Raw genomic sequence first — 56,561 nt, forward strand, 5'->3', positions numbered from 1 at the left:
ATCACCAGCACGGAGCTGAACGCCATCGCTTTCGCCGGGCGCCTCAGGATCGGCGGCGGCTTCAGCGGGCTGACCTTGCCGCCAAGCGGCGCCGGCGGTTCCTCGGTCCAGGTCACGGCGCCGCTCGACCTGACCGCGCTCAGCATCGGCACGCTCGACCTGCGTGGCACCGCGGTGACGCAGGCGGCGGCCGGCGCCGGCATCACCGTCGGCACGCTGGAGGCGACCGCGGGCAGCGGCGGCCTGCTGCTGGACGGCGCCGGCAACGTGATCACCACCATCGGCGACGTCACCGCGGCCGGCAACAGCACGCTGCGCGTGGATGCCGGCCTTGCGCTCGACGGCGCCATCGGCCTTGGCAGCAACACGCTCAACCTTCGCACCGACGGCACGGTGACGCAGCCGGGCGGCACGGTCACGGCGGCGCTGGATGTGCGCGGCGCGACTGGCGCCAGCGCCGGCGCGATCACGCTGGAGCAGGCCAACGAACTTTTCGCCTTCGCCGCGGAGTCCGTGGCTGCGATCAGCCTGCGGTCGGAGGCCGCCGCCGGGCTCTCGGTGGGCGCCGTCACCGGCGCCGCCGACATCCGCATCTTCGCCAGCAGCCCGACGAGCGGGGCGGTCAGCGTGGATGGCGCGGTGGTCAGCACCGGCGCCGGGATCGTCCGCATCGAGACGCCGGCACCGCTCTCGGTCGCGGCGACCGGTTCGGTCACCTCCGGCTCGCTTGCCGGCGCCGATGCCGGGCGCGTGCATCTCTGGGGCCAGAGCATCGCACTCGCCGGCGCGGTCGAGGCCGGCAACCGGGTGAGCCTTGCCGCGCTCGGCGGCAGCCTCGACAACACCTTCGGCGCCGCCACGCCGGCCACCATCACGCAGAGCGGCGCCGGCATCGTCAGCACGCGACGCCTCGCGCTCTTCGCCAGCGGCGACGCGACGCTCCGCCTCGACAACCAGGTTGACAGCATCGGCGCCTTCACCAACGGCGCGGTTTCGCTGCGCTCGGTGCGCAATCTCTCGATCGCGGCGGCGGTCGAGGCGCCGCGCGCGGATGATCTCGGCCAGATCAACACCGGCGCCGGCATGGACGCCCTGTCCGGCAACATCGCTCTCAGCGCGCCGACGCTGACGATCGACAATCCCGTGGTGGCGACAAGTGGCGACATCGCGCTTACCGCCTTCGGGCCGGGTAGCGCCATCACGCTCGCCGGCGGCTCGCTGGCAGCGAGCGCGGCGAACCGCACCATCACGCTGACCGCCGATTCCATCGATCTCGGCCTGGTGTCGGCCGTCACCGCCAACGCGGCCAGCGGCACGGTGGTGCTGCAGCCCTTCACCAATGCGACCAGCCTGCTGGTGGACGCCACCAGCGGCCTCGGCCTGGTCACGGCGCGCACCCTCTCGCTGCGCAGCCTTGGCAATGGCGGCGCACTGACGCCGGGCGCGGTGCAGATCTCCGGCGTGCTGGCACTGGCCAATGTCGGCGTGCTGGACCTGCAGGGCGCGAGCGTCGCGCAGACCGGCGGGACGCTCTCGGTCGGCGCAGTCACCGGTGCCGCGAGCGCCGGCGGCTTCGTGGTGAACCAGGCCGGCAACCAGATCGGCACGCTCGGTGCTACGAGCGCGACCGGCGGCGTGGTGCGGGTGGCCAGCGGCACGGCGATGACGGTGACGGGCCCGGTGACCGGGTCGGCAGGCGTGGAGCTCGGCGCGCTCTCGCTCACGGTGGACGGGACCATCACGGCGACGACGGGCAATGCCGTATTGACGGCGAGTGGCGGCGACATCGACGTCAACGCGGCGGTCGCCGCCACGGCCGGCGATGTCACGCTCACCGCGACGCTGGGCGCAATCCAGATCGATGCGGCGGTCGGTGCGGGCGCCGACCTCACGCTTCAGGCGCTGAACGATATCGCACAGACTGCGCCGGGCGTGCTGACGGCGAACGGCGTCGGCAGCGAGCTCAGCGCGACATCGATCGTTGGCTCCGTGACACTGGCAGCGGCGGATAACCAGCTCGTCGCCGCCACTGGCTCAGCTAATGGCGACTTCGACCTGCGCAGCCTCGCCGCGCTGACATTGAACGGGGTGTTCGCGGGTGGCGCGGTGGATGCCGCCGGCGCCTCGCTGACCGTGGCTGGCGCAGTCACGGCCAGCACCGGCGGCGCGAGCCTGGCCGCGACCACCGGCGCGCTGCAGATCGATGAGCAAGTGAGCGGGGCCGGCGGCATCACCCTGGCCGCGCAGACCGACATCGCGCAGAGCGTAACCGGCCTGCTGGTCGCCGGCGGCGGCCTCGGCGCGCTCTCTGCCACGGCGACGACGGGCGAGGTGGATCTGGTTCTGGCGAGCAACCAGGTCGGGTCGGTTGCGGGCTCCGCGGGCACGGATTTCGCGTTCCGCAGCGTGACCGGTCTGACGGTCGGCAGCGTCGCTGCGGACGACAACATCACCGTCACAGGGCCGGGCCTCAGCGTGACCGGCCCGGTCGTCGCGACCAGCGGGAACGTCGCCTTGACGGCCTCGACCGGCGGCATAGACGTGAACGGTGTGGTCACCGCCACGGCCGGCGACGTGACGATGAGCGCGACTACCGGCGGCATTCAGCTGGATGCCGCCGTGACCGCCGGCGACGACATCACGCTCTCGGCGCGTGATGACGTGGCGCAGACCGCGCCCGGCGTGCTGAGCGCGGCGGCCGGAACCGGTGCACTGAGCGCAACCTCCTCCAGCGGCGCGGTCGCGTTGACCTTCAGCAACCGGATCGGTGCGGTCTCCGGCTCCGGCAGCAGCGGCTTCGCATTCCGCAGCCTTGACCCGCTGACGGTCGGCGCGGTCTCCACCGTGTTCGGGCCGGTGCAGGTCACCGGCGCCTCGCTCACCGTCACGGGCCCGGTCTTCTCCGACTCCGCGGACATCACGCTTACCGCGACCACCGGCAGCATGGCGGTGAACGGCTCGGTGTTCACCGCGCCGGGCGTGGTCACGCTCGACGCTGCCGCCGGCGGCATCCAGATCGACGCGACGGTGAACGGCGGCAACGGCATCACGCTGACAGCGCAGAACGACATCGCGCAGGGTGCAGTGGGCGTGCTGACGGCCGGCGGCTTCACCGGCGGGCTCATCGCCACCTCGACGGCTGGCGCGGTGGACCTGACCGCGGCGGCGAATGCAATGGGTGGCGTCTCCGGCGCGGCCGCGAATGGCTTCGGCTTCCGCAATACAGTGCCAATGACAGCGGGCCCGGTCACCGCATCGGGCGGCGACATCCTGCTGGTGGCGCCGAACCTGAACGTCAACGGCCTGCTGCAGGCCACGGCCGGCGATGCGGCCGTGACGCTGGTGGCCGACGTGCTGACGCTGGCCGCCAACACGGTCTCCGCCGGCTCGCTGGCCGATCCCGGCCAGGTGACGATCACCCGCGTCAACGATGGCACGCTGGCAGTCGGCGGCAGCAATGGCGCCGGCGTGACGGCCGTGAACACTGCGGGGATCGCGCGCGCGGACACGGTGCAGGTCGGTGGCGGCTTCGATGCGGGCAGCATGACGGTCAGTGGCAACGGCAGCCACGCCGTCACGCTGGCCGGCGTCAGCAGTCTGACCGGCCGGGCCGATGTGCTGGACCTGCGCGGCACCGGCGTGACGCAGACCGCGGGCACCCTGGCGGTCGGCGAGCTGCGTGGCACCGCGACGGCGGGCGACTTCCTCGTCAACCTGGCGGGCAATTCAATCTCCACGCTCGGCCCGATCAGCGCCACGGCCGGCGCGGTGCGGATCAGGAGCGGTTCGGTGCTGACGCTGGATGGCGACATCACCGCCCAGGACGAGATCGCGCTGACCGCGCCGGGCCTGGTGGTGAATGGCGCGCTGGACGTGACGGCGGGCGACCTTTCGCTGACCGCAACCAGCGGTGATCTGTTGCTGAACACCGCGATGACCGCGCCCGCGGGCAACGTGAACCTCACGGCGACCGCCGGCGGCCTGCAGATCGATGCGGCGGTGACGGCGGGCAGCGGCATCTCGCTGGTGGCGCTGAATGACATCACGCAGACCGTGGCGGGCGTGCTGAGCGCAGACGCCGGCGCAGGCACCTTGACGGCGCAGTCCACGCTCGGCGCGGTATCGCTGACAGTGGCCGACAACCTGGTGGGCAGCGTCAGCGGCAACTCGAGCGGGAGCTTCGCGCTGCGCAGCACCACCGGGTTGACGGTGGGCGCGGTGGCCGCGGGTAGCGGCGTCACCATCACCGGTCCGGCGATCGCGGTGAACGGCACGGTGCTGGCCGGCACCGGCGATGTCGCGCTGGAGGCGCTGACCGGCGACCTAGACGTGAATGCGGGCGTGACGGCGACGGCCGGCGCGGTCGGGCTAACAACCGATGCCGGCGCGATCCAGATCGACGCTGCCGTCACGGCGGGGACGAGCATCACGCTCTCCGCACTGAACGACGTGGCGCAGACCGCGCCGGGCGTGCTGACGGCCAATGCCGGCGTCGGCGGGCTGGTGGTGGATTCCACCGCCGGAGCGGTGGCGTTGACGCTTGCCGCCAACCAGATCGGGTCGGTGTCCGGATCCTCGGATGGTAGTTTCGCGCTGCGCAGCGTGAACGCTCTCAGCGCCGGTGGCGTGACGGCGGGCAGCGGGATTGCGCTCACCGGCTCATCGCTGACCGTGACAGGCCCGTTGGCGGCGAATGGCGGAGACGCGGCGCTGTTGGCTACGGTGACCGGCATCGCGGTGAATGGCGACGTGACAGCAACGGGTGACCTCATGCTAGAGGCCACCAGCGGCATCACGCAGTCTGCGGGCGGCGTGCTGATCGCCAATGGCGGCAATGGCGCTCTGTTGGCGAACGCCGCGCTCGGCAGCGTTGGGCTGGCCGCCGCAGACAACCAGCTGGGTGCAGTCAGCGGCTCGGCAGGCGACGACTTCGCCGTCCGGAGCACTACCGGCCTCATGGTCGGCGCAATTAATACGGGCGGCGGGGTTGCCGTCACCGGGCCCTCCCTGACCGTCTCCGGACCTCTGATCGCGAACTCGGGTGATCTGTCGCTTACCGCTTCGACTGGCACTATCGCGATGAACGGCGCGGTCCAGGCGACCACGGGCGTGGTGTTCGTGCGGGCCGATCTCGGATCTATCGCGATCGCTGCGCCGGTCACGGCCGGCGACCGGATCCAGCTTAACGCGCTTGCCGCAATCACCCAGGGAGCGGGCGGTGTGCTCACAGCTGGGGCGGGCGGCCTCTCGGCGGCAGTGATGGGCGGCGTCATCGAACTCGATGTTGCCGACAACGTCGTGAGCCTTATCAGAGGCGGGGGCGGCCAGTTTGCATTCCGTAGCGTAAGCGATCTGACGGTTGCGGACGTGGCCGCATCTGCGGTGCATATCGAAGGTCAGGCGCTGACAGTGACCGGGTTGGTTACTGCCGGTGTCGGTGACATCCGTTTGACCGCGGCAGGAAGCCTCATCCACTCCGGGACCGTGATCGCGGCCGGAGATGTGACGCTGGTGGCTTCAGGTGGCGCTCTGCTGCTGAACGGCACGGTGACGGCGACGAGCGGCAACGTTGCAGCCACGGCGACCAGCGCTGGAGTCCAGATCGGAGCGCCCCTGACGGCGGGGCAAGACATCGCGCTCTCGGCGCAGGGCGATGTCACGCAGGCGGCCACAGGCGTACTGGCCGCAAATGGCGGCGCCGGCGCCTTGCAGGTGGACTCGGCGACAGGCGTCGTCACGCTGCTCGACGCGGACAACCAGGTCGGCTCGATATCCGGCTCGGCCGGCACCGACTTCGCCTTCCGCAGCGTCACGGGCCTGACGGTCGGCGCCGTCACCGCGGGCGGTTCGGTGACGATCATCGGCCCGGGCCTCGCCATCACCGGGCCGGTCGCGGCCAATGGCGGCAATGCCACGCTGGCGGCGTCCGGCGCCGAAGTCGCGGTGAACGGCGCGGTGACGGCCGCGGGCGCCGTGGATGTGAGTGCGGCCGCCGGCGGCATCGAGACGGCCGCTGCGATCACGGCCGGCACCGAGGTGACCCTCACGGCGCGCGACGACATCGCCGTGAACGGCGCGGCGACCGCGAATGCCGGAAATGTCGATATCATGTCCAGCCAGGGCGGCATCCGGTTTGAAGCCGTGGTGAACGCCGCCGGCGACATCATCCTGCTGGCCCGCAACGACATCGCGCAGGGTGCCGCCGGCGCGCTGGTCGCCGATGGTGGCGCAGGGGCGCTGGAGGTGAACTCTACGACCGGCGCGGTCCAGCTCGGTGCTGCCGACAACGCCGCGGCGTCCATCACCGGCTCCGCCGCCGGCGGCTTCGCCTTCCGAGGCGTCACTGCGCTGACGGTCAACGCCATCGCGGCGAATGGCGGCGACATCGCCATCCAGACGGTCGGTGCGCCGATCCTGCTGAACGGGCCGCTCGATGCCTCCGGCAGCATCGCGGTGACCTCAGGAGGCAGCATGACGGTGCCCGGCACCACAGTGCTGGCGCGCGGCGGCGATGCGGAACTGCGCAGCGCCGGCGACCTCACCGCCACCGACTCGCTCGTCACCTCCCCGGGTACGATCACCCTCGCGGCGGAAGGGGCGGGCGCGATGCTGCGGCTTGCCGGCGGCACCTACACCGCCGAATACATCGTGCTGACCGCGGGCCCTGCCGGCGACGGAACGGCGACGGCCAGCTTCTCCGGCGGCACCTTCCGCCTCGGCACCGCCATGCTGGTTGCTGCCGGCGGCGGCGTGGGGCTGGAAACCGACCTGCCGGCCACCGTGACGCCGCAGAACCCAGGCGAATTGCCGCTGATCTTCCTCGACACCAGGCGGATATCGACCGCGCTCCGGGGCCTGAACCCGACTGTCTTCGCGCCGGCGACCCGCGACGACCCGGCGCTGCAACCGAACGAGCAGATCTGGCAGGTGTTCAATCCTCGCCGCAGCCTGCCCGGCAATGCACGGCTGGTCGGCCTGGCTGATGGCAGCGGCCTGGCGACCTCCGCGCCGGCGGGCGAGTTGATCGTCAACCTGGAAGCCGGCGAGGCCGGGGTGTTCTTCCTGCTCGATGGCGGCACCGCGACCGGCACCATCGTCGCCGGCCGGCTCGGCGTGCATGGCCAGCCGAGCGACCTCCGGCTGGATGGCGACCTGGTGGTGGACCTTACCGGCGAGCTTGCCGGCATCAGCGGCAGCGCCGCGGCGCGCTTCGGGCGGGTCGCGACCAGCAACCCGGCCGACCAGGGCCGCTATCGCTTCGACAATTGCGTGCTCGACACCATCAACTGCGTGCTGCCCTCGCTGGCGCAGCCGGTGGTGCTGCCGCTGTCGAACCGCATCGACATCCGCGCCGATGCGCCGCAGCTCGACCCCGACGTGCTGCTGCCGAACATCGCCGAGGAGGACTACTGAGCCATGTCCGCCCGCGCCGCCCTCCTGCTCGCCGGCCTGGCCGTCGCCGGCTGCACCGCGCCCCCGCCCGAGGCGTACACCAGCCTCGGCGCGTCCCGCAGCGCCGAGTCCCGGCCGGCCGGCGCGGATTCGCGCGGCGAGAGCTGCATCGCCCAGGCCACTCGCCCGCCAGCGCTCGATGCGCCGGTGACGGCAGCGCAGGACGTGTTCTGTGGCGGCTGGACGCAGCCCTCGGCGCGCCTCTTCACCCTGCGCGCCCCCGCCACGCCTGCCGATCTCGACCGGCTTGCGGCCGGCGGCGTCTGGCGGCGCCAGCTGGATGAGCGCGTGACCTGCGCCGCAGCGGAGCAGACCCGGCTGGTGGACGGCACCGCGGCGCGGCTGCTGCGCTGCACCCGTCGCCAGGGCGGCTGGCCGCATCTGGCGCTGGTCACCGCCGGCACCGAGGGCGTGGTGGTGGCCGACGGCATCCCGAGCGCGCTGCCGGTGATGGAGCGCCTGGCGCGCGGCATCACCGCCCCCGCCGCCGGCGCCGGCGCCGCGCGGTCGGAGGCGCTGCAGATCGAGGTGGTGCGGCTGGCCGCGCGCGCCTTCGGCTCCAACGACATCCGCGACTACGAACGCGCGATGGCGCTCGGCCAGGAACTCAACATGGCCGAGGATTATGCCGGCGCGGAGGATGCGTACCGTGCTGCGCTGGCAGTGCAGGAACGCGTGATCGGCGCCGACAATCCGAACACCGCCGGGCCGCTGATGCACCTGGCGATCAACCTCTCCAACCAGCAGCGCTTCCGCGAGGCGGATCTGCTGTTCGAACGTGCCGGGCGGCTCGCCGGCAGCGCCGCCGACCCCGTGGTGCCGGCTCGGCTGCTGCATTATCGCGGTCTGCACGCACTGAACCAGGGCCGGAACGCCGAGGCAGGCGAGCTGCTGGCGCGCGGCGAGATGCTCTACCAGGGCTTCATCCCCGCCAGCCTGCTGGTGCAGGGCGGCTTCGATGGCCTGTCAGGTGCCGAGCTCTCCAGCCCCACGGCGCAGAGCGCGCTGATGGGCCTGGCCGAGGTGCGCCGCGCGCGTGCCACCGTGCTGGCCCGCACTGGTGACGGGGAGGAGGCGCTGGCGCTCAACCGCAGTGCCCGAGACCTGCTGCGCCGCGTCAGCTTCGATCGCGGCGCGATCACCGGCCGGTCGCTGCGTACCGATGCGGCGGCACTGGGCGCGGGCGACGACCCGCAGCGCGCCGGTGCGCTACTGGAACAGGCGGCGGCGCGCATCGGCCAGGCCGCCCCGGGCCAGCAGCGCAGTGAGGCGCGCACGCTGTTCCTCGCCGGCCAGCGTCGGCTCGAAGCCGGGCAAGCGGAGTTGGCGCTCGGGAATTTCCGCGCCGGGGCCGAGATCCTGCGCGACCGGCGCCTCTCGCTAGAGCCCGCGCAGGTGCTGGCCTATCTCGATGCGCTGTCGGCGCAGGCGGGCCGCGATGCGGCCGCCGCGCCGGCGCTGCAGCGCGAGATGTTCGCCGCCGCGCAATTCGCGCAGCGCGGCCAGACGGTGCGCTTCGTCACGCAATCCGCGGCGCGGCTGGCTGCCGGCGGCAGCGACAGCCGCGCAGCCGAAGCGGTGCGCCGCCTGCAGGACCTCGACCGCGAACTGCGCGAGCTGTTCGCCGAGCGCGACGGCATGGCCGCGGGCGCCAGCCCTGCCGCACGTGCCGAGCTCGATGAGCGGATCAGCGCGAAGCTGCGTGAGCGCGACGACACCGAAAGCGAGGTCGCCGCCGCGGCCCCCGGCTACCGCCAGCTGCTGCTCGGCACCGTCAGCGCCGAGGATGCGGCGCGCGTGCTCGGCCCGCGGGAGGTGATGGTGCAGATCCTGCTCGGCGACGAGCATGGCTACAGCCTGGCGGTGCGCGCGGATGGCAACGTCACCGCGCGCCGCATCGCGATCGGCGATGCCGGCGCGGCGGCGCTGGTCGCGCGGATGCGCGCCGGGGTGGACCAGCCCGGCACTGTGCGCAGCTTCGACACCGCGGCGGCGCATGAGCTCTACACGAAGCTATTCGGCCCGGTCGCGACGGCGCTGGAAGGGGTGGAGCAGCTGACCGTCATCCCCGATGGCCCGCTGCTGTCCATCCCCTTCGGCATGCTGCTCGCCGAGCCCGCGGATCCGGCGGCACTCGGCCGTGCCGCGTGGCTGATCCGCCGCCACGCCATTGCGCATGCCACCTCGGCGCAGGCGGTGGTGACGCTGCGCAATGCCGCGCCGGCCTCCGCCGCACCGCGCGCCTATGTCGGCTTCGGCGATTTCGAGCCGCCGAGCGCGGCACAGCTCGCCCGCAGCTTCCCCGCCGATCGCTGCGCCCAGGACGCACGCCTGGCCGGCGGCCTCGTGCGCCTGCCCGGCACGCGGGAGGAGGTGCGGATCGCGGCCCAACTCGCCGGCGGCGGCGCAGGGGCCACGACCTATGGCGCGGCCTTCACCCAGGCGGCGCTGCGCACGGCGCAGCTCGACCAGCACCGCATCATCCACCTGGCGACGCATGCGCTGCTGCCCGGCGAGCTGAGCTGCGTGCAGGAACCCTCCGTCGTGCTCTCCGCGGCGCCCGGCGCGGCGGATGCCTCCTCCGCCTTCCTGCGGGCGAGCCAGCTGCTGGACCTCAAGCTGGATGCGGACCTGGTGATCCTGTCGGCCTGCAACACGGCGGGCCCTGCTTCGGGTCTCGCCGGCACGACGGGCAGCGCGGGCGAGGCGCTGTCGGGCCTCGCGCGGTCCTTCTTCTATGCCGGTGCGCGGGGGCTGCTGGTGACGCATTGGCCGGCGGTGGACCAGGCGGCGGCGATCACCGTCGCCGACACGATGCGGCGGCAGGAGGCCGGCGCGGACTCCGCCACCGCGCTGCGTGGCGCACAGCTGGTGCTGCTCGACGAGGCCGGCCGCAGCCTGCCGGAGTTCTACGCACATCCCTATTACTGGGCGGGCTTCGCGCTGATCGGCGACGGCCGCCGCGGCGGCCGGCCGGCGCGGGTGGCGGCGCTGTAGATCTGGCCGCGGGGCGCGCCGCCTTCGCGGCTCCCACCGGGCTGGTCTATGGTCCGCGCGAGATGCGCGGCGCGGCTGCGCGCGCCGCCACGGACCGGGGAGGATCACGCCCATGCCGCTGAACGACGCCACGCGTGACAAGCTCAGGAAGGTCAGCACCGCGACGGTCGCGACCGCGCTGTTCAAGCGCGGCTTCCGCAGCCAGATGATCCAGGGCGCGTTGCCGCTGCACAAGCCCGCCGAGAGCATGGTCGGCGAGGCGGTGACCGTGCGCTACATCCCGGCGCGCGAGGATCTCAATACGCTCAAGGTATTCAAGGATCCGAACCATCCGCAGCGCAAGGCGGTCGAGAACTGCCCGGCCGGCAAGGTGCTGGTCTTCGACAGCCGGAAGGATGCGCGCGCCGCCTCGGCCGGCGCGATCCTCGTCGGACGGCTGAAGGCGCGTGGCGTCGCCGGCGTCGTCACCGATGGCGGCTTCCGCGATGCGGCGGAGATCGCCGCACTCGGCATCCCGGCCTACCACCAGCGTCCCTCGGCGCCGACCAACCTGACGCTGAACCACGCCATCGACATGGACGTGCCGATCGCCTGCGGCGACGCGCCGGTCTTCCCCGGCGACGTGATCCTTGGCGACGCGGACGGCGTGATCGTGATTCCCGCGCACCTCGCGGAAGAGCTTGCCGAGGAAGCCACCGAGATGACGGCCTATGAGGATTTCGTCGCCGAGAAGGTCGCCGAGGGCCGCAGCCTGGTGGGGCTCTACCCCGGCACCGATCCGCGCAACATGGAGGAGTTCAAGGCCTGGCGGAAGGAACGCGGGCGCTGACAGGCCCGCCTTCCCCCGCCCGGATGCTGCCTATGCGCCCTGCAACTCCACCTTCTCCTCGCCCTCCGCCGCGTGGTGGAAGTTGGTGCGCTGGTAGCCGGTCATGAAATCGGGATAGGTGATCGGCGGCTGCCGGGCCGGGCCGCCATCGGCGGTGATCGGCGCCATCACCGCGTCGTAGCTGGCATCGTAGAAGAACGGGATGGCGTAGCGCTCTCTGCCGGAGCGGTTGATGACGCGGTGCGGCGTCGCCATGAAACGGTTGTCGGTCCAGCGGCGCAGCATCATGCCGCCATTGATCAGCAGCGCGCCTTCGGGTGCCGGCGCATCCACCCACTCGCCGGAGGACAGCCGCAGCGACAGGCCCGGGATGCGGTTCTGCGCCAGGATGGTCATGAAGCTGGTGTCGAGATGCGGCGCGATGCCGAACTCGTTCTCCGGCGCGGTCGGCTCCTGCTGCGGGTAGTGCGACATGCGGAGCGTGTACATCGGCTCCTTGAAGAAGGGCGCGAAATAGTCCGCCGGCTTGTCGAGTGCGCGGGCGTAGATCGGCAGCAGGCTCAGCGCGAGCCCCTCGAAGGCGTCGCAGGTGGCGAGGATCTGGTCGCGGAAGCCGGGCAGGTTCGGCCACATGTTGCGGCCGCGGAAGCGGACATTGGCGACCACGTCGGGATGATTGGCCGGCCGCTCCCGCTTGAAGAACACCGCCTCGTTCGCGTTGGGCAGGGCAACCTCGCCGACCGCGTTCACCCGCGTCGTCGCGCCGCGCATCGGCATATAGCCGATGTTGTGCTCGTTGATCTTCATCGCGAGCTTCGCTTCCAGCGGTTGCGCATGGAAGCGCTCCGCCTCGGCGAAGGCGGCATCGAGCAGCGACTGCGGGATGCCGTGGTTGCGCACGAAGTAGAAGCCGACCTCGGTGAAGGCATGGCGCAGCTCCGCGCCCAGCCGATCGAGCGCGCCTGGCTCGCCGGCGCGCAGCGGGCCGAGATCGAGGACGGGAATGGATTCGCTCATCGTCGCATTTCTCCTGAGCCGGTGCGTCGCGGCGCGCCGGCCGTCGTGAACAACAGATCAGGTGGGCAGCAGGTTGAGCTTACGCAGCACCTCGCGTTCCTCCTCCATGGTGCGCTTCATCGCCTCGCGGTAGGTGTCGCCGTCGCTCAGCAGCAGCGGCTGGTTCACCCGTTCGAGGAACTGCAGATGCGCCGGCTCTTGCGCCGCGGCGCGGAAGGCGCCGGCGAGGGTGCGCACCACCGCGGGGTCCATGCCCGCCGGGCCGATGAGGCCGCCGGGGCTGTCGGCCACGACTTCGATGCCGAGTTCGCGCAGCGTCGGCACATCGGGGAAGGCGCGGGCCCTGGTCGAGGTGTAGATCGCCAGCAGGCGCAGCTGGCCAGCCTGCACCATCGGCGCCCAGCCGGAGGATTCCGAGGCGAAGTCGATTTCGCCACCGAGCAGCGCGCGTAGCGTGTCGGCCGTGCCGCGATAGGGCACATGCGTCCAGCTGAGGTCGCTCTGCAGCCGCACGCGTTCCATCGCCAGGTGCTGCGTGGAGCCGGTGCCGAGCGTGCCGTAGTTCATCCGGCCGGGATTGGCGCGCGCATGCGCCAGCAGGTCGGGCAGGGTGCGCCAGGGTGCATCCGCCCTTACCACCACGCCCATCACGAAGCCGGTTATCTGAAGGATGTAGGTGAGGTCATCGATTGGGTGATAGGGCGGGCGCGGGTTCATCAGCATCTGCCGGATGACGCCCATGTGCATCTGCGAGACCGTGTGCCCGTCCGGCCGTGCTTCCTTCAGCGCCATCGCGCCCAGGATGCCGGCCGCGCCCGAACGGTTCTCCACCACCACCGGCTGGCCGAGCTGGCGCGAAACCGACTCCGCCATGATGCGGAACCCCACATCGGCCGGCCCGCCAGCGGTCCACGGGATGATCAGGCGGATTGGCCGATCCGGAAAGCGCGGCTGCGCGATGGCGGGCAGGGGCAACATCGCAGCGGCGAGAAGCGCGGTTCGGCGGGTGATGCGGATCATGTCTATGGCCTCCCAGAAAGCCAAGTCTGACCCCATCACCGGTGGAGGGACAAGTCCTCCGCCGCGTCGTTGAAGGGCGTGTGACCTACTCCGCGGTCAATCCGGCGCCGCGCGCCGCTCTCACGACGCCAGTTCGCGGATCGGGCTGCCGGCCAGATAGGCCTCGATCGCCTCCACCGCGCCGTGGAAATAGGCGGTGTAGTTCTGCGTCGAGACATAGCCGAGATGCGGCGTCAGCATCGTGTTCGGGCAGGACAGCAAGGGATGCGAGGTGGGGAGCGGTTCCTCGTCGTACACGTCGAGCCCCGCGCGCACGCGCCCTTCCTGCAGCGCGGCGACCAGCGCCGGCTGGTCGATCAGCGGGCCGCGGCTGGTGTTGACGATGATCGCGCCCGGCTTCATCCGCGCGAGGTCCGCCGCGCCGACGATGCCGCGGGAGCGGTCGGACAGCACCACATGCAACGTCACCACATCGGCGCGCGCGAACAGCTCCTCCTTGCTCACCAGTTCCGCACCAACGGCTGCGGCCTTCTCGGCCGTGAGGTTCTGGCTCCAGGCGATCACCTGCATGCCGAAGGCCTTGCCCACCGCCGCGACACGGGAGCCGAGCTTGCCCAGGCCGACGACGCCGAGTGTCAGCCCGCCAACCGCTGTGCCGACGCTGGTCTGCCATCGCCCGGCGCGCAGCGCTTCCTGCTGCGCCGGGATGTCGCGCAGCAGGTTCAGGATCAGACCCCAGGTGATGTCCACCGTCGGCGCGCCGGCGCTCGGCGTGCCGCAGACGGTGATGCCGCGCGCCTTTGCGGCGGCGACGTTGAAGGAGAGGTTGCGCTCGCCGGTGGTCATCAGGAGCTTGAGATTCGGCAGCCGCTCGATCAGTTCGGCGGGGAGGGGGGTGCGCTCGCGGATGCCGAGGATGGCGTCGAAGGGCAGAAGGCGCTGCACCAGCGCCTCGCGGTCCTTCAGCGTGTCGCGGAACACGTCCACCTGCAGCGTCGCCGGCAGCCGCGACCATGGCCCCATGGAGAGGGCAACACCCTGGTAGTCGTCGAGGATCGCCAGCCGCGTCAGCGTGCCCATCTCTGTCTCCTGGTTCCGGAACCCTGGCCCGCTTTGCGGCGGGCGTCGGGCGGCGTCAACCGGCAGGCGTCACCACCAGCGCTGCGGCGGCTTTGCGGAGTGCATCCGGCAGGGGGGTGGGCCGGGTCTGCGTGGCGCGGTCCACATAGACGTGCACGAAGTGGCCGTCGGCGCTCGCCACCTCCTCGTCTTCGCGGAAGATCGCGATGCCGTAGCGGATGGAGGTGTTGCCCAGCCCCTCCACCCGCAGCCCGGCCGTCACCGTCTCCGGGAAGGCGATGGGCGCATGATAGCGGCAGAGCGTCTCCACCACCACGCCGATCACCGGGCTGTCGGTCAGGTTGATCGCGCCGGAGCCGAGCAGGAAACGCGCGACCACCGTGTCGAACCACGAATAGTAGGTGACGTTGTTGACGTGGCGGTAGACGTCGTTGTCCATCCAGCGCGTCGGGATCTCCAGGAAGTAGCGGTACTCCGCGCGGGTCGGGCGGGGCTTGCTCACGCCAGCGCTTCCTCCTCGATCGCGCTGTCCACGCAGGCCTCGAAGCCCGGTCTGCGCGCGATGGCGCCGGCACCGAGCATCGCGGCTTCCAGCATCTCGAAGGCACCGCGCGGGAAGCGCGGCGTGGTGGCCCAGATGCCGAGCGACCGGTAGCGCGCGATCGCGCGCTCCAGCATCGCGCGGTCGGTGCCTTCGAAGAAGGGCGCGACTGTCGCGGCGATCTCGGCGGCGGTCGCGGCGTGCAGCCAGGCCTGCATGGAGGCGAGGCCGCGCACCATGCCGCGCATTGCTTCGCGCTTGGCGGCGATGATCTGCTTCGTCGCGTAGAAGGCGGTGTAGCTGGTCGGCCCGCGGCTGGCCTGCGCGTACCACACCTCGCCGCCCTGCGCCTCCAGCCGGCCAACGAACGGCTCGAAGAGCTGCGCGACATCGAGCGTACCGGCCGCCACCGCGGCCACGTTCTCCGCCATGGTCCGGCCGGTGACGGTGCGCAACACGGCTGGATCAATGCCGGCCAGGCGCAGGTCGTGCTGCAGGCACCACCAGGGCGTCGGCACCTCGCTCACCACCCCGAGCGTCAGGCCCGACAGATCGGATGGCTTGAAGCCCGGCCGCTTGCCGCGCCCGACGAGGAAGAAGGGATCGGCCATCACCACCGCGCCGAAGCTGACCAGCGGGCTCTCGGGGTCCCGCGCATGTTCGCGGATCATCCGCATCGGCCCGCTCCAGGCGAGGTCTGCCGCGCCGGAGAGCAGGTTGCCCATGGCGCGGTCGGGGTCGCCCACGGTGATCAGCGTCACCTCGACGCCGGCACGGGAGAAATCGCCGCGCGCCAGCGCCGCATAGAAGGGCGTGTAGAAGACGGCGCGGAAGGGTTCCTGCAGGGTGATCGCGGCCACATCGCTCTCCGGGTCTGGCGTGGCGCGGAGATTGCATCCATATCGGCTTCCGCGAAACCCAGGGGGATGAACAACATGACCGTCCATCGTCGCGCGCTGCTCGGCGCGATTGCTGCCACGCCGTTCGCCATGCCCGCCCTGGCGCAGGCACCGCGGCCGTTGCGGGTGATCGTGCCCTTCGGCGTCGGCGGCCTCACCGACGTCGTGGCGCGCATCCTGATCGAGTACATGTCGCCGATGCTCGGCCGCCCGATGGTGGTGGAGAACCTGGGCGGTGCCGGCAGCACCATCGGCGCGGCGGCCGCGGCGCGCGCGGCGCCGGATGGCAGCACCATCATGGTCGGCAGCGTCGGCCACACCGCGATGAAGGCGCTCTACGCGAACTTCCCCTTCGACCCGATCGAGAGCTACACGCCGGTCGCGCTCGTCACGCGCCAGCCCTTCGTTTTGGCGGTGCATCCCGGCGTGCCGGCGACCGATGTGCCGTCCTTCCTCGCCTGGCTGCGCAGCAGGAACGGTGAGGCCAATCTCGGCACCGCCGGCATCGGCGCGACCAGCCACCTCTCGGCGGAGCTGCTGCGCAAGCTGGCGAATGTCTCCTTCACCGTGGTGCCGTACCGGACCACGCCGCAGGGCGTGTCCGACCTCACCGCGGGGCGCGTGGACTTCATGGTGGACAGCCAGACGCTGCTGGCGCCGCTGATGGCCGACAACCGCGTGCGCGGCCTGGCGGTGACCACTGCGCAGCGCAGCTCGATGCTGCCGCAGCTGCCGAGCCTCGCCGAGGCCGGTGTCGCCGGCTACGACAGCTCCGCCTGGAATGGCATCTACGCGCCGGCCAAGACCGCGGACGCCGCCATCCGCCCGATCGCCGAGGCTGCCGCCGCCGCGGTGCGGGACCCGGCGACGAAGCAGCGCCTGGCGCGGGCCGGCGTGGACGTGTTCGATGACAACTCGCCAGAGGCCCTGGCGCGCCACCTGCGGGTCGAGGTCGCGAAGTGGGGCGAGCTGGTGCGCAGCCTGAACATAAGCGGGGGGTGAGGCGGCGGCCGTCCGAGTCGCACCTCGCGTGGCAGGTGAGGTCCGGCGGCCAATGTCATTGTTTTCGTAACATCCATTGAAGAAGGCTTCGCCGCCGCGGGGGGCACGGCTATAGACCGCATGAGCCCCCCGAGTGCGAGACCCACCGCCGCGATGTCCGCCGCGTCCAGGCCCAATGCCCCCCGCCTAGAGCCGTTCCGGCTCCGCGGGGCCAATTTCAACCTGCTGGTTCTCCGCCTGCTGGATCACCGGGCGGAGGCGGTGGTGCCTGCGCTCGGCGACCAGTTCCGGCGCGCGCCCGGTTTCCTGCGCTTCGCGCCCATCGTGATCGGGCTGGACGATATCGGCGCCCGGCCGGAGGAGGTGGATTTCGCCGCCCTGGTGCAGGGCCTGCGCGCGATCGAGATCGTGCCGGTCGGCACCACCGGCGGCACGCCGGAGATGCGCAACGCCGCCATGGGCGCCGGCCTGCCGCCGCTGCGCGTCGCCGGCGGCAAGGAGAGCGACGTGCCGCTCGCCGAGCCCGTCGCGGCCCCCGCTGCACCGGCCCCGATGCCGGAGGCCGCCCCGCCCCCAGCCGCGCCGGACCCGCAGCCGCAGGGGCTGGTCAGGCCCGCGATGCTGGTGGACCAGCCGGTCCGCGCCGGCACGCGGATCTGGGCGCAGGGCACCGACCTGATCGTGATCGGCACCGTCAATCCGGGCGCCGAGGTGATCGCCGATGGCAATATCCACGTCTATGGCCGGCTGCTCGGCCGTGCGATCGCCGGCGGCCAGGCGGAGATGGGGGCGCGCGTCTTCGCCACGCATTTCGACCCCGAACTCGTCTCCATCGCCGGCTACTACGCGGTGCGGGAAGGTCTCGGGGATGCGCCGATCGGCAAGGCGGTGATGGCGCGGCTGGTGGGCGAACACATGCGGTTTGACCCGCTGGCCTGAACGGCAAGCAGGGCTCCAGGGGAATAAGGCAGGGGGTTGTCATGGCGGAAGTGATCGTCGTCACGTCGGGGAAGGGGGGGGTCGGCAAGACCACGAGCTCGGCCGCCTTCGCCACAGGCCTCGCGCAGCGCGGCAAGAAGGTGGTGGTGATCGATTTCGACGTCGGCCTGCGCAACCTCGACCTCATCATGGGCGTCGAGCGGCGCGTGGTGTTCGACATCGTCAACGTAATCCAGGGCGAGGCCCGGCTCAACCAGGCGCTGATCAGGGACAAGCGCGTGGAGGGCCTCTCGATCCTTCCCGCGAGCCAGACGCGCGACAAGGACGCGCTGACCAGGGAAGGCGTCGGCAAGATCATCGAGGAGCTGGCGAAGGACAACGACTACATCCTGTGCGACAGCCCCGCCGGCATCGAGAAGGGTGCGCTGCTGGCGCTCTACTTCGCGGACCAGGCGGTGGTGGTCACCAACCCCGAGGTCTCCTCGGTGCGCGATTCCGACCGCATCCTGGGCGTGCTGCAGTCCAAGTCGAAGCGCGCGGAAGAGAAGCGCGAGGCGGTGAAGGAGCATCTGCTGGTCACCCGCTACGACCCGGCCCGGGTCGAGAAGGGCGAGATGCTGAAGCTCGACGACATCCGCGAGATCCTGGCGATCCCGCTGCTCGGCGTGATCCCGGAAAGCGAGAGTGTGCTGCGCGCCTCGAACACCGGCACGCCGGTGGTGATGGATGCCGAGAGCGTGGCCGGCCAGGCCTACAAGGATGCCGTCGGCCGCTTCCTCGGCGAGAAGGTGGAGCATCGTTTCATCGAGCCGCAGAAGAAGGGGATCTTCTCGCGGCTGTTCGGCGGGAGGGCCGCGTGATGAGCTGGCTCGACTACTTCAGGGCGCGCAAGGCGGAGCCGTCGGCGACCGCCAACCAGGCCAAGGAGCGGCTCCAGATCGTGCTCGCGCATGAGCGCATCGGCCGCACGCGGGAGGATTTCCTGCCCAAGCTGCAGCAGGAGATCGTGGCAGTGGTGGCGCGCTATGTCGCGATCGACCCGGGCAAGGTGAATGTCTCGCTCGACCGCGGCGGCGACATGTCCACGCTGGAGATCGCGATCGACCTGCCCGGCCCGCAGGGCGAAAAGATGCGCGCGGCAAGCTGAGACCGTCCCCTCTCCCGCACTGGCGGGAGAGGGGCGCCGCACCGCCCGCTACAGGTTCGCCCCGCGCAGCGCGGCGATGACCGCCTCCGTTACCTCTACGGTCGTCGCCTTGCCGCCGAGGTCGGGCGTCAGTACCTCGCCGCGTTCCGTCACCGCTTCCACCGCGCGCATCACCCGCCGTGCGGCCTCGCCCTCGCCGAGGTGCTCCAGCAGCATCGCCCCGGTCCAGAACGAGCCCAGCGGGTTGGCGATGCCCTTGCCGGTGATGTCGAAGGCCGAGCCGTGGATCGGCTCGAACATCGAAGGCCGCTTGCGGGTCGGGTCGATGTTCCCCGTCGCGCCGATGCCGAGCGAGCCCGCCAGCGCCGAGGCCAGGTCCGAGAGGATGTCGGCGTGCAGGTTGGTGGCGACGACCGTGTCGATCGTCTCCGGCTTCATCACCATGCGCGCGGTCATCGCGTCCACCAGCATCTTGTCCACGGTAAGCTCGGGGAACTGCGCGGTGACCTCGGCGCAGACTTCGTCCCACATCACAAGGCCATGCCGCTGGGCGTTGGACTTGGTGACGACCGTCAGCTTCTTGCGCGGCCGCGTCATCGCCAGCTCGCAGGCATGGCGGCAGATCCGCTCGACGCCGGCACGGGTGAAGACAGCAACATCCATGCCGACCTCGATCGGCAGGCCGCGATGCGCGCGCCCGCCGACGCCGGCATATTCGCCCTCGGAGTTCTCGCGCACGATCACCCAGTCGATCCGCCGGCCCAGATCCTCGCGCAGCGGGCCGACGATGCCGGGCAGCAGGCGGGTGGGGCGGACATTGGCGTACTGGTCGAAGCCCTGGCAGATCGCCAGCCGCAATTCCCACAGCGTGATGTGGTCCGGGATGTCGGGTGCGCCGACGGCGCCGAAGAAGATCGCGTCGAAATCCTTCAGCCGGTCGAGCCCGTCCGCCGGCATCATCCGCCCGGTGCGGCGATACATCTCGCTGCCCCAGTCGAACTCCTGCACGTCGAAGGCGAAGCCGCCATCGGCCTCGGCTGCGGCGGCGAGCACCCGGCAGCCGGCGGCGATCACCTCCGGCCCGATGCCATCGCCGCCCATCGCTGCGATCCTGTGCCTGCGCATCTGCAACCCTCCTCAATCGACGCGGGTCTAACAACCGGCCCGCGGCGCGGCAATGCGCCTCAGATCTCCCACTGGAAGCCGTCGATCTTGATGTCCTGGCCGGTGATGAAGTTCGGCTGCTCGCAGGCCAGGAAGGCGACCACCCGTGCCACGTCCGCCGGCTTGCCGACGCGACCGAGCGCGATCTTCTTCGCCAGCTCCGCGCCGCGGCTCTTCGTCAGGGTGTTGCCGAGCTCGGTCTCGATCACGCCGGGGCAGACGCAGTTGATGGCGATGTCCGGCCCCAGCTCCTTCGCCAGCGCCCGCGTCATGCCGATGATGCCGGCCTTCGCGCTGGCATAGGCGAACTTGCTCACCGCGCTGGTCACGCCGCCGGTATGCGCGTTCAGCGAGGACATCGAGACGATCCGCCCACCACCGTGCCTGCGCATCAGCGGCACGAAGGCCTGGATGTAGTTGAAGCAGGATTTCAGGTTGATCGCGATGGTGCGGTCGAACTCCTCTTCCGAGCAGTCCAGGATGGTTTTGGGGTTGGACTTGCCGGCGTTGTTCACCAGCACGTCGCAGCGGCCCCATTGCGCCTCCACCTCCGCCGCGATGCGCTTCGCCGCGGCATGGTCCGCCACATCGGCCTCGAAGGTCAGCACGCGGGCGCCCATGCCTTCCAGCTCACCCTTGGTGCGGCTCATCTCCGGCGCCAGCAGGTCCACCAGCACCAGGTCGCAGCCGCGCTCCGCCAGCGCATGGGCGCAGCCACGGCCGATCCCGCGCGCGCCACCGGTCACCACCGCCACCTTCCGCATCTTGTCCACCTCTCCAGCCTTGCTGAGGCTATCCTCAGGCCGCCGCGGCCGATTGCCAAGCCGCAGCGGATAGGCACATACCGGCCGACCGCCGGTACCGGCGAAGGGCTCGGCGAAGGAGGGCCGCATGGCGACGAGAACGCTCCGCACCCAGGTCGGCATCATCGGCGCCGGTCCCGCCGGCCTGCTGCTCTCCCACCTGCTGCACCTGGCCGGCATCGACTCCGTCGTGCTGGAAAGCCGGTCCCGCGCTTATGTCGAGGAGCGCGTGCGCGCCGGCCTGCTGGAGCAGGGCAGCGTCGAGACGCTCGCCGAAGCCGGTGTCGCCGACCGGCTGCACCGCGAGGGCCTGGCGCATCACGGCATCGAGCTGCGCTTCGACGGCAAGGGCCACCGCATCCCGCTGACCGAGCTCACCGGCAAGGTCGTCACCATCTACGGCCAGCAGGAGGTGGTGAAGGATTTGATCGCCGCGCGCCTCGCTGCCGGCGCGCATCGCGACCATCCGCCGATCCTGTTCGAGGTCGAGGATGTCGCGGTGCACGACCTCACCGCCGAGGCGCCGCGCATCACCTTCCGCCACGGCGGCGCGGAGCAGGTGGTGGAATGCGATTTCGTCGGCGGCTGCGACGGCTTCCACGGCATTTGCCGCCCCGCCATCCCGGACCTCGCGATCTACGAGCGCGTCTATCCCTTCGCCTGGCTCGGCATCCTCTCGCGCTCGAAGCCCGTCAGCGAGGAGTTGATCTACGCACGCCACGCGGAAGGCTTCGCGCTGGCGACGATGCGCAGCAACACGATCTCCCGCCTCTATCTGCAATGCGCGCCGGACGAGGATATCGCGCTGTGGCCGGATGCCCGGATCTGGGAGGAGCTGCGCAAGCGGCTCGGCTGCGGCGATGAGCTGGAACAGGGCGAGATCTTCCAGAAGGGCGTCACGCCGATGCGCAGCTTCGTCTGCGAGACGATGCGCCATGGCCGGCTGTTCCTCGCCGGCGACGCCGCGCACATCGTCCCGCCCACGGGCGCGAAGGGCATGAACCTGGCGATCGCCGATATCCGCGTGCTCGCCCGCGGGCTGGAGCGCTTCTACGGCCAGCGGGACACGGAGCTTCTGGAACGCTACGCCGCGATCTGCCTGCGGCGCATCTGGAAGGGCCAGCGCTTCTCCTGGTGGATGACTTCCATGCTACACCGCTTCGAGGCCGACGACCCGTTCGAGCACCGCGTGCAGGTGGCGGAGCTCGACTACGTCTCGACCAGCCGGGCGGCGATGACCACGCTGGCCGAGAACTATGTCGGCCTGCCCTTCGAGGTCTGATGTCAGCGGTCGGCGCCAGCCGGCCGAGTCCGCGAACGCGGCCGCCCGGCGCCGAAATCAGCGGAAGCTCATATCCGTCAGCGCGCAGGTGTTCACCTGACGGTGCTCCCGCGCCTGGCCATCCATGAACACCACGCGGACGTCGTTCACGCACTGGCCGGTCGGCAGCTGGATCACCATCCGCTGGCCGGAGCCGAGGACGTTGGCGCCCAGCCGATCGGGGCCCCAGTGGCTGTCGGTGGACGCCGAGACATAGACTTCGCGGATCGTCCGTCCGCCGGTGTTGTTCAGCCGGAAGGACGGGTTCAGCGAGGCGGTCTGCGGCTGGCGGGCTGCGCCGGTCGCGGCACCCGCCCCGGTGGCGCCGGCGCCCGCTGCCGCGCCCGCCTGCTGCTGGCGCTGGCGCGCCCAGCGGTGCTGGTCCGCATGGCGCCGCAGCGCGTTGTTGTAGTAGGTCCCGCTGAGCGAGCCCTGCGGGTTGTTGTAGGTCGTCCCGCCCGGCCCGTTCGGCAGCCAGTACTGGGTCATCTGCGCCGAGGCCGGCGAGGCGATGAGCAGGGCGATCAGCCCGAAGGCAGTGCGTCGCATGGCTTGTTCCCTCCTTTCCTCTTCTCGAGGACGGGAGCAACTCTGGCTGCCCCGCATTGCGCCGTGATGTCGGACCGGGTTTCGCAGGCGCGCGCCGATGCGTCGGGTGTGACGTCTATTGCACCTGGATGTCGGTCAGCCCGCAGGTGTCCACGGCGCGCCGCTCCTGCGCCTTGCCGTCCATGAACACCACGCGGATGTCGTTGACGCATTGGCCCATGGGCAGGCGCACGATGATGCGATTGCCGGGGGCGAGCACCTCCGCACCCAACCGGTCCGCGCCCCAGCTGTTGTCGGTCGCGGCCGAGACATAGACCTCGCGCACCGTGCGGCCGCCGGTGTTGTTCAGGCGGAAGGACGGGTCGGCGCTGCGGGCGGCGGCCGTCGTGCCGCGGCCGATGGCGCCCTGCTGCGACGGCTGCGCCGCGCCGGGCTGCCGCCCCTGCTGCATCTGGCGCTGCTGCATGTGCCGTTGGAGCAGATGCTCGTTCATCGTGCCGAGCAGTGAGCCCTGCGGGTTGTTGTAGGTCGTCCCGCTCGGGCCGTTCGGCAGCCAGTATTGCTGCGCGCCCGCAGGTGGCGCGAGCAGGAGCGTGGCCAGGGAAAGGGCAAGGGCGGCGCGCTGCATGGATCTCGTCTCCGATCGGGAGGCGCAGGATCTTGCGGCAGGATGTCGCCCGTGTGTCGCCGCGTGTTTCGCGGCTGATGCATACGCCGGCGAACCGGAGCGGGCGCGGGGGGGGGGGGCCCACCCCCCCCCCGCCGCGCTACGCGGCGATCAGTCCAGCGTGGCGCCGGAGGCGGCGACGATGCGCTGCCACACCTGCTCCTCGGCGCGCATATAGGCCCCGAAGGCCTCCGGACTCTCGTCGGCGATCGGCTTGAAGCCCAGCGGCTGCAGCCGCGCGCCGAAGGAGTCCATGCGCACCACCTGCGCGATCGCGCGGTGCAGCGTCGCCAGGCGGTCGGCCGGCGTGCCGGCGGGCGCGACCGTCGCGTACCAGCTCTGCATGTCGATGCCGGATTGCGGCAGCAGCTCGCGCATGCCCGGCACGTTCTCGAGGCCCGGTACGTAATCCACGCGGTCGGCGCTGCCGACGGCCAGCGCGCGGAAGCGGCCCTCGCGCACATGCGGCACCAGGGCGGGCATGACGTCGAACATCATGTCGATGGTGCCCGCCAGCAGATCGGTGATGGCAGGCCCGCCGCCGCGATAGGGCACATGGGTGATGTCCACGCCCGCGGCGCGCGAGACGGCGGCGAGCGTCAGGTGGCTGGTGGTGCCGGTGCCGGAGGAGCCCATCGTCACCCGCCCCGGATTGGCCTTCGCATGGGCAACCAGCTCGCCGAAGGTCTGCCAGGGCCGCTGGGCGTTCACCACCAGCAGCACCGTGCCGGTCGAGACGCGCGTGATGGGCGCGAAGTCGCGGATCGGGTCGAAGCTCATCCGGCGATAGAGGAACTTGTTCGCCGCCAGGATCGTGGCGCTGCCGAGCAGGATGGTGTGCCCATCCTTCTCGGCCTTCGCCACCGCATCGGCGCCGATGTTGCCGCCCGCGCCGCCGCGGTTCTCCACCACCACGGACTGGCCAAGCAGGCCGGGCAGGTGCTCGGCCAGCAGGCGCGCGGTGATGTCCACCGCGCCGCCGGGCGGGAAGGGGACGACGATGCGGACGGGTCGGCTCGGGAAGCCCTGTGCGATGGCGGGCGAGGCGGCGAGGGCAGGCGTGGCCAGCGCGGCGCCAAGCAGAAGGTCGCGGCGAAGCATGTGCGGGTCTCCAGGGTCTCGGGTCTGCCGCCGAGGCTATAACGGCTGTTGTCGTTCTGGAATCGCCCCGGGCGTGCGATCCGCGCCGCGGGCTGTCAGCTCTTCTCGTCCTTGCGCGGTGCCCGGCCCTGGGTCGGCAGGTCGCGGGCACGACCGTGCTCGTCCACCACGGTCTCGGCGGCCTCGCCCTGGCCGTCCACCTGCGGGCCCTGCTTCTTGTTGGTCGTCGCGCGATAGCGCTCCGCCTCGGGGTCGGGGGCGCCCTCGTCATGCCGGGTGGCGGGGCGGGAATGGCTGCGCTCGTCCATGCGTATCCTCCTTCTGGCGGGCGACAACCCGAGCCAGGAAGCTGAACGCGGTCGCACCGGGAGGTTTCCGGGCCGGCACCGGCCGCCGGTCGTTGCCGCGGTGCTTGACCGGCGCAGTCTGGCGTCGGAAAGGCGCGCATGGCCTTCGACATCCTCGTCACCGCTCCCCACCTCGAGCCCGCCGGGCGCGACCTGCTGGAGGCGGCGGGTTGTCGCCTCGATTTCGTCTCCCTCGAAGGCGGGCGGGAGGAGCTGGCGCGCAAGCTCTCCGCGACGCCCTTCGACGGCGTGATCTCCCGCTTCATGCCGATCTCGGGCGAGGCGATGGCCGGCTGCCCGACGCTGCGCGCGATCTCCCGCGCCGCCGCGGGCTTCGACATCATCGACGTCCCCACCGCCACTGCGCGGGGCATCGCCGTGCTGACCGCCGTGGGCGCCAATGCGCAGTCGGTGGCCGAATACACGATCGGCCTGGTCCTCGCCTGCGCCCGCGACATTCCGCGCCACGACCACGCCACGCGCGTCGGCGGGTGGGAGCGCTCGCGCCTCGGGATCGAGCTGCATGGCCGCACTCTCGGCCTGGTCGGCTACGGCCGCATCGCGCGCGGCGTGGCGCGGATCGCGCTGGCCATCGGCATGCGGGTGGTCGCCTGGAGCCCGCGCCTGGGTCAGGCCGGTGACATCGCGCCGGTGGAGCGCGCCGCGTCGCTGCACGATCTGCTGGCGCGCGCCGACGTGCTCTCGCTGCATTGCCCGCTCACCGCGGAGACGCGCGGCATGATCGGCGCGGCGGAGCTGGCGCTGCTGGGGCCGGAGGCGATGCTGGTGAACACCGCGCGCGCCGGGCTGCTGGACGAGGCGGCGGTGGTTGCCGCGCTGCGCGAGGGCCGGCTGCGCGCCGCGGCGCTCGATGTCCGCCCGACCGAGCCGCCGCCGGCGGAGCTCCGCCTCGGCGAGGTGCCGAACCTGATCCAGACGCCGCATATGGGAGGCGCCACCACGATCGCGCGCGCCGCGACGGCAAAGACCGCCGCGACGCATCTGCTGGACGTGCTGCTCGGGCGGCCCCTGCCGCCCGATGCCTGCGTGAATCCCGAAGTCCTGCGCCGCTGACCGGCTGTCAGGCGTTCGCGGGCACCAGGCGATACCCCGTGCCGGCGCGCTCCACGTGGCCGGTGGCGGGCATCGGGAAGTGGTAGCCGACCACCGGGATGCGGTCCGTCGCGGCGCGGTCGAGCAGGCGCTTGCGCGTCTCGATCGCCATCTGCGGGTCCTGGTCGAAGACCGGGATCCACTCGGGATTGGTCATGAAGAAGGCCGGGTTGTTCACGGCATCGCCGATCACCAGCAACTGCGCGTTTCCATTCGCCACGATGAAGGAGCAATGGCCTGGCGAATGGCCCTCCGTCGCGATGGCGGTGATGCCCGGTGCCACCTCGGCGCCCGGTCGGAACGTGGTGACGCGGCCCTGATAAGGCGCGAACTTCGCGCGGACGTTGGCGAAGCCAGGGCGGCGGCCGGCGGGGGCGCGGCTCTCCTCGCCGGCATCGTTCCAGAATGCCCATTCCTTCTCAGGCACCATCACCGGCACGTTGGGGAACAGCGCCTGGCCGTTCGCATCGGTTAGGCCACCGATGTGGTCGCCGTGGAAATGGGTATGCGCAATCAGGATCACCTGCGCCGGATCGAGGCCGGCGGCACGCATGTTCGCGACCATCTGGCTGGCCTGGCTGCCGCGGCCGACATCCAGCATCACCAGGCCGCGCGGCGTGCGCACGACGGTGACGTTGAACGGGTTGTTCAGCGCGGTGCCGGGCATGCCGGCCGCCTGCATCGCTGCGCTGACCTGCGCCGGCGTGGCGTTCATGACGAAGCCTTGCGTCGCGTCGGGACGGACGGCGATGCCGTCGGTCACGATGAAGGCTTCCAGCGCACCGACCGGTACGCGGTGGAAGGCGGGCGCGGTGGCCTGTGCGGCGGCGAGTTGCGGCGCGAGCGCAAGGCCGGCGCCGGCCGCGAGCGCTGCGCGGCGGGTGATCTCGGTCATTCTCGTTGTCTCCTCAGGGCTCAAACGCCGTTGATCCAGTCGGCGGCGACATAGCGGAAGCCGTCCCCTTCGCGCGCGATGCGGCCGGCGATCGGGAAGGGGAAGTGGTAACCGGTGACCCAGAGCCGCTCCGTCGCCGCGCGGTCCAGCAGGCGGCGGCGATTCGCCTCGGCCATCTGCGGGTCCATGTCGAAGACCGCATGCCAGCCGGGATTGCGGGCGAAGAGCTCGGGGCGGTTGGTGGTGTCGGAGAGCACCAGCAGCCCGGCATCGCCGTCCGCTACCTCGAAGACGGTGTGGCCCGGGGTGTGGCCATGCGCGGCGATGGCGCGCACGCCCGGCACGATCTCGGCGTCGGTGCCGAACTGGCGCAGCTTTGCGCGATACGGGCCGAAGCGCCGCTCCACCGCGGCGAAGAGCGGGCGCATCCCTTCCGGCGCGCGGGATGCGGCGCCCGCATCGGTCCAGAAGCGCCATTCGGCTTCCGGCACCGCGATCTCTGCGTTCGGGAAGACCACGGCGTTGTCGCGCGTGGTCAGGCCGGAGATGTGGTCCGGGTGGAAATGGCTGTGCACCACCAGCGTCACCTGCTCCGGCGTGACGCCCGCGGCGCGCATGTTCGCCATGGCCCAGCCGCCGGTCGGCGCCAGCTGTCCGCCGGTCCCGGCATCGAACAGCACGGTGTGGGGACCGGACTGCAGCATCGTCACCGAATAGGGGATGCGCAGCGGATCGGTGCCGAGAAAGGCCTCCCGCGCCGCACGCTCGGTCGCTTCCTGCGACGCGTTGCGGATCAGCCCGGCCAGGGGGCGCTGGAAATAGCCATCGAACAGCGTGGTGAGCGTGGCGGCGCCGAGGCGGAAGCGGAAGAAGCCGGGGGTGGCCGGCGGCGGCACCGGGGCCGGTGCCTGGGCAAGGGCGGCGGGTGCGCGGAGCAGCGCGGGTGCGGCGAGTGCCGCGGCCGCGCCCAGCATGACGGATCGGCGGTGCATCTGGCTCGATTTCCCGTGTCTGACCGTGGCTTCAGCTTGGTTGCGGCGAACCGTTTGCAACCCCGCCGTGACTCTCCTCGCAAGGATCCCTCCCGTCCCGCCAGGCGAGCAGCACGCGCATGGCCCGGACGAGGGCAAGCTGCCCTTCCGGCGGCACCGCCGCCGGCTCCACATGGCCGAAGCCCGGCACCAGCACCATCAGGGCGCGGCCCGGCGGCAGTGCCTCCGCCAGTGCCGCCGACTGCGTCCAGGGGATCACCGGGTCCTCCAGCCCGTGGATCGCCAGCGTGCAGGTGCCGAGGTGGGCACGCGCGGGGTCGAGCGCCGCCAGCGCGGCGCGCGCGGCTGCCGGCAGGGCGGCGAGGCGGTCCGGGATGCGCGCCGGATCACGCTCGGTCGCCAGGGCGAGCGCGGCGCGTCCCTCCGCGCCGAGGCCGGGCGGAGGCGTGGCTGGCAGCGGCTCGGCCGTGTCCAGTAGCCGCGCGGCGGCACCGCGCAGCAGCCAGCGATCGCTGCGGTCGGGCATCGACTCGGCGATGGCGAGCAGGAAGGCACCGATGGCGAAGCGGTTCGGCGCCGCCCGGCGCCAGGCGGCCTCGCCGGGGGCACGGTGCGCGCCGGTGGCGGCGAACACTGCCATTGCCTCGATCGCGTGGAAGCCACCGACCGTCACCACCAGCTCCGCCACCCCGTCCTGCGCGGCCAGGAGTGCCGGCGCGGCGGCGAAGGAGATGCCGGCCAGCGCCACGCGCCGCCCTGCCGCCGCTTCCGTCCGCGCTGCCTGCCGCATCGCCGCGATATCCGCCGGGTCGAGGGTGAGGCGCCGCGCGCCGGGAAGGTCCGGCACGCGCACGGCCAGGCCGGCCCGGGCAAGGCTCTCGGCCACCGGCAGCAGCCTTGGGTCGTCGCGCCCCGCCTCGGCGAAGCCCGGCGCCAGCACGATGGCGGCGCGCGCTTCGCCGTCGCCGGGTAGCCAGAGATCGGCATTCGGCAGGCGCTGCCGGCGCGGCGGCGGCGTGGTGCGGCCGAGTTCGGTGCGGTCCGGCCCGTACTCGATCGCCTCCAGCACCACGCCGGCCTCGCCGCCCAGCAGCCGCGCGCAGCCGCCGGCGCCGAGCGCCGCGGCCAGCGTCAGCGTGCGAAGGCGACGACGGATTCGAGATGTGCCGACCATCGGAACTGGTCCACCGGCGTTGCCGCCGTCACCGCGAAGCCGGCGGCATGCAGCGTCTCTGCGTCGCGCGCCAGCGCCACCGGGTTGCAGGAGACATAGACGAGGTGCCGGACATCGCTGCGGGCGAGCTGCGCCACCTGCTCCGGCGCGCCGCCATAGGGCGGGTCCAGCACCACCACGGCGAAGGGCCTGAGCTCCGCCGGGAGGAAGGGCTGGCGCGCCAGGTCGCGACGCACCGCCGCCAGCCGCGCCCCGGCCTTGCCGGCGGCCGCGGCCAGCGCGGCGACCGCCTCGGCATCGCCCTCCACCGCCGTGACGCGGCCGCGCGTGGCCAGCGGGAAACTCAGCGTGCCCAGGCCGGCATAGAGGTCGAGGATGCGCGACCGGCCGGACAGCTTCGCCGGCAGCCCGGCCAGCACCGCGGCGGCGATCGCTGCCTCGCCCTCGCGGCTGGCTTGCAGGAAGGCGCCGGGCGGCGGCGCCACCTCCACGCCGCCGAGCAGCAGGCGCACCGGGCCTGTCTGCGCCGCCGTCTCGTGCAGGCCGTCGCCGGGCCTGGTCCCTTGGGCCCAGGCGATGCGCGGAATCGCCATCTGCTGCGCAAAGGCGGCGAGCAGCCTGCGGCCGGCGGCGTCGAGCGGCTTGTCGGTGCGCAACAGGATGTCCGGCCCGCTGTCGAGCAGGTTCACCACTGCCGAGCCCTCGCGTGACAGTGCCGGCAGGCGCTTCAGCAGCGCGCGCAGTGCCGGCAGCAGCGCGACGAGCTCCGGCCGCAGCACATGGCATTCCGCGAGGTCGAGCACCGTGGCGGCGCCGCGGGCGTGGAAGCCGATGGCGACAGCGCCGCCATGCGCACGCCGCAGTGCCAGATCGGCGCGGCGCCGGCTGTTGGGCGGTGTGACGATGGTCTCGGCGACCGGCGCGTCGGGGAAGCCGGCACGCGCCAGCGCCTCGACCAGGCGCGTGCGCTTCCAGGCGGATTGTGCCGCCAGATCCCAGTGCTGCAGCGTGCAGCCGCCGCAGCCTTCCAGGAAATGCCGGCAGGGCGGCGCGACACGGTCGGGGGAGGCGGCCTCGATCGCCTCAAGCACCGCCTGGCCGCGACCGGCGGGGCGGGCGCGCACCACCTCGCCGGGCAGCGCGCGCGGGATGTGCAAGGGCCCATCCGGTGTCTCGGCAACGCCATCGCCGGCGCTGCCGAGGCGGGTGATGCGGTAGGCGGGGGCCTCAGCCCCCAAACGCGTTCAGCCCGGTCTGCGCACGGCCGAGGATCAGCGCATGCACGTCATGCGTGCCCTCATAGGTGTTCACTGTCTCGAGGTTCATGACGTGCCGGATGACGTGGTACTCGTCCACGATGCCGTTGCCGCCATGCATGTCGCGGGCGACGCGGGCGATGTCGAGCGCCTTGCCGCAGTTGTTGCGCTTCACCAGGGAGATCATCTCGGGCGAGGCCTTGTGCTCGTCGAACAGGCGGCCGACGCGCAGCACGGCATGCAGGCCGAGGGTGATCTCGGTCATCATGTCGGCGAGCTTCTTCTGGATCAGCTGCGTCTGCGCCAGCGGCTTGCCGAACATCTTGCGGTTCAGCGTGTACTCGCGCGCTGCATGCCAGCAGAACTCGGCCGCGCCGAGCGAGCCCCAGGCGATGCCGTAGCGCGCGCGGTTGAGGCAGCTGAACGGGCCGGCGAGGGACTTCACGCCGGGCAGGCGGTTCTCCTCCGGCACGAAGACCTCGTCCATCATGATCATGCCGGTGACGGAAGCGCGCAGGCTGAACTTGCCCTCGATCTTCGGGAAGGTGAGGCCCTTCATCCCGCGCTCCAGCAGGAAGCCGCGCAGCACGCCCTCATCGTCCTTCGCCCAGACCACCGCGACATCGGCGATCGGCGAGTTGGTGATCCAGGTCTTGGAGCCGCTGAGCAGGTAGCCGCCATCCACCTTCTTCGCGCGGGTGCGCATCGAGGCGGGGTCGGAGCCGGCATCGGGCTCCGTCAGGCCGAAGCAGCCGACCCATTCACCGGTGCGCAGCTTGGGCAGGAACTTCTGCTTCTGCTCCTCGGACCCGTAGGCGTGGATCGGGAACATCACCAGGCTGGACTGCACGCTGAAGGCGCTGCGGTAGCCGCTGTCCACGCGCTCCACCTCGCGTGCCATCAGCCCGTAGGCGACGTAGGAGACGCCCGCGCAGCCATAGCCTTCGAGCGTGGCGCCGAGGAAGCCCATCTCGCCGAACTCGTTCATGATCTCGCGATCGAAGTGCTCGTTGCGGTTCGCCATGAGCACGCGCGGCATCAGCTTTTCCTGGCAGAACTGCCGGGCCGCATCGCGGATCATCCGCTCGTCTTCCGTCAGTTGCTCGTCGAGCAGCAGCGGGTCGTCCCATTTGAAGGGCGCCAGCGAGGATTTCTTCGGGGCCTGTTCGCCGGCGACCTGGGAGACGATGTTCATGGCTACCTCCTGGCGCTGCGGCGCCGGGAAGGCCGCGCGCGCGTTCCGCGGTGCAATCTAGGCGGTTGTCCGTGCCGGGCAACCGCCATTTGCGGCTCAGGCCGCTTCGGCCTCGCTCTCGGTCTCCGGCGAGGCGTCGCGCTTCGGCCGGGGGATCGCAACCAGCATGAAGGCAGGGACGCTGTCGCCGAAGCCACGAACCGAGGGGCCGAGATCGTCTCGCCGGTCGCGGCGGTGGTCGTCGCGACGATACTCGTCGCGTCGTGCATCAGGGCCACGGTCGCGGCGCGGCTCCGCGGCGCGATCGTTGCGCGCCTCGGGCACGCGGTCGTCCCGACGCGGACGGCGGTCGTCGCGCCGGGGCTCGGCGGCGCGCTCACCGCGCGCCTCGGGAGCCCTGTCGTGGCGCGGCTCGGCGGCGCGGTCGTCGCGGCGGGGGCGCCGGTCGTCGCGTCGCGGCTCCGCCGCGCGATCGGGTCGCGGCTCCGCCGCGCGATCGGGTCGCGGCTCCGCCGCGCGGTCGGGACGCGGCTCCGCCGCGCGGTCGGGACGCGGCTCCGCGCTCCGCTCCTCGCGCCGCGGGCGGCCTTCGTCCCGGCGCCCGCGACCGTCAGGGCGGCCGCGCTCCTCGCCGCCACGGCCACGGCCACGCTCGGGGCCGCCACGGCTGGGCGCACGGCCGAAGCGGCCGCGCTTCGCTTTTGCGCCCTCGGCGATCTCCTCGGGCGTCACCGGATCGAGGCCGTCGATCTCCATGCGCGGAATCGGCGTGCCGGTCAGCTTCTCGATCGCCGCGAGGGACTTCGCATCCTCCGGCGCGCTCAGCGTATAGGCATGGCCCTCGCGCCCCGCACGGCCGGTCCGGCCGATGCGGTGGACGTAGTCCTCGGCATGGAAGGGGACGTCGAAGTTGAACACGTGGCTCAGGCCGCCGATGTCGAGTCCACGTGCCGCGACGTCGCTGCACACCAGCAGCTTGACGTCGCCCGCCTTGAAGCGGTTCAGCGTCGCAAAGCGGGAGGACTGGTCCATGTCGCCATGCAGCGCACCGACCGAGAAGCCGTGCTTCTTGAGCGACTTGTAGAGGATGTCCACGTCAACCTTGCGGTTGCAGAAGATCAGCGCGTTCTGCACTTCCACCTTGCGCAGCAGTCGGCGCAGCGCCTCGCGCTTGTCGTGCTCGCGGACCCAGACCAAGCCAGCCACGATGGTGGTCGCGACGGAGGCCGCGCGGCTCACGGTGATCTCGCGCGGGTTCTGCAGGAAGGCATCGGCCAGGCGCCGGATCTCGGGCGCCATGGTGGCCGAGAAGAACAGCGTCTGCCGCATGCGCGGCAGGAAGGAGACGATGCGCTCCACATCGGGGATGAAGCCCATGTCGAGCATGCGGTCGGCCTCGTCGATGACGAGAACCTTGCAATCCGCCAGCAGGATGCGACCGCGATCGAACAGGTCGAGCAGCCGGCCGGGCGTGGCGATCAGCACGTCCACGCCCTTCTCCAGCACGTCGCGCTGATCGTTCATGCTCTCGCCGCCGATCAGCAGCGCGTGGTTCAGGTTGAGGTGCTTGCCGTATTTGACGAAGTTCTCGGCAACCTGCAGCGCCAGCTCGCGCGTCGGCTCCAGGATGAGCGAGCGCGGCATGCGCGCCTTCGCGCGGGAGCCTGCGAGGATATCGAGCATCGGCAGGGTGAAGCCGGCGGTCTTGCCGGTGCCGGTCTGCGCCACGCCCAACACGTCGCGGCCCATGAGCACGACGGGGATCGCCTGCTCCTGGATCGGCGTGGGGTAGAGATAGCCGCTCTCCATCACCGCACGGAGGATCGGCTCGGAGAGCCCTAGGTCGGCGAAGGTGGTCTTGGCGGCTTCCTCGGCGAGCGCCTCGTCCTCGGCGGTGGGGCCAGCCTCGTCCTCATCGGACTCGTCATCGTCGTCGTCGTCATCATCGGACGAGTCGTCATCATCGTCATCGTCATCGTCATCGTCGGACGAGTCGTCGTCATCCTCGTCCTCGTCCTCGTCCGACTCGTCCTCGGAGTCATCCTCCTCGGGGCCCTCGTCGGAGCCGGCTTCCGCCACTGCCCGGGTCGGCGGTGTCTCATCCCCGCCGGGCGCAGCCGTCTCCGCTTCCGCAACGGGCTGCTCGGAAGGCGCGGCAGCCTGGGGCGCCGCCTCCGTCGGCGGCACCTCCGGCAGCGCCGGGGTCGCAGCATCGGGGTTGGCGGCGTCGTGCTCGGGCTCGCCCGCGCGCGGGGCGGTCGCGTCGCTCTGATCGGTCAAAGTCGGTTCTCTAATGGCCTCTGGCCTGGCGGCGCCGTGCGTCCCGGCGGAGGATCCGGTGGGACTGGCGGCGGCAAGGGCGCCCCGCGAGCGCAACGATCAGCGCGCGGGGCCTGGGGGAACGCCAGCCATATGCGCCGAACCGGGCGAAAAATCAAGGCGCCACGCGCCAGGCGAGACCGGCGCAGCCCGGCCAGCCCCGCATCAGCCCAGGCAGCGCAGGAACAGCACCGAGGGATGCGCGATCTCGCCGACTTCGGGCGCGGTGCGCGGCGTGCCCTCCGCGAAGCGCGGCGTCACGCCATGGCGGCGAAGGAACTCCAGGGCTTCGCTGCCCTTCACCGCGAAGTTCACGTTCTGCGGGATGTCGCCGGTGCGCTGCGCCACCCGCTGCGCATTCAGCTTGGAGACGATCACCCCCACGACGTTGCCCGCCATGTCGAGCAGCGGCCCGCCGGAATTGCCCGGCTGCACCGGTGCGCTGATCTGGAACTGCCGCTGGTTGTCGCCGAGCCCCGCCAGCGCCGAGATCTCGCCGGTGGTCAGCGTCGGCCCGGAGGAGAGCAGGCCGGCGAGCGGGAAGCCGTAGGTCACCACACCCTCGCCGCGGCGCAGGCTGCCCTCCCGCCGGAAGGCGAGTGGCGGGCCGACATTCTCCGGCACCTCCAGCAGCGCCAGATCGCGCTCCCGGTCGCTGGCCAGCACGCGGACCGGCGCCTCGGTGCCGGCGGCGTTGCGCAGGCGCAGCCCGCGGCACTCGTTGACGACATGGTGGTTGGTCAGCGCGCGCCCGGGCGCGATGACGAAGCCGGTGCCGGTGGAGAGCGTGCGCCCCGTGCCGGCTGGCGGCCCGGGCGGCGGCGCGCCCGGCTTGCCGGCCACGACGGGCGCCGGCGCGCCGGCGAGCGGCGGTGGCTTGGCGGTCGGCAGCGGCGGGAAGCCGGTGGGCGCTGGCCGGAAGCCCGGCGCGTTGGAGGGCGGCGGCTTGCCAGGGATGTCCTGCGCTAGGGCGACGCCCGCGGCGGCGAGGCCGATCAGCAACGCGGGCAGAAGGGATGAGGGGCGCATCGTCCGGGAACCATGCCGATATCGCAGTGTCGCGGTCAATCGTGCCGGACGCCGGTTACAACAATCCTTCGCGCCGGAACGAAAGGTGGCGCCGGTTGCCGATGATCAGGTGGTCGTGCAGCACCATCCCGAGCGCGGTGGCGGCCGCCTTCACCTCCGCAGTCATCTCGATGTCGGCGCGCGAGGGCGTAGGGTCGCCGCTCGGGTGGTTGTGCACCAGGATCAGCGCGGTGGCGCCGAGTTCCAGCGCACGCTTCACCACCTCCCGTGGGTAGACAGGCGTGTGGTTCACCGTGCCCTTCGCCTGCGCCTCGTCGGCGATGAGGCGGTTCCTGGTGTCGAGGTAGAGCACGCGGAACTGCTCGATCTTCTCGCGCGCCATGGCGGCATTGAGGTAGGCGGTCAGCCGGTCCCAGCTGTTCAGCACCGGCTGTTCCTGCACCTCGGCACGGAGCAGCCTGAGGGCGGCGGCCTGCGACGCCTTGATGACGGCCACGGCGGAGTCGCCGACGCCCTCCACCTCCTTCAGCTCCGCCGGCGTCGCGGCCAGCACGCGGGCGAAGCTGCCGAAGCGGGCCACCAGTGCGCGGGCGATCGGCTTGGTGTCGCGGCGCAGGACGGCGAAGAACAGCAGCAGCTCGAGCAGCTCATAATCCGCCAGCGCCTCCGGCCCGGCGGTCAGCAGCTTCTGGCGCAGCCGCTCGCGATGGCCGAGATGGCCGGGCGGCGCCTCGGAGGTGTCCGGCAGTGCCAGGTCGAGCAGTCCGGGACCGGCCTCGGCAAGCTGGGGTTTGCGGCGCATCGCCGGCAGCCTGCACCGGCAGGTCGCCGCTGTTCAACCGCTGCGCAACGCGCCGCCTGCGATCAGGTCCGGTAGGGCGGGCGGTGAAGGCCGGCCGGCGAGATGGTGAAGATCTCCACCCCCTCCTCGGTCACGCCGACCATGTGCTCGAACTGCGCCGAGAGCGAGCGGTCCCGCGTCACGGCGGTCCAGCCATCGTCGAGGATCTTCACCTCCGGGCGGCCGGCATTCACCATCGGCTCCACGGTGAAGAACATGCCGGCCTTGAGCTGCGGGCCTTCGCCGGGACGGCCGAAATGCAGCACGTTCGGCGGCTCGTGGAAGCGCCTTCCGATCCCGTGGCCGCAGAAATCGCGCACCACGGAGAAGCGGTGCCGCTCGACGAAGGCCTGGATCGCGTGGCCGACATCGCCGAGCGTCGCGCCGGGGCGGATCGCCGCGATGCCGCGCATCATCGACTCGTAGGTCACGTCCATCAGCAGCCGCGCCTTGGTCGAGGCCTGGCCCGCCACGTACATGCGGCTGGTGTCGCCATGCCAGCCATCGAGGATGACGGTGACGTCGATGTTGACGATGTCGCCATCGCCCAGCACCCGCTCGCCGGGGATGCCGTGGCAGACCACATGGTTGATCGAGGTGCAGGAGGATTTCGTGTAGCCGCGATAGCCGAGCGTTGCCGGCACCGCGCCGGCGGCAACGATGTGGTCGTGGATGATGCGGTCGATCTGCTCGGTGGTGATGCCGGGCTTCACATGCGGCGTGATCATGTCGAGGGTCTCGGCGGCCAGCCGGCCAGCACGACGCATCCCCTCGAAATCCTCGGGGCGGTGAAGGGTGATGCGGCGCGACTCGCCGCCCTGCTGTTCCATTCCTGCGATGGTCCGCCGCGAATGCTGAATAATGTGGCGAAGATGCGCGCCCGGCGGGGGCATTGCAAGGCGCGCATGACGGCGAGCGGCTCAGGGCAGGGATGCGGCGGCAGCCGTCCCACGCACCCGGCCGCAGCATGATCCGGGACGACATAAGGGATTCATCAAGGATATTCGGCGATGAGGAGCATCGCATTTTAAAGACGAACGCAGAAAGCGTAGCGATGGCCCGGCTTCCCAGGGAGTTCACAGTTGAAGATCTGCGATGTCGCGCTCCTGTCGCGTGTCGTGCGCCGGGTTGCGCTCGCGCCGCCTCCGCTGCGTCCGGCCATGGGTGTGGGTGCCATCGTCGGGCCCATACGCATGGCATCGCGCCCGCTGCGGGTCTGCCGCGATGTCGGCGCGCTGGCGCTGGCCGGGGCGACGGCCGGGGTGACGCCCGCCGTCGCGCCGAGCCCCCGCATTGCCGATCCGCCAGCCTCGCCCACGGTGGCGCCGGAGGCGGGCGCGCCGGGCTGGGTGCTCGACGGGCCGCTGCTTGGCGGCCAGCTTGGCAGCTTCGGCGGTGGTCCTGGCGGGGCAGGGGGCGCGCCGCGCCACCCCGGCCCGCCACAGCCCTTCTCGCCCCCGGCTGCGCCGCCGGATGCGCCCCCCTTCGATCCCTCCGGCACCGAGCTGACCTCGCAGGTGGTAAGGGTGCCGGAGGTGCCCGGCCCGGTCGCCGTGCCGGAGCCCCCGCTGGTCGGCCTGCTGGTGGTGGCGGTGCTCGCCGTGCTCCTGCTGCGCCACCGCAACCGCGCCGGATAGGCGTTCAGCCCCCCGCGCGATCGCCGGCCTTGCGTTCCACCGTGCCGAGCGCATCGGCCAGGCGATGCGTCGCGCTGCCCGGTCGCGCCGGCTTCTGCTGGCTCTCATGCGGTGCCCAGCCGGTCAGCACCAGCAACTTCAGGCTGGGCGATATCCCCTCCGGCCCCAGCGGCAGGGCGGCGGCGGCCATCGGCAGCAGCGCCCGCGGCGGCGTACGCCGGTCGCGCGCGAGCACCGCATTGGCCTCCCCCGCCGCGCGCAGATCGGCGAACAGCCCAAGCGGCGAGCGATAGGCGATCGGCACATCCTCCGCATCGGCCACCGGCAGCGCGAAGCCGGCGCGCTGCAGCAGGCCGGCCGTGTCGCGCAATTCCGGGAAGGGCGAGACGCGGGGGGAGAGTCCGCCGCGCAGGCTGGTTTCCGCCTCGGCCAGCGCGTCCCGCAGCGGCTGCAGCGTGCCGAGGCCGGGCAGGGAGGCGAGGAACAGCCCGTCCGGCGCCAGAGCCCGGCGGATCTGGATCAGCGCGCCCGGCAGGTCGTTGACCCAGTGCAGCGAGACGCTCGCCACGATCAGGTCGAAGCTCTCGGGTGCGAAGGGCAGGAACTCTTCATCCGCCGCCACCGGCAGGCTTCCTCCCCCCTTGGCTGCCCGCGCCGCCATGGCCGGGGAGAGGTCGGCCGAAACCACGAAGGGGATGCCCCGCGCGGCCAGCCGCGGCGCCACCACGCCGCGGCCGCCGAGGTCGAGCGCGCGGGTGAAGCGCCTGGTGGTATCGTCCAGCCGGTCGAGCAGGCGGTCGGCGCAGTCCTCGAGGATCGGCGCGACGGCGTCGATGGTCGCCGCCGCCCGGTCGCGCCGGCGCCGCACCAGGCGGCGGTCGAAGACCTGCATCGCGTCGGAGACGCGGGGACCCCGCTTGTCCATCCCGGCCAGATGCGCCCGCTTCGCCCCGGCCGCAAGCAGGAGTAGGATTGCCCAACGACCACCGGAGGAACCCAGCGATGAACGCCACCGATGTCTCCGCCGCCCGCTCGGCCGCGGTGTCCGCCACCATCGACCGGATCCGCGCCATCGAGGCGCAGCAGGGCGTCACCCGCCCGGCGCTGGAGGCGATCCGCGAGGAGCTGCTGAAGCTCGCCGCGCAGGAGCACCTGTTCCCCTCGGCCAACTTCCCGCCGCCGCCGAATGGCGAGAAGGGCTCCAACCGCTACCTGCTGCAGGAGGATCCGGGCAACCGCTTCGCGCTCTACCTCAACGCGCTGAACCCCGGCAATTCGACCAAGCCGCACGACCACACCACCTGGGCCGTCGTCGTCGCCGTGGACGGGCAGGAGCTGAACAAAGTCTATGAGCGCGCCGATGACGGCTCCGACCCCGGGAAGTGCGAGCTCCGCCTGCGCGAGGAGGTGATGGTCGAGCCCGGCCGCGGCATCTGCCTGATGCCGGAGGACATCCACTCCATCCACACCACCGGCAGCGTGCCGACGCGCCATCTCCACATGTACGGGCTGGCGCTGGAGAAGCTCGACAACCGCAAGGGCTACGACCCGGAGACCGGCACGGTCGTGCCCTACAACAAGAACTTCATGAAGCCGACCGCCTCCGCGAAGGCCTGAGACCATGGCCGCCCCGCGTGTCGCACCGGCGACGCTGAAGGCCTGGCTCCGGGATGGCGGCGAGCTCGCCCTCCTCGATGCGCGGGAGGAGGGCGAGTTCTCCGCCGCCCACCTGTTCTGGGCGGTGCCCTGCCCGCTTTCCGTGGCGGAGCTCCGCGCGCCGGCGCTGCTGCCGCGGCGCGGCGTGCGGGTGGTCTGCGCCGATGGCGGGGAGGGCCATGCCGAGCGCCTCGCCGCGGTGCTGGCCGGCATCGGCTGCACCGATGTGCATGTGCTGGAAGGCGGCACGCCGGGCTGGAAGGCGGCCGGCTACGAGGTGTTCTCGGGCGTCAACGTGCCGTCCAAGGCCTTCGGCGAATGGGTGGAGCACCATTACGGCACGCCGAGCGTGGACGCCGCCGAGCTCAGGGCCATGCAGGAGTCCGGCGAGGACCTGCTGATCGTGGATAGCCGCCCGCTCGGCGAGTTCCGCAACATGTCCATCCCCGGCGCTATCGACGTGCCGGGCGCGGAGCTGGCCTATCGCGTGCCCTCCATGCTGGCCGGGCCGGATACCACGGTGGTGGTGAACTGCGCCGGCCGCACCCGTTCCATCCTCGGCGCGGAGAGCCTGCGGCGGGCGGGGCTGTCCAACAAGGTCGTCGCGCTGCGCAACGGCACCATGGGCTGGGAGCTCGCCGGCTTCCGATGCGAGCGCGGCCGCACCGACCGCTATGCGGAGGGGACGCCGGCCGATGCGGCGGAGAGCCTCGCCCGCGCGCGCCGCTTCGCCGCCGAGCACAACGTGCAGTCGCTCGACCGCGCGGGGCTCAGCGCGCTGCGCGCCGAGACGGGCCGCACCACCTATCTGTTCGATGTGCGCGATCCGGCCGAATACGCCGCCGGCCACCTGGAAGGCTCGCGCAGCGCGCCCGGCGGGCAGCTGGTGCAGGCCACCGACCAATGGGTGGCGGTGCGCGGCGCCCGCATCGTGCTGGTGGACGATACCGGCACGCGCGCGAACATGACGGCGGCCTGGCTGCGCCAGCTCGGCGGCTGGGAGGTCTTCGTGCTCCAGGACGGCCTCTCCGGCCGGCTGGAGACCGCGCTGCCGCCGGTGCTGCCGGCGGGCACGCCCGCGGTCTCGGTCGCGCAGCTCGCCGCGCTGCTGGCCGAGGGGGGCGCGAGCGTGGTGGATCTCGCCCGCTCCATCGCCTTCCGCGCCGGCCACATCCCCGGTGCGGTCTGGGGCGTGCGCACCCGGCTGAAGCAGGTCGCTGCGCGGCTGCCGGCGGATCGCCGCGTGGTGGTGACGGCGCCCGACCCGGCATTGGCCGCGCTCGGCGTGGCGGAACTGCGCGGCTTGGTGCCGGTGCCGGTCGCCGCGCTGGAGGGCGGCACCGCAGCCTGGGAAGCCGCCGGCTTCAAGCTGGCCGCCGACCGCACCAACCCGCCCGACGAGGCCTGCGTGGATGCCTGGCTGCGCCCCTATGACCGCAATCATGGCGTCGAGCAGGCGATGCGCGACTACCTGACCTGGGAGGTGGAGCTGGTCCGGCAGATCGAGCGGGACGGCGATGCGAAGTTCGGTTGACCCGCCGACGACGGCCGCGGCCTCTGGCCCCCGACGCATGCGTCGGGGGCGTTCGCACAGGCCGCTGTCGCGTTGGGTGGGATTGACGGGCTGTGCGCCGGCCGCATTGGCGGCCTCGGCCTGCATTGCGGGCCGTCCATGCGCGCTGCCCTGACGCAGGGGCTGCGTCGGCTTGGTGGCGTCGTCCTCGACGCGGTGCTGCCGCCACACTGCCTGACCTGCGAGAGCCCGGTGGAGTCGCAGGGCACGCTCTGCGGCGAGTGTTTCCGCGGCCTGCACCTGCTCACGCCTCCCTTCTGCCGCATCTGCGGGGTGCCTTTCCTGCATGCCGGGCAGGGCGGCCCGGACGCCCTGTGCCCTTCCTGCCGGGCGGAGCTGCCGGCTTTCGACCGCGCCCGTGCGGCGCTCCGCTACGACGAAGGCGCCAAGCGCCTCATCCTTCCCTTCAAGCATGCCGACCGCACCGACCTGGCCGGCCCGCTCGCCGCGCGGATGGCTCGCGCCGGCGCGGGCCTGCTGGCGGATGCCGACCTGCTCGCCCCGGTGCCGCTGCATTGGCGGCGCCTGGTCGCGCGCCGCTACAACCAGGCCGCGCTGCTTGCCGGCCGGCTGGCCAGCGGGGCCCGGAAGCCCTGGATCCCGGATCTGCTGCGCCGCCGCCGCCCCACCCCGACGCTCGGCGAGCGCGGCGCGGCCGAGCGGGCCGCCGTGCTGGAGGGCGCCTTCGCCGTCCATCCGCCGGCCATTTCCCGGATCGCCGGGCGGCGGGTGCTGCTGGTGGACGATGTGATGACCTCCGGCGCCACCGCCGAGGCCTGCGCCTGCGCCCTGCTGGCAGCCGGCGCGGCCGCGGTGGACGTGCTGGCCGCCGCGCGCGTACCCGATCCGCGCCTGGAGGAGGCTTGACGCCCGCGCATCGCGGGACGACCTCTGCGCGCATGCCCAAGGTCGAGATCTACGTCCAGGACTTCTGCCCCTACTGCGCGCGGGCGGTGTCGCTGCTCCAGAAGAAGGGCGTGCCCTTCGAAGAGAAATACGCCCCGCACGGCTCGGCGAACCGCGCCGAGGCGATCGAGCGCTCCGGCGGCCGCACCACGGTGCCGCAGGTCTTCATCGATGGGAAGCACATCGGCGGGTCCGACGACCTGATGGCGCTGGACCGCAAGGGCGGCCTCGATCCGCTCCTCGCCGCATAGGCGTCTGCTGGCACTCGCCAAGGCAGAGTGCCACACCATATAGTGCAATTCCGCCACTCTCGGCGGCCAGGGCCAGGGGAATGATCCACTACAAGCTGCGCTGCGGCGCCGGGCATGAATTCGAGGGCTGGTTCCAGGACAGCGACGGCTTCGACAAGCTGGCGAAGGTCGGGATGGTCGAGTGCACGGTCTGCGGGAACACGCAGGTCGAGCGCGCCCTGATGGCGCCCGCGGTGGTCTCCAGCCGCAAGAAGGCCAAACGGCCGCCAGCACCACCGCCGGCCGCCGAGGCGCCGCCCACCGCGGCGCCGGAGGGCCCGCCCGCCGGCCAGCGCATGGCCGCCGGCCCCATCCCGGCGCAACTCGTCGCCATGTTGCAGCGGCTGCGGAGCGAGGTGGAGAAGAGCTGCGACTACGTCGGCAAGGACTTCGCCGAGGAGGCCCGCAAGATGCACAACGGCGAGACCGAGGCCCGCGGCATCTATGGCGAGGCGACCGACGCCGAGGCTGAGGCGCTGGCCGAGGACGGCATCGACGTGGCCCGGCTGCCCTGGGTGCCGCGCGCGGACGGCTAGGCTCCGGCCGGCCAGGCGTGCCGCCGCCGGGTCCCGCCCAGTCCGGCGGCGCTCGCGGGAAGGCGCGGAGACTGCTCCGCGCCGTCCGTTCGCAACCGTTCGCGCGGCACAAGGGAGCCGCGGCCGGCAGGCGACCCTGAGCATCACAGGCGGCGTCTGCAGCAGCCTCAACACACGGTGCGACAGGGCCGCCCAAGTTGACGCCAGCGTGACCCGCCGATCGGCGGTTTCGCTATCGTGGCGATCGCGCCGCCAGTAAGAGAATTGGTCGGGTGGAGCACCCGGTCCGGACATGCGACGGGGCCGTGCGGGGGGGATGGCGCGTGAAGGTGATCTTCGTCGGTGGTCATGGCCGCTGCAACCCCGGCTACCCGCTGTCCTTGCGGGATGGCGCCATCACTGTGGTCTGGTACGGCGATCAGGGGAATCCGACCACGAAGCGGTTCACCAATGCGATCCTGCGCGGCGACTACGCCACAGCCCTGAGCACAAGCCCGGCGCGAAGTGAGATCTGCGAGCATTACACCTGCGCCTCGGTGGCGCTCGAGAGCGAAGTGCGCGCCGTCAACTTCCAGAAGGGTCGTTGGAACGGCGACGCCTACCTGTTCCAGGCGAAGCCGAATTTCCATGTGCCGCTCACGACGCTGGCCGCGGTGGCCAGGGCCAAATGGCCCGGCGAAGCCATCGAGTTCAGGTGGGTAGTCTGCCGCAGTTCGCTGCTGTCCGGGAAAAGGGGAACGCACGACTTCGACCTGAAGCTGAAGATGCCCGTGTTCGTCCAGGATCCCTCAGACAAGCACACCGAGGTGCCGTCCGGCGAGGTGATGGGGAACGGCGAGGGAGCCCTGTACATCGAGCAATGGAAGGGGATGGGGAGGGCCGAGTTGAACTACGGATCGGCGGATGAGGTACAGAAGGCCCGACTTCGGTCCGGTGAGTTGAGCGCGATGAAGCAGGATCTGGCGTTCTGACCGGACCGGTGCCTGCCTATCGCTCCGCCATCACCAGGTAGTTCACGCCGAGATCCCGGCTTTCCCGCCACCGCCCGGTCAGCGGGTCCATGCTCATCCCGGCCAGATCCGTCACCCGCAGCCCTGCCTTGCGCAGCCCCGCCCCGAGTTCCCCCGGCGTGACGAACATCCGCCAGTCATGCGTGCCCACCGGCAGCAGCCGCAGCAGGTATTCCGCGCCGACCTTCGCCAGCAGGAAGGAGCGCGCCGTGCGGTTCAGGGTCGAGAGGAAAACCTGTCCGCCAGGGGCAACCAGCCCTGCCAAAGCCGCCAGGAACGCGGCGCGGTCCTCGACATGCTCGATCACCTCCAGCGCCACCACCGCGTCGAACCGCGCACCCTCGGCGGCCAGTTCCTCCGGCGTCCCCTCGCGATAGGAGATCGCCAGCCCGCCGGCCGCGGCGTGGTCCCGCGCGGCCTGCAGCGCCTCGCCGGCGGCGTCGAGCCCGGTGACCTCGGCGCCCATGCGGGCGAAGGCCTCGGCGGCGAGGCCGGCGCCGCAGCCGACATCCAGCAGCCTCAGCCCCGCCAGATCCCGCCCCGTGCGGCCATGGGCCTTCGCGATCCGCTCGGCGATCCAGCCGGTGCGCAGCGGGTTCATCCGGTGCAGCGGCTTCATCGGCCCGTCCGGGTCCCACCAGCGCGCCGCCAGGGCGCCGAACTTCCGGATCTCCGCCTCGACCGCCGTTCCCGTCATGGCTGCTCCCGATCGTGGCGATTCGCACGCCTCCGGCGTGACGGCCGGTTGCCGCCCGCTCTCGCGCCGGTTATCTGAGCGCCCCCGGCGGGGCGCAACAGGGGCCGCCCCGGCATTCCGTGCTTCCGCCCCGCCTTCCAAGGCCCCCGGACCCAGGCATGGCCCGCATCGTGATGAAGTTCGGCGGCACCTCCGTCGCCGACCTCGACCGCATCCGCAACGTGGCCGGCCGCGTGAAGCGCGAGGTGGAGGCCGGCCATGAGGTCGCCGTGGTGGTTTCCGCCATGGCCGGCGCCACCAACCAGCTGGTGAAATGGTGCCAGGACCTGTCGCCGCTGCACGACGCGCGCGAATACGACACCGTGGTCGCCACCGGCGAGCAGGTGACCATCGGCCTGCTGGCCATCGCGCTGCAGACCATCGGCGTGGATGCCCGCTCCTGGCAGGGCTGGCAGATCCCGGTCGTGACCGATGGCGCCCATGGCAAGGCCCGCGTGGAGAGCATCGACGGCTCCGTGCTGATCGAGCGCATGCAGCAGGGCCAGGTGCCGGTGATCGCCGGCTTCCAGGGCATCGAGCGTGAGCGCAACCGCATCACCACCCTCGGCCGCGGCGGGTCCGACCTGTCGGCGGTGGCGGTGGCGGCGGCGGTGAAGGCCGATCGCTGCGACATCTACACCGATGTGGACGGGGTCTACACCACCGACCCGCGCATCGTGCCCCGCGCCCGCAAGCTCGAGAAGATCTCCTACGAGGAGATGCTGGAACTGGCCTCGGTGGGGGCCAAGGTGTTGCAGACGCGCTCCGTGGAGCTGGCCATGAAGCAGCGCGTGCGGGTGCAGGTGCTCTCCAGCTTCGAGGACAAGCCAGGCAGCCTGGTGGTTGACGAGGACGAGATCGTGGAACAGCCCATCGTGTCCGGCATCGCCTATTCGCGCGACGAGGCGAAGGTGACGCTCCGCCGCGTGCCCGACCGGCCCGGCATCGCCGCCATGGTCTTCGGGCCGCTCTCGGCGGCCAATGTGAACGTGGACATGATCGTCCAGAACGTGGGCGCGGACGGCACCACCGACATGACCTTCACCGTCGGCCGCACCGACCTGCCGCGCGCGAAGGATCTGCTGGAGAAGCAGCACGATGCCATCGGCTACGAGGCGCTGCTCGCCGACCCGGAGGTGGCGAAGATCAGCGTGGTCGGGGTGGGCATGCGCACCCATGCCGGCGTCGCCTCCACCATGTTCAAGGCGCTTGCGGAGAAGGGCATCAACATCCAGGTGATCTCGACCAGCGAGATCAAGGTCAGCGTGCTGATCCCGGTGGACTACACCGAGCTGGCGGTGCGCGCCCTGCACACCGCCTACGGCCTGGACGGACCCGATCCCGCCCGCCAGGCGGGCGAGTGACCCGCATGGATGCCGTGCCGGCAGAGACGTCGCCGCCCGCTTGGGCGCTGGCCAGGATCGACGCGCTGATGGCGCGCGGCGCCGCCTTCTTCGGCACCCGCTACGCGCTGATGGGCGGAGCGATGTCCTGGGTCAGCGAGCGCAACCTGGTCGCCGCGTTGTCGAATGCGGGCGCCTTCGGGGTGATCGCCTGCGGCGCAATGGAACCGCCGCGGCTCGCCGAGGAGATCGTCGGCACCCAGGCGCTGACGCAGAAGCCCTTCGGCGTGAACCTGATCACCATGCATCCGCGACTCGACCAGCTCGTGCAGACCTGCCTGGAGCACAAGGTCGGGCACATCGTCTTCGCCGGCGGCATTCCGCCCGGGGCGGCGATCAAGGCGGCGAAGGAGGGCGGCGCCAAGGTGGTCTGCTTCGCCCCGGCGCTCGCGCTGGCGAAGAAGCTGGTCCGCTCGGGCGCCGATGCGCTGGTGATCGAGGGCAGCGAGGCGGGCGGGCATATCGGCCCGGTTTCGCTGAATGTCCTGGCGCAGGAGATCCTGCCGCATGTGCGCGACGTGCCGGTCTTCGTGGCCGGCGGAATCGGCCGCGGCGAGGCGATCCTTTCCTACCTCGAGATGGGCGCGGCCGGCGCGCAGCTCGGCACCCGATTCGTCTGCGCCACCGAGTCGATCGCGCATCCAAAATTCAAGCAGGCCTTCATCCGCGGCGCCGCGCGCGACGCGCTGCCGACCGTGCAACTCGATGAGCGCTTCCCCGTCATCCCAGTCCGCGCGCTGCAGAATGCCGGCACCAAGCGCTTCCTGGACCATCAGGCCGCCACCATCCGGCGGTTCCTCGCCGGCGAGGTGGAGAAGGGCGCGGCGCAGCTCGACATCGAGCATTTCTGGGCCGGCGCGCTGCGCAAGGCGGTGATCGAGGGCGATGTCGAGAACGGCTCGCTGATGGCGGGCCAGAGCGTCGGGATGGTAACGCGCGAGCAACCCGCGGCTGACATCGTGCGGGAGTTGGTGTGGCAGGCGGCGGCCGCGCTCGCGGCACGCGAAGGGCCTTCCGGCGCGGTCTGAAATCGTTGGGCAAGTCACGGAAATGATATTGTCAATTGTGATCACGATATCGTTTGCCGACCGACAGGACGCGCGCTAGGTGTCGGTGCCGTGCCCTACGAGCTGAAGCGCCGCCCCCGACTCGTCGAGACAGAAGCTGCCGACGCAGCGCGCATCGGCGATGAACTGCGCGAATCGCGACTCGCCCTCGGCCACACCCTGCAGCAGATGGCTGCCAGCCTGCGCATCCGCCGCGCCTATCTCGAAGCGCTGGAGGAAGGTCGCCTGCGGGACCTTCCAGCCCCCGCCTACGCGGTCGGGTTCGTGCGCAGCTACGCCGACGCGCTGGGACTCGACCCCGACGACATGGTGCGCCGCTTCCGCGAGGCGTCCGGCCGTGCGGCCGCGGCGCCGAAGCTGGTCTTTCCGGAACCGGCCGCCGAGCGCGCTGTGCCGACCGGCGCGCTGGCCGCGATGGGTGCCGTATTCGCCGTCTGCGGCTATGTCGCCTGGTTCAACTGGTCGAATGGCGGCGGGCGCATCGTGGATGCCGTGCCGCCGGTGCCGCCGCGACTCGAGCAGGCCGCGGAGCTGGGCAGGGCGCAACTGCCGGGCCGCGAGGCGCTGATCGCGCGCAGCGACGCGCCTGCCACCCGCGACGCCGAAGCCGGGGCCCTGCCACTGGCCGCACTGCCGCCGCCGGGCGGGCTGCCGCCCTTGCCACCGCCGGGCGCCAATACCTCCGCGCAGGCGGCGACGATGAGTGCTGCGGGTGCCGCGCCGGTGCAGGCGCGGCCGCCTGCCGAGCCCGTCGCCACCCCGCCCGTCGAGGCGCCGCCTCCTGCCGAGGCGGCGCCGGCCGCGCCGCCCGTGGTCGCCATCCCCGGCGTGCCGGAGGGCACCCGCGTGGTGCTGCGTGCCCGCGCCGGCGATCCGGAAGGCGCCTGGGTCCAGGTGCGCGACCCCCGGTCCGGCCGGGTGCTGGTCAACCGCGTGCTGCGCAGCGGCGAGATCTGGGCGGTGCCCGCCCGCGAGGGCCTTCTGCTCGACACCGGCCGGGCGCAGGGGCTTGAGATCCTGGTGGACGGCCAGCCGCAGCCGGTGCTGGAGGGCCTGACCGGCGTGCGCCGGAACATCGCACTGGCCCCGGACGGGCTGGCCCAGCCATTGGTGCCGCCAACGGCCGCCGCGGCGCGGAACTAGCAACCCCCTGGGATCGGGCGCGCAAGCGCCATATCCTGCCGGCGGGCGGAACGGCCCCGGCCTGCGCGCCGGGGAGGGCCGTCCGCACGCAAGGCCGCCAAGGGATCCAGATGTCGTATCGCCCCTACCAGCAGATCCTGCGCCGCAAGTCCCGGCAGATTCGCGTCGGCAAGGTGCTCGTCGGCGGCGACGCGCCGATCAGCGTGCAGACCATGACCAACACGCCGACCGAGGATGCCAAGGCGACGATCGAGCAGATCCGCCGCTGCGAGCTCGCCGGCGCCGACATCGTGCGGGTTTCCGTGCCGACCGAGGAAGGCACCGCCGCGCTGGCCGAGATCGTGCGCGAGGTGAACGTGCCGATCGTGGCCGACATCCATTTCCACTACCGCCGCGCCATCGAGGCCGCCGAGGCGGGTGCCGCCTGCCTGCGCATCAACCCCGGCAACATCGGCAGCAAGGATCGCGTGAAGGAGGTGGTGAAGGCCGCCCGCGACCATGGCTGCTCGATCCGCATCGGCGTGAATGCCGGCAGCCTGGAGAAGCACCTGCTGGAGAAATACGGCGAGCCCAACCCGGAGGCGCTGGTCGAATCCGCCCTCTGGCATGCCGCGCACCTGCTCGACGAGGGCTTCGACGAATTCAAGATCAGCGTGAAGGCGAGCGACGTGTTCCTCGCCGTGGCCGCCTATCAGCAGCTTGCCGAGGCCTGCGACCACCCGCTGCACATCGGCATCACCGAGGCCGGCGGCAAGCGCGCCGGCACGGTGAAGAGCGCGATCGGCCTCGGCTCCCTGCTCTGGGCCGGCATCGGCGACACGTTGCGCGTCTCCCTCTCCGCCGAGCCGGAGGAGGAGGTGGCGGTCGGCTGGGAGATGCTGAAGTCGCTGCATCTGCGCCACCGCGGCGTGAAGGTGATCTCCTGCCCGTCCTGCGCGCGGCAGGGCTTCGACGTGATCCGTACGGTGGAGAAGCTGGAGGAAAGGCTCGCCCACATCAGCGAGCCCATATCGCTGTCCATCATCGGCTGCGTGGTGAACGGCCCGGGCGAGGCGCTGATGACCGATATCGGCCTCACCGGCGGCGGCGCGGGCACGCACATGGTCTATGGCATGGGCAAGACCAGCCACACGGTGAAGACCGAGGAGATGGTGGAACACATCGTCGGGCTGGTGGAGGCCCGCGCCGAGAAGCTGAAGGCGGCGAAGGCGGCCGAGGCGACGGCGGAGAAGCAGGCGGCGGAATAGCCGGCACCGCCGGCGAGTTGCGGCCGGCGGCGCATCGTCCCACACTCCTCCTTCATCGGAAACCGGCCGTGAACGCCGGACCGTTCACGGGAGGAACTCGATGCAGCAGCGCCTTGCCCGGCGCGGCCTTCTGGCCGCCGTCCTCGCGACCGGCCCGCTCGCCGCGGCCGGCCAGGGATCGTCCGGCTTCCCTTCGACCTCGCCGCGCCTGGTGCTCGGCTTCCCGCCAGGCAGCGCCGCCGATGTCTCGGCGCGCCTCATTGCGCAGGCGATGAGTGCACCGCTCGGCCAGGCCGTCGTGGTCGAGAACCGGCCGGGCGCCGGCAGCAGCATCGCCGCCGCGCAGGTTGCCCGCGCCGCGCCGGACGGCACCACGATGTTCCTCGGCTCCGTCGCCAACACCATCAACCATAGCCTGCGAACCGACCTGACCTTCGACTTCGCCAAGGATTTCGCGGCCGTCGCGCCGCTCGTCTCGGTGCCGAACATCCTGGTCGTGCATCCCTCCGTCGAGGCGCGCACGGTGCAGGAGCTGGTCGCGCTGGCGAAGCGGGAGCCGGGCCGGCTGTTCTACGGCTCCTCCGGCGTCGGTACCGCCCCGCACCTGTCGGGCGAGTTGTTCAACATGCTGGCCGGCGTGAAGCTGACGCATGTGCCCTATCCCGGCAGCGCCCAGGCGGCGACCGACCTCGTCGCGGGCCGCGTCGGGGTGATGTTCTCGCCGGCTTCGAGCGTGCTCGGCCACATCGCGGAGGGTCGGCTGCGGGCGCTGGCCTCCACCGGGCCTACCCGCGCCACCGCAGCGCCGGATCTGCCGACGATGGCGGAAGCCGGGGTGCCTGGCTTCACATCGAGCGTCTGGTTCGGGCTGGTCGTGCCGTCGGGCACGCCCGAGCCCGTCATCGCCCGCCTGTCCGCCGCGGCGCGGGCCGCCCTCGCCAACCCCGATGTTGCGCGCCAGCTTGCCGCCAACGGTTTCGAGATCCTGGAAGGCGGTCCGGCGGAGTTGCGGCAGCTGATCGCGGCCGAGACCGCCAAATGGGCGCGCGTCATCGAGGCATCCGGCGCGCGCGCCGGCTGATTGAGGGAGAACCAAGCCATATGCCTGCCAGCCTGGGGGTGGCCGAATGCCGCCGCTTCATCCGCGCGGTGTCGGAGAAGGCCAAGGAGATGGGCGTCCCCGTCTCGGTCGCGCTGGTCGGGCCGGAGGGCCACCTGATCGCCCTGGAACGGATGGACGGCGCCGGCTGGATCACGCCCGAGACCTCCTGGGCCAAGGCCTTCACCATGGCCGCCTTCCGCTCCATGAGCCCGCGCTTCCAGGACGGCCTCGTCACCCAGCACTGGCTGCGTGAGCGCAACCCGCAGCTGGCGGTGAACGCAGCGGTGTTCACTGGCGGCAAGGTCTTCATCTCGGGCGGCGCCGCCCCGGTGTTCAAGGGCAACGCCATGGTCGGCGCCTATGGCATCAGCGGCGGCACCTCCGACCAGGACGAGGTGATGGGCCGCCACGCGCGCGAGAAGCTGGGCTGGAGGCACCTGCCGGAGAAGGACGACACCCCCCAGGAGGTGAAGGACCACATCAACGCGATCTACGAGAAGGTCGGGTTGGGGGCGCGCAAGCTGGGGTGACGGCACGCGGGCGCTTGCGCGCCCGTCGCACCGGCGGTAACGGCCAGCCGCATGGCCACCCCCCTGCAACCCGTCCGCGGCACCCGTGACCTCATCGGCGAGGAGTTCCGCCGGCATCACGCCGTGATCGAGGCCGCGCGGCGCGTCACCGCGCTCTACGGCTTCGAGGAATGGGCCACCCCCATCTTCGAGGACACCCGCGTCTTCGCCCGCAGCCTCGGCGACACCTCCGACGTCGTGACCAAGGAGATGTACAGCTTCGAGGACCGCGGCGGCGATTCCATCACCCTGCGGCCCGAGAACACCGCAGGCGTCTGCCGCGCGCTGGTCTCCAATGGCCTCACCCAGTCCAACCTGCCGCGCAAGGTGTTCTATGCCGGCCCGATGTTCCGCTACGAACGCCCCCAGAAGGGCCGCTACCGGCAGTTCCACCAGATCGGCGCGGAGGTGCTGGGCGCGGCCGAGACGCTCGCCGATGCCGAGGTGATCGCCGCCGGCTGGGATATCCTCGTCGCACTCGGCATTACCGATGGCGTGGTGCTGGAGATCAACACCCTCGGCGACGCGGAAAGCCGCGACCGCTACCGCGCCGCGCTGGTCGAGCATTTCACGGCGCATCGCGAGGCGCTGTCGCATGACAGCCAGGTGCGGCTGGAGAAGAACCCGCTGCGCATCCTCGATTCCAAGGACGAGGGCGACCGTAGGATCGTGGCGACGGCACCCACCATCGAGCCGCATCTGACGCCAGCGGCCGCCACCTTCTTCGACGGCGTGCTGCGGCACCTGGATGTGCTCGGCGTGCCGACCCGGAAGAACCCGCGGATCGTGCGTGGCCTCGACTACTACAGCCACACGGCGTTCGAATTCGTCACAGACCGCCTCGGCGCGCAGGGCACGGTGATGGCCGGCGGCCGCTATGACGGCCTGGTCGAGGAGATGGGCGGGCCGCCCACCCCCTCGGTCGGCTGGGCGGCGGGCATCGAGCGGCTTGCCATGCTGCTCGCCGCCAGCCCCGCGGCGCCGCGACCGGTCGCGGTGATCCCCGTGGCGGAAGCGCCGGAAACCGCCGCCCTCGCGCTGGTGAAGGCGCTGCGCGGCGCCGGCATCGCCACCGAGATCGCCTACAAGGGCAACCTCAAGCGCCGCATGGAACGCGCCAACAAGCTGCACGCCCGCGCCGCGCTGATCCTTGGCGAGAGCGAGGTCGCCGAGGGCGTCGTGCAGCTGCGCGACCTCGATGCCGGCACCCAGGAAAGCCTGCCCGCGGCCGAGGCGGTGCGCCGCCTCTCGGCATGAGCCTGCCCCAGAAACTCGACCGGCTGCTGAACCGCGCGGACGAGCTGCGCCATCAGCTCAACACCAGCGACGGCGCCAATGTCGGCGCCATCTCGCGCGAGCTGTCGGAGCTCGATCCGCTGGTCGAGAAGGTGCAGGCCTACCGCGCCGCCGAACGCGCGCGCGACGAGGCGGAAGCCATGCTCGGGGATCCGGAGCTGAAGGAACTCGCCGAGGCCGAATACCTCGACCTCAGGGATCGGCTGCCGCGGCTGGAGCGCGAGATCCGGCTGATGCTGCTGCCGCGCGACATTGCCGACGAGCGCAGCGCCATCCTGGAGATCCGCCCCGCTGCCGGTGGCGACGAGGCCGCGCTGTTCGCCGCCGAGCTGTTCGGCGCCTACCAGCGCTACGCTGCCCGCCAGGGCTGGCGCTTCGAGATCCTGGACTATGACGAGGGCGACCTCGGCGGGGTGAAGGGCGCAACCGCGAGCATCGAGGGCAGGGGCGTCTTCGCGAAGCTGAAGTTCGAGAGCGGCGTCCACCGCGTGCAGCGCGTGCCCGCCACCGAGAACCAGGGCCGCATCCACACCTCCACCGTCACCGTCGCCGTGCTGCCGGAAGCCGAGGAGGTGGATGTACAGGTGAACGAGGGCGATTTGCGCATCGACACCTACCGCGCTTCCGGCGCCGGCGGCCAGCATGTGAACAAGACCGACAGCGCGGTCCGCATCACCCACCTGCCCAGCGGCATCGTGGTGGCGATGCAGGAGGAGAAGAGCCAGCACAAGAACCGCGCCAAGGCGATGAAGGTGCTGCGCGCCAGGCTCTACGACGCCGAGCGCACGCGGCTGGCCTCCGCCCGCGCCGCCGACCGCAAGGGCCAGGTCGGCACCGGCGACCGGTCGGAGCGGATCCGCACCTACAACTTCCCCCAGGGCCGCGTGACCGACCACCGCATCGGCTTGACCGTCCACAAGATCGACCGCGTCATGCTCGGCGAGTTCGACGAGGTGATCGAGGCCCTGGTCGCCGAGGACGAGGCCGCGCGCCTGGCGGCCGACGCCGAGTAGAACCCTCTCCCGCGCTTGCGGGGGAGGGCGGGGTGGGGGCACAAGCCGCCCTCATGTCCTGCGACCCAGGCGAGACCGTCGGCGCCTTCCTCTGCCAGGCCGGCCAGATGCTGCGGGCCGCGGCCATCGAGCATCCGCGCATGGAGGCGCGGCTGCTGCTCGGCCATGCGATGGGCGCGACCGCCGAGGCGCTGTTGCGCGACCCTCGCGCGCCGGTGCCGCCAGAGGCCGTCTGCCGCTTCCGCGCCGCCCTCGCTGCGCGCCTTGCTGCCACGCCGGTTGCGCATATCCTCGGCCGCCAGGGTTTCTGGACCCTCGACCTCGCCGCCTCCCCGGCCACGCTGATCCCCCGCCCGGATTCCGAAACCCTGGTCGAGGCGGCGCTGGAGGCATTCCCGGACCACGAGGCGCCGTTGCGTGTGCTCGATCTCGGCACCGGCACGGGCTGCCTGCTGCTCGCCGTGCTGGCCGAGCGTCCGCGCGCCTTCGGCATCGGGGTAGATCTGGTGCCGGCGGCGGCGGCGCTGGCGAAGGAGAATGCCCGGCGCAACGGCCTGGCCGATCGCGCGGCCTTCCTGGCCGGCAACTGGGCGGAGGCGCTCGCCGGGCGCTTCGACCTCGTCCTCTCCAACCCGCCCTACATCGAATCGGCCGCCATCGCCGGCCTGATGCCGGAGGTCTCCCGCCACGAGCCGCGCTCCGCCCTCGATGGCGGGGCCGATGGGCTGGGCGCCTATCGGCTGCTCGCCGCCGCCCTGCCGGAGCTTTTGTCGCCCGGCGGCGCGGCCGTGATCGAGTTGGGCGCCGGCCAGCTGGGGGCGGTGGAGGGCCTGGCGGCACAGGCCGGACTGCTCCCGACGGGGTGCCGCCCCGACCTCGGAGGGGTCGAGCGGGCCCTGCTTCTGCGCCCTGGTGGCCGGGAATCGAAAAAATCCGTTGGCGCAGGGCCGCCGGCGCATTAGGTTGATCCTGCGGCCCGGGACGCTGGATGCGGCCTGGCAGCGCCGGACCTCGTGAAGGGGGGCCTGGTCCCTAGACGGGGCAGCCCTGCGGATCCGGCGGTCGCAACGACGCAACCCGATGAAATCAGCGTTCCCGGTCGGGACCCTTCCCGCCGCGGCGCCTTGCGAGACGGCGAACGTCCGACACATGAACATGAAACGCATGCGCAGTCGCGGCAGCCATCGCCATGGAGGCGGCGGCGGAGGCGGCGGCGGGGGTGGCGGCTACCGCCACACCAGCGGCGGCGGCAACCAGCCGCTGAACCGCAACCACGTCTTCGACAGCAACGGCCCGGATATGCGCCTGCGCGGCACCGCGCAGCAGCTCTTCGAGAAGTACCTCCAGCTCGGCCGCGACGCGACCGGCGCCGGCGACCGGGTGATGGCCGAGAGCTATTTCCAGCATGCGGAGCATTATTTCCGCATCCTGAATGCGATGAACCAAGCCCAGCAGCAGCAGGGCGGCGGCCAGCATGGCCACCAGCCGCAGCGCCGCTACCAGGGCGGGCAGGAGTCCGAGTCGTCCGAGGGCTCCGAACAGCCGGAACTCGCCGCGCAGCCAAATGGCCACGCGTCGGACGGTGACGGCGACGGCCCGCCGGAGCGCGGCGAGCCCAACTGATCTTGTCGCAAGCGGCGCGGCGCCCGGGCGCCGTGCCGCGTCGGCCGGCGTGTCGCCACTCTCAGACCAGGTGGAGCGGGTCGCCCACCTGGACCCGGCCGGCTTCGATCACCTCCGCATAGATGCCCATATCGGCATGGCCGTACTGGTCGAGCAGCCATTTCGGCGGCTTGGCGTCGCGCTCGGCCGTTTCGGGGTTCACCTCGGTCGCGGCGCAGCGGCGGGTTCGCTTGAACACCCGCAGCCTTGCCCGGCCGAGCAGCATCTCGCGCTCCACCCAGTCGAGCTCGGCGAAGGGCGCGGCGCCGGAAAACAGCATGTTGGCGCGGAAGCGCAGGGGATCCAGCGCCATGCCGGCCCGCGCGCCGAGCTCCGCCACCGATGCCACTCCGATAATCGAAACCGCCTTGGCCGGGATGTCGGTGAAGGCGTGGCCCGGCACCTCCGCCAGCCGCAGCGCGCCGCGCGCTTCCTCGCCCATGAAGGCGGTGATCCATTCCGCCGCCGCGGCACGGCCGGCGGCGTCCGAGAGGTCGGCGAGCAGGCTCGGCGCGCCCTCGGCGCGCAGCGCCAGCGTGTTGGTGCCGTGATCATAGGCGGAGTGGATCCGCGCCACGCGTGCATTCGCCATCAGGCAGGCGAAGTTGCGCTTCGGCAGCCATTTCGGATCGGCTTCGTCGAACGGGCTGTCGCCCTGCGCGAAGGCGAAGCGCCGGTCGTGCGGCAGGCCCTCTCCGGGCGAGAGCTCCACCTCTTCCAGGTATTCGGGCGACAGCCCCTTCACCGGATAGCGCGAAATCCGTTCGACCCGCATGCGCATTCCCCTTGAACCCTTGGGCGGGCGAATACCACTATTTGTGTCCAAGGTGATCCTTCCGCCGCCCGATCGGGGGTGGAAGGAGCGCTGTCCGCTCACGAGAGGGACAATAGGATGGACATCGAGAAGTTCACGGACCGCGCACGCGGTTTCCTGCAGGCCGCGCAGACCATCGCGATCCGCGAGTACCACCAGCGGGTCACGCCCGAGCATCTGCTCAAGGCGCTGCTCGACGACGAGCAGGGCGCGGCCGCCGGGCTGATCCGTGCCGCCGGCGGCGATCCCGCCAAGGCGAAGTCCGCGGTGGAGGCGGAGCTCGCCAAGCAGCCCGCGGTGAAGGGTGGCGGCGCCGGCCAGCCGCAGTTCACGCCGGAGATCGTGCGCGCGCTCGATGCCGCGCAGCAGATGTCGCAGAGGGCCGGCGACGAGTTCGTCGCACAGGACCGGCTGCTGCAGGGCCTTGCCGCCTCCGACATCCCCGCCGCCCGCGCGCTGCGCGCCGCCGGCACCGATCCGCAGAAGCTGGAGAAGGCGGTGGCCGATCTTCGGAAGGGCCGCACGGTGAACAGCCAAAACGCCGAGGAGCAGTTCGATGCGCTGAAGAAATACGCGCGCGACCTGACGCAACTCGCACGCGAGGGCAAGCTCGATCCCGTCATCGGCCGCGACGAGGAGATCCGCCGCGTCATCCAGGTGCTGGCCCGGCGCACCAAGAACAACCCGGTGCTGATCGGGGAGCCCGGCGTGGGCAAGACTGCGATCGCCGAAGGGCTGGCGTTGCGCATCGTCAAGGGCGACGTGCCGGAGGCGCTGAAGGAGAAGCGCGTGATGGCGCTCGACCTCGGCGCGATGGTCGCGGGCGCGAAATACCGCGGCGAATTCGAGGAGCGCCTGAAGGGCGTGCTCAAGGAGGTCGAGGAGGCCGCCGGCGAGATCATCCTCTTCATCGACGAGATGCACACCCTGGTCGGCGCGGGCAAGGCGGATGGGGCGATGGACGCCTCCAACCTGATCAAGCCGGCGCTCGCCCGCGGCGAGCTGCATTGCGTGGGTGCGACCACGCTCGACGAGTACCGCAAGCATGTCGAGAAGGACGCGGCCCTGGCGCGGCGCTTTCAGCCGGTGTTCGTCGGCGAGCCGAGCGTGGAGGACACGATCAGCATCCTGCGCGGCATCAAGGACAAGTACGAGACGCATCACGGCGTGCGCATCACCGACAGCGCGCTGGTCGCGGCCGCCACGCTCTCC

General features: G+C 71.5%; 50 protein-coding genes (1 of these 50 running past the window's edge). 27 read left to right on the forward strand and 23 right to left on the reverse strand.

All coding sequences use genetic code 11. The annotated features are described in order from the left end of the window. The first annotated feature begins 75 nt into the window (after positions 1-75). The 3 genes from ACESM1_RS23785 (at position 76) to ACESM1_RS23795 (ending at position 11,278) form a co-directional block, all read left to right on the forward strand. Complete coding sequence (locus tag ACESM1_RS23785) at positions 76-7,413, forward strand: hypothetical protein (RefSeq protein ID WP_372623708.1); 7,338 nt, start codon at positions 76-78, stop codon at positions 7,411-7,413. Positions 7,414-7,416: 3 nt separating this feature from the next. After that, positions 7,417-10,449, forward strand: a complete 3,033-nt coding sequence (locus ACESM1_RS23790) for a CHAT domain-containing protein (RefSeq protein WP_372623709.1) — start codon at positions 7,417-7,419, stop codon at positions 10,447-10,449. A 112-nt stretch (positions 10,450-10,561) separates the two neighbouring features. Further along, positions 10,562-11,278 carry a ribonuclease activity regulator RraA gene (locus tag ACESM1_RS23795; RefSeq protein ID WP_372623710.1) on the forward strand — a complete coding sequence of 239 codons (717 nt, stop codon included), beginning with the start codon at positions 10,562-10,564 and terminating at the stop codon, positions 11,276-11,278. A gap of 30 nt (positions 11,279-11,308) precedes the next feature. Here the strand turns inward: ACESM1_RS23795 and ACESM1_RS23800 are convergent, their stop codons facing one another. The 5 genes from ACESM1_RS23800 to ACESM1_RS23820 all read right to left on the reverse strand — a co-directional run bounded on the left by ACESM1_RS23800 (position 11,309) and on the right by ACESM1_RS23820 (position 15,796). After that, entirely contained in the window at positions 11,309-12,295 is a 987-nt protein-coding gene (locus ACESM1_RS23800) for an isopenicillin N synthase family dioxygenase (RefSeq protein WP_372623711.1), read from the reverse strand. A gap of 57 nt (positions 12,296-12,352) precedes the next feature. Continuing rightward, positions 12,353-13,315, reverse strand: a complete 963-nt coding sequence (locus tag ACESM1_RS23805; protein WP_372623712.1) for a tripartite tricarboxylate transporter substrate binding protein — start codon at positions 13,313-13,315, stop codon at positions 12,353-12,355. A gap of 120 nt (positions 13,316-13,435) precedes the next feature. Continuing rightward, positions 13,436-14,395 (reverse strand): D-2-hydroxyacid dehydrogenase family protein, encoded by a 960-nt coding sequence (locus tag ACESM1_RS23810; protein ID WP_372623713.1) that lies wholly within the window; start codon positions 14,393-14,395, stop codon positions 13,436-13,438. A 55-nt stretch (positions 14,396-14,450) separates the two neighbouring features. Beyond that, positions 14,451-14,897, reverse strand: a complete 447-nt coding sequence (locus ACESM1_RS23815) for an acyl-CoA thioesterase (RefSeq protein ID WP_372623714.1) — start codon at positions 14,895-14,897, stop codon at positions 14,451-14,453. After that, positions 14,894-15,796, reverse strand: coding sequence for an ABC transporter substrate-binding protein (locus tag ACESM1_RS23820; protein WP_372623715.1), 903 nt, complete (start codon positions 15,794-15,796; stop codon positions 14,894-14,896). The genes ACESM1_RS23815 and ACESM1_RS23820 overlap by 4 nt, the downstream gene beginning before the upstream one ends. A gap of 75 nt (positions 15,797-15,871) precedes the next feature. Here ACESM1_RS23820 and ACESM1_RS23825 point away from each other — a divergent pair, with 75 nt between their 5' ends. The 4 genes from ACESM1_RS23825 (at position 15,872) to minE (ending at position 18,923) form a co-directional block, all read left to right on the forward strand. Beyond that, positions 15,872-16,837: a Bug family tripartite tricarboxylate transporter substrate binding protein gene (locus tag ACESM1_RS23825; RefSeq protein ID WP_372623716.1), complete on the forward strand. Its 966-nt coding sequence runs from the start codon at positions 15,872-15,874 to the stop codon at positions 16,835-16,837. Between the two features lie 153 nt (positions 16,838-16,990). Next, on the forward strand, positions 16,991-17,776 hold the full coding sequence (minC, locus tag ACESM1_RS23830; protein ID WP_372623717.1) for a septum site-determining protein MinC: 786 nt from the start codon (positions 16,991-16,993) through the stop codon (positions 17,774-17,776). Between the two features lie 41 nt (positions 17,777-17,817). Beyond that, positions 17,818-18,636: a septum site-determining protein MinD gene (gene minD, locus ACESM1_RS23835; RefSeq protein WP_372623718.1), complete on the forward strand. Its 819-nt coding sequence runs from the start codon at positions 17,818-17,820 to the stop codon at positions 18,634-18,636. Continuing rightward, positions 18,636-18,923, forward strand: a complete 288-nt coding sequence (gene minE, locus ACESM1_RS23840; protein WP_372623719.1) for a cell division topological specificity factor MinE — start codon at positions 18,636-18,638, stop codon at positions 18,921-18,923. Before minD ends, minE begins: the two co-directional genes overlap by 1 nt. 48 nt (positions 18,924-18,971) lie before the next feature. Here minE and ACESM1_RS23845 read toward each other — a convergent pair whose 3' ends face one another. Both ACESM1_RS23845 and ACESM1_RS23850 read right to left on the reverse strand, forming a co-directional pair. Continuing rightward, a complete protein-coding gene (locus tag ACESM1_RS23845) occupies positions 18,972-20,048 on the reverse strand; it encodes a tartrate dehydrogenase (protein ID WP_372623720.1) in 1,077 nt (358 codons plus the stop codon). Positions 20,049-20,107: 59 nt separating this feature from the next. Continuing rightward, the gene (locus tag ACESM1_RS23850) at positions 20,108-20,851 is read right to left on the reverse strand and encodes an SDR family NAD(P)-dependent oxidoreductase (protein WP_372623757.1); all 744 of its coding nucleotides are present in this window, start codon (positions 20,849-20,851) and stop codon (positions 20,108-20,110) included. A 127-nt stretch (positions 20,852-20,978) separates the two neighbouring features. Here ACESM1_RS23850 and pobA point away from each other — a divergent pair, with 127 nt between their 5' ends. Continuing rightward, positions 20,979-22,172, forward strand: coding sequence for a 4-hydroxybenzoate 3-monooxygenase (pobA, locus tag ACESM1_RS23855; RefSeq protein WP_372623721.1), 1,194 nt, complete (start codon positions 20,979-20,981; stop codon positions 22,170-22,172). A gap of 57 nt (positions 22,173-22,229) precedes the next feature. Here pobA and ACESM1_RS23860 read toward each other — a convergent pair whose 3' ends face one another. The 4 genes from ACESM1_RS23860 to ACESM1_RS23875 all read right to left on the reverse strand — a co-directional run bounded on the left by ACESM1_RS23860 (position 22,230) and on the right by ACESM1_RS23875 (position 24,836). Further along, positions 22,230-22,760, reverse strand: a complete 531-nt coding sequence (locus ACESM1_RS23860; protein ID WP_372623722.1) for a hypothetical protein — start codon at positions 22,758-22,760, stop codon at positions 22,230-22,232. 115 nt (positions 22,761-22,875) lie between these two features. Next, complete coding sequence (locus ACESM1_RS23865; RefSeq protein WP_372623723.1) at positions 22,876-23,388, reverse strand: hypothetical protein; 513 nt, start codon at positions 23,386-23,388, stop codon at positions 22,876-22,878. 150 nt (positions 23,389-23,538) lie between these two features. After that, positions 23,539-24,528, reverse strand: a complete 990-nt coding sequence (locus ACESM1_RS23870; protein WP_372623724.1) for a Bug family tripartite tricarboxylate transporter substrate binding protein — start codon at positions 24,526-24,528, stop codon at positions 23,539-23,541. A gap of 95 nt (positions 24,529-24,623) precedes the next feature. Next, complete coding sequence (locus ACESM1_RS23875) at positions 24,624-24,836, reverse strand: hypothetical protein (RefSeq protein WP_372623725.1); 213 nt, start codon at positions 24,834-24,836, stop codon at positions 24,624-24,626. Between the two features lie 138 nt (positions 24,837-24,974). On the opposite strand from ACESM1_RS23875, the gene ACESM1_RS23880 reads away from it, so the two are divergent. Next, complete coding sequence (locus ACESM1_RS23880) at positions 24,975-25,949, forward strand: hydroxyacid dehydrogenase (RefSeq protein ID WP_372623726.1); 975 nt, start codon at positions 24,975-24,977, stop codon at positions 25,947-25,949. Positions 25,950-25,956: 7 nt separating this feature from the next. On the opposite strand, the gene ACESM1_RS23885 is transcribed toward ACESM1_RS23880, so the two are convergent. The 9 genes from ACESM1_RS23885 to map form a co-directional block, all read right to left on the reverse strand. Then, a complete protein-coding gene (locus ACESM1_RS23885) occupies positions 25,957-26,883 on the reverse strand; it encodes an MBL fold metallo-hydrolase (protein ID WP_372623727.1) in 927 nt (308 codons plus the stop codon). Positions 26,884-26,903: 20 nt separating this feature from the next. After that, positions 26,904-27,875 carry an MBL fold metallo-hydrolase gene (locus tag ACESM1_RS23890; RefSeq protein ID WP_372623728.1) on the reverse strand — a complete coding sequence of 324 codons (972 nt, stop codon included), beginning with the start codon at positions 27,873-27,875 and terminating at the stop codon, positions 26,904-26,906. 31 nt (positions 27,876-27,906) lie between these two features. After that, positions 27,907-29,049: an alpha/beta hydrolase family protein gene (locus ACESM1_RS23895; protein WP_372623729.1), complete on the reverse strand. Its 1,143-nt coding sequence runs from the start codon at positions 29,047-29,049 to the stop codon at positions 27,907-27,909. Beyond that, the gene (locus ACESM1_RS23900) at positions 29,007-30,287 is read right to left on the reverse strand and encodes a class I SAM-dependent RNA methyltransferase (protein ID WP_372623730.1); all 1,281 of its coding nucleotides are present in this window, start codon (positions 30,285-30,287) and stop codon (positions 29,007-29,009) included. Before ACESM1_RS23900 ends, ACESM1_RS23895 begins: the two co-directional genes overlap by 43 nt. Next, positions 30,277-31,500, reverse strand: a complete 1,224-nt coding sequence (locus tag ACESM1_RS23905; RefSeq protein ID WP_372623731.1) for an acyl-CoA dehydrogenase — start codon at positions 31,498-31,500, stop codon at positions 30,277-30,279. Before ACESM1_RS23905 ends, ACESM1_RS23900 begins: the two co-directional genes overlap by 11 nt. Before the next feature lie 96 nt (positions 31,501-31,596). Then, a complete protein-coding gene (locus ACESM1_RS23910) occupies positions 31,597-33,309 on the reverse strand; it encodes a DEAD/DEAH box helicase (RefSeq protein ID WP_408874595.1) in 1,713 nt (570 codons plus the stop codon). A gap of 675 nt (positions 33,310-33,984) precedes the next feature. After that, positions 33,985-34,848 carry a S1C family serine protease gene (locus ACESM1_RS23915; RefSeq protein WP_372623733.1) on the reverse strand — a complete coding sequence of 288 codons (864 nt, stop codon included), beginning with the start codon at positions 34,846-34,848 and terminating at the stop codon, positions 33,985-33,987. Positions 34,849-34,903: 55 nt separating this feature from the next. After that, complete coding sequence (radC, locus tag ACESM1_RS23920; RefSeq protein WP_372623734.1) at positions 34,904-35,650, reverse strand: RadC family protein; 747 nt, start codon at positions 35,648-35,650, stop codon at positions 34,904-34,906. A 62-nt stretch (positions 35,651-35,712) separates the two neighbouring features. Further along, complete coding sequence (gene map / locus ACESM1_RS23925) at positions 35,713-36,519, reverse strand: type I methionyl aminopeptidase (protein ID WP_372623735.1); 807 nt, start codon at positions 36,517-36,519, stop codon at positions 35,713-35,715. Between the two features lie 363 nt (positions 36,520-36,882). On the opposite strand from map, the gene ACESM1_RS23930 reads away from it, so the two are divergent. Next, positions 36,883-37,326 (forward strand): hypothetical protein, encoded by a 444-nt coding sequence (locus tag ACESM1_RS23930; RefSeq protein ID WP_372623736.1) that lies wholly within the window; start codon positions 36,883-36,885, stop codon positions 37,324-37,326. 4 nt (positions 37,327-37,330) lie between these two features. Here the strand turns inward: ACESM1_RS23930 and ACESM1_RS23935 are convergent, their stop codons facing one another. Then, a complete protein-coding gene (locus ACESM1_RS23935; protein ID WP_372623737.1) occupies positions 37,331-38,251 on the reverse strand; it encodes a methyltransferase domain-containing protein in 921 nt (306 codons plus the stop codon). A gap of 77 nt (positions 38,252-38,328) precedes the next feature. Here ACESM1_RS23935 and ACESM1_RS23940 point away from each other — a divergent pair, with 77 nt between their 5' ends. The 6 genes from ACESM1_RS23940 (at position 38,329) to ACESM1_RS23965 (ending at position 43,258) form a co-directional block, all read left to right on the forward strand. Beyond that, positions 38,329-38,943: a cysteine dioxygenase gene (locus ACESM1_RS23940; protein WP_372623738.1), complete on the forward strand. Its 615-nt coding sequence runs from the start codon at positions 38,329-38,331 to the stop codon at positions 38,941-38,943. 4 nt (positions 38,944-38,947) lie between these two features. Then, positions 38,948-40,516: a rhodanese-like domain-containing protein gene (locus ACESM1_RS23945; RefSeq protein ID WP_372623739.1), complete on the forward strand. Its 1,569-nt coding sequence runs from the start codon at positions 38,948-38,950 to the stop codon at positions 40,514-40,516. A gap of 138 nt (positions 40,517-40,654) precedes the next feature. After that, the gene (locus ACESM1_RS23950) at positions 40,655-41,422 is read left to right on the forward strand and encodes a ComF family protein (protein WP_372623740.1); all 768 of its coding nucleotides are present in this window, start codon (positions 40,655-40,657) and stop codon (positions 41,420-41,422) included. Positions 41,423-41,454: 32 nt separating this feature from the next. Continuing rightward, positions 41,455-41,712 carry a glutaredoxin 3 gene (gene grxC, locus ACESM1_RS23955; RefSeq protein WP_372623741.1) on the forward strand — a complete coding sequence of 86 codons (258 nt, stop codon included), beginning with the start codon at positions 41,455-41,457 and terminating at the stop codon, positions 41,710-41,712. Between the two features lie 80 nt (positions 41,713-41,792). Continuing rightward, on the forward strand, positions 41,793-42,287 hold the full coding sequence (locus ACESM1_RS23960) for a DUF1178 family protein (protein ID WP_372623742.1): 495 nt from the start codon (positions 41,793-41,795) through the stop codon (positions 42,285-42,287). 323 nt (positions 42,288-42,610) lie between these two features. Next, positions 42,611-43,258, forward strand: a complete 648-nt coding sequence (locus ACESM1_RS23965) for a hypothetical protein (protein ID WP_372623743.1) — start codon at positions 42,611-42,613, stop codon at positions 43,256-43,258. Positions 43,259-43,274: 16 nt separating this feature from the next. On the opposite strand, the gene ubiG is transcribed toward ACESM1_RS23965, so the two are convergent. Next, a complete protein-coding gene (gene ubiG / locus ACESM1_RS23970) occupies positions 43,275-43,994 on the reverse strand; it encodes a bifunctional 2-polyprenyl-6-hydroxyphenol methylase/3-demethylubiquinol 3-O-methyltransferase UbiG (protein ID WP_372623744.1) in 720 nt (239 codons plus the stop codon). Between the two features lie 158 nt (positions 43,995-44,152). Here ubiG and ACESM1_RS23975 point away from each other — a divergent pair, with 158 nt between their 5' ends. The 10 genes from ACESM1_RS23975 to ACESM1_RS24020 all read left to right on the forward strand — a co-directional run bounded on the left by ACESM1_RS23975 (position 44,153) and on the right by ACESM1_RS24020 (position 54,496). After that, entirely contained in the window at positions 44,153-45,397 is a 1,245-nt protein-coding gene (locus tag ACESM1_RS23975; RefSeq protein WP_372623745.1) for an aspartate kinase, read from the forward strand. A gap of 5 nt (positions 45,398-45,402) precedes the next feature. After that, a complete protein-coding gene (locus ACESM1_RS23980; RefSeq protein ID WP_372623746.1) occupies positions 45,403-46,464 on the forward strand; it encodes an NAD(P)H-dependent flavin oxidoreductase in 1,062 nt (353 codons plus the stop codon). A 90-nt stretch (positions 46,465-46,554) separates the two neighbouring features. Next, positions 46,555-47,646 carry a helix-turn-helix domain-containing protein gene (locus tag ACESM1_RS23985; protein WP_372623747.1) on the forward strand — a complete coding sequence of 364 codons (1,092 nt, stop codon included), beginning with the start codon at positions 46,555-46,557 and terminating at the stop codon, positions 47,644-47,646. 110 nt (positions 47,647-47,756) lie between these two features. Continuing rightward, complete coding sequence (gene ispG / locus ACESM1_RS23990) at positions 47,757-48,893, forward strand: flavodoxin-dependent (E)-4-hydroxy-3-methylbut-2-enyl-diphosphate synthase (RefSeq protein WP_372623748.1); 1,137 nt, start codon at positions 47,757-47,759, stop codon at positions 48,891-48,893. Between the two features lie 100 nt (positions 48,894-48,993). Continuing rightward, positions 48,994-49,974 (forward strand): Bug family tripartite tricarboxylate transporter substrate binding protein, encoded by a 981-nt coding sequence (locus ACESM1_RS23995; RefSeq protein WP_372623749.1) that lies wholly within the window; start codon positions 48,994-48,996, stop codon positions 49,972-49,974. Positions 49,975-49,994: 20 nt separating this feature from the next. Further along, positions 49,995-50,525: a GlcG/HbpS family heme-binding protein gene (locus ACESM1_RS24000; protein ID WP_372623750.1), complete on the forward strand. Its 531-nt coding sequence runs from the start codon at positions 49,995-49,997 to the stop codon at positions 50,523-50,525. 51 nt (positions 50,526-50,576) lie between these two features. Further along, positions 50,577-51,821 carry a histidine--tRNA ligase gene (gene hisS / locus ACESM1_RS24005; RefSeq protein ID WP_372623751.1) on the forward strand — a complete coding sequence of 415 codons (1,245 nt, stop codon included), beginning with the start codon at positions 50,577-50,579 and terminating at the stop codon, positions 51,819-51,821. After that, positions 51,818-52,873 (forward strand): peptide chain release factor 1, encoded by a 1,056-nt coding sequence (gene prfA / locus ACESM1_RS24010; RefSeq protein WP_372623752.1) that lies wholly within the window; start codon positions 51,818-51,820, stop codon positions 52,871-52,873. Before hisS ends, prfA begins: the two co-directional genes overlap by 4 nt. Positions 52,874-52,926: 53 nt before the next feature. Then, on the forward strand, positions 52,927-53,835 hold the full coding sequence (gene prmC / locus ACESM1_RS24015; RefSeq protein WP_372623753.1) for a peptide chain release factor N(5)-glutamine methyltransferase: 909 nt from the start codon (positions 52,927-52,929) through the stop codon (positions 53,833-53,835). 187 nt (positions 53,836-54,022) lie between these two features. Beyond that, positions 54,023-54,496, forward strand: a complete 474-nt coding sequence (locus ACESM1_RS24020; RefSeq protein WP_372623754.1) for a DUF4167 domain-containing protein — start codon at positions 54,023-54,025, stop codon at positions 54,494-54,496. A 61-nt stretch (positions 54,497-54,557) separates the two neighbouring features. On the opposite strand, the gene ACESM1_RS24025 is transcribed toward ACESM1_RS24020, so the two are convergent. Further along, complete coding sequence (locus ACESM1_RS24025) at positions 54,558-55,310, reverse strand: MOSC domain-containing protein (RefSeq protein WP_372623755.1); 753 nt, start codon at positions 55,308-55,310, stop codon at positions 54,558-54,560. 117 nt (positions 55,311-55,427) lie between these two features. Here ACESM1_RS24025 and clpB point away from each other — a divergent pair, with 117 nt between their 5' ends. Next, positions 55,428-56,561, forward strand: partial view of an ATP-dependent chaperone ClpB gene (clpB, locus tag ACESM1_RS24030; RefSeq protein WP_372623756.1) — the 5' end (the start) only. Its footprint extends 1,464 nt past the window's final position; only the first 1,134 of its 2,598 coding nucleotides appear in the window; it begins with the start codon at positions 55,428-55,430; its stop codon lies off the right edge, out of view.

The organism is Falsiroseomonas sp., from assembly GCF_041690465.1.
In the GTDB taxonomy this organism is placed as follows: domain Bacteria; phylum Pseudomonadota; class Alphaproteobacteria; order Acetobacterales; family Acetobacteraceae; genus Falsiroseomonas.

Coding starts and splice junctions, on each gene's coding strand:
- ACESM1_RS23790 (WP_372623709.1), top strand. CDS start 7,417: ATGTCCGCCCGCGCCGCCCTCCTGCTCGCCGGCCTGGCCGTCGCCGGC.
- ACESM1_RS23795 (WP_372623710.1), top strand. CDS start 10,562: ATGCCGCTGAACGACGCCACGCGTGACAAGCTCAGGAAGGTCAGCACC.
- ACESM1_RS23800 (WP_372623711.1), bottom strand. CDS start 12,295: ATGAGCGAATCCATTCCCGTCCTCGATCTCGGCCCGCTGCGCGCCGGC.
- ACESM1_RS23805 (WP_372623712.1), bottom strand. CDS start 13,315: ATGATCCGCATCACCCGCCGAACCGCGCTTCTCGCCGCTGCGATGTTG.
- ACESM1_RS23810 (WP_372623713.1), bottom strand. CDS start 14,395: ATGGGCACGCTGACGCGGCTGGCGATCCTCGACGACTACCAGGGTGTT.
- ACESM1_RS23825 (WP_372623716.1), top strand. CDS start 15,872: ATGACCGTCCATCGTCGCGCGCTGCTCGGCGCGATTGCTGCCACGCCG.
- minC (WP_372623717.1), top strand. CDS start 16,991: ATGTCCGCCGCGTCCAGGCCCAATGCCCCCCGCCTAGAGCCGTTCCGG.
- minD (WP_372623718.1), top strand. CDS start 17,818: ATGGCGGAAGTGATCGTCGTCACGTCGGGGAAGGGGGGGGTCGGCAAG.
- minE (WP_372623719.1), top strand. CDS start 18,636: ATGAGCTGGCTCGACTACTTCAGGGCGCGCAAGGCGGAGCCGTCGGCG.
- ACESM1_RS23845 (WP_372623720.1), bottom strand. CDS start 20,048: ATGCGCAGGCACAGGATCGCAGCGATGGGCGGCGATGGCATCGGGCCG.
- ACESM1_RS23850 (WP_372623757.1), bottom strand. CDS start 20,851: ATGCGGAAGGTGGCGGTGGTGACCGGTGGCGCGCGCGGGATCGGCCGT.
- pobA (WP_372623721.1), top strand. CDS start 20,979: ATGGCGACGAGAACGCTCCGCACCCAGGTCGGCATCATCGGCGCCGGT.
- ACESM1_RS23860 (WP_372623722.1), bottom strand. CDS start 22,760: ATGCGACGCACTGCCTTCGGGCTGATCGCCCTGCTCATCGCCTCGCCG.
- ACESM1_RS23865 (WP_372623723.1), bottom strand. CDS start 23,388: ATGCAGCGCGCCGCCCTTGCCCTTTCCCTGGCCACGCTCCTGCTCGCG.
- ACESM1_RS23870 (WP_372623724.1), bottom strand. CDS start 24,528: ATGCTTCGCCGCGACCTTCTGCTTGGCGCCGCGCTGGCCACGCCTGCC.
- ACESM1_RS23875 (WP_372623725.1), bottom strand. CDS start 24,836: ATGGACGAGCGCAGCCATTCCCGCCCCGCCACCCGGCATGACGAGGGC.
- ACESM1_RS23880 (WP_372623726.1), top strand. CDS start 24,975: ATGGCCTTCGACATCCTCGTCACCGCTCCCCACCTCGAGCCCGCCGGG.
- ACESM1_RS23885 (WP_372623727.1), bottom strand. CDS start 26,883: ATGACCGAGATCACCCGCCGCGCAGCGCTCGCGGCCGGCGCCGGCCTT.
- ACESM1_RS23890 (WP_372623728.1), bottom strand. CDS start 27,875: ATGCACCGCCGATCCGTCATGCTGGGCGCGGCCGCGGCACTCGCCGCA.
- ACESM1_RS23895 (WP_372623729.1), bottom strand. CDS start 29,049: ATGGTCGGCACATCTCGAATCCGTCGTCGCCTTCGCACGCTGACGCTG.
- ACESM1_RS23905 (WP_372623731.1), bottom strand. CDS start 31,500: ATGAACATCGTCTCCCAGGTCGCCGGCGAACAGGCCCCGAAGAAATCC.
- ACESM1_RS23910 (WP_408874595.1), bottom strand. CDS start 33,309: ATGGAGAGCGGCTATCTCTACCCCACGCCGATCCAGGAGCAGGCGATC.
- ACESM1_RS23915 (WP_372623733.1), bottom strand. CDS start 34,848: ATGCGCCCCTCATCCCTTCTGCCCGCGTTGCTGATCGGCCTCGCCGCC.
- radC (WP_372623734.1), bottom strand. CDS start 35,650: ATGCGCCGCAAACCCCAGCTTGCCGAGGCCGGTCCCGGACTGCTCGAC.
- map (WP_372623735.1), bottom strand. CDS start 36,519: ATGGAACAGCAGGGCGGCGAGTCGCGCCGCATCACCCTTCACCGCCCC.
- ACESM1_RS23930 (WP_372623736.1), top strand. CDS start 36,883: ATGGCATCGCGCCCGCTGCGGGTCTGCCGCGATGTCGGCGCGCTGGCG.
- ACESM1_RS23935 (WP_372623737.1), bottom strand. CDS start 38,251: ATGGACAAGCGGGGTCCCCGCGTCTCCGACGCGATGCAGGTCTTCGAC.
- ACESM1_RS23940 (WP_372623738.1), top strand. CDS start 38,329: ATGAACGCCACCGATGTCTCCGCCGCCCGCTCGGCCGCGGTGTCCGCC.
- ACESM1_RS23945 (WP_372623739.1), top strand. CDS start 38,948: ATGGCCGCCCCGCGTGTCGCACCGGCGACGCTGAAGGCCTGGCTCCGG.
- ACESM1_RS23950 (WP_372623740.1), top strand. CDS start 40,655: ATGCGCGCTGCCCTGACGCAGGGGCTGCGTCGGCTTGGTGGCGTCGTC.
- grxC (WP_372623741.1), top strand. CDS start 41,455: ATGCCCAAGGTCGAGATCTACGTCCAGGACTTCTGCCCCTACTGCGCG.
- ACESM1_RS23960 (WP_372623742.1), top strand. CDS start 41,793: ATGATCCACTACAAGCTGCGCTGCGGCGCCGGGCATGAATTCGAGGGC.
- ubiG (WP_372623744.1), bottom strand. CDS start 43,994: ATGACGGGAACGGCGGTCGAGGCGGAGATCCGGAAGTTCGGCGCCCTG.
- ACESM1_RS23975 (WP_372623745.1), top strand. CDS start 44,153: ATGGCCCGCATCGTGATGAAGTTCGGCGGCACCTCCGTCGCCGACCTC.
- ACESM1_RS23980 (WP_372623746.1), top strand. CDS start 45,403: ATGGATGCCGTGCCGGCAGAGACGTCGCCGCCCGCTTGGGCGCTGGCC.
- ispG (WP_372623748.1), top strand. CDS start 47,757: ATGTCGTATCGCCCCTACCAGCAGATCCTGCGCCGCAAGTCCCGGCAG.
- ACESM1_RS23995 (WP_372623749.1), top strand. CDS start 48,994: ATGCAGCAGCGCCTTGCCCGGCGCGGCCTTCTGGCCGCCGTCCTCGCG.
- ACESM1_RS24000 (WP_372623750.1), top strand. CDS start 49,995: ATGCCTGCCAGCCTGGGGGTGGCCGAATGCCGCCGCTTCATCCGCGCG.
- hisS (WP_372623751.1), top strand. CDS start 50,577: ATGGCCACCCCCCTGCAACCCGTCCGCGGCACCCGTGACCTCATCGGC.
- prfA (WP_372623752.1), top strand. CDS start 51,818: ATGAGCCTGCCCCAGAAACTCGACCGGCTGCTGAACCGCGCGGACGAG.
- prmC (WP_372623753.1), top strand. CDS start 52,927: ATGTCCTGCGACCCAGGCGAGACCGTCGGCGCCTTCCTCTGCCAGGCC.
- ACESM1_RS24020 (WP_372623754.1), top strand. CDS start 54,023: ATGAACATGAAACGCATGCGCAGTCGCGGCAGCCATCGCCATGGAGGC.
- ACESM1_RS24025 (WP_372623755.1), bottom strand. CDS start 55,310: ATGCGGGTCGAACGGATTTCGCGCTATCCGGTGAAGGGGCTGTCGCCC.